Annotated in this window: 41 protein-coding genes, 2 tRNA genes and 1 riboswitch (1 of these 44 running past the window's edge); of the genes, 12 read left to right on the plus strand and 31 right to left on the minus strand. The window is 42.0% G+C overall.

The features are described from left to right. The 3 genes from xrtY to AC1DV1_RS08590 form a co-directional block, all read left to right on the plus strand. Positions 1 to 1,186: the 3' portion of an exosortase Y gene (xrtY, locus tag AC1DV1_RS08580; RefSeq protein WP_477357542.1), read on the plus strand. Its footprint begins 230 nt before the window's first position; only the last 1,186 of its 1,416 coding nucleotides appear in the window; its start codon lies beyond the left edge, outside the window; the stop codon is at positions 1,184 to 1,186. Then, positions 1,179 to 1,733 (plus strand): WcaF family extracellular polysaccharide biosynthesis acetyltransferase, encoded by a 555-nt coding sequence (locus AC1DV1_RS08585; protein ID WP_477357545.1) that lies wholly within the window; start codon positions 1,179 to 1,181, stop codon positions 1,731 to 1,733. The genes xrtY and AC1DV1_RS08585 overlap by 8 nt, the downstream gene beginning before the upstream one ends. Positions 1,734 to 1,862: 129 nt before the next feature. Then, positions 1,863 to 3,434: a hypothetical protein gene (locus AC1DV1_RS08590; protein ID WP_477357548.1), complete on the plus strand. Its 1,572-nt coding sequence runs from the start codon at positions 1,863 to 1,865 to the stop codon at positions 3,432 to 3,434. A 73-nt stretch (positions 3,435 to 3,507) separates the two neighbouring features. Here AC1DV1_RS08590 and obgE read toward each other — a convergent pair whose 3' ends face one another. The 3 genes from obgE to AC1DV1_RS08605 form a co-directional block, all read right to left on the minus strand. Continuing rightward, positions 3,508 to 4,515 carry a GTPase ObgE gene (gene obgE / locus AC1DV1_RS08595; protein ID WP_477357551.1) on the minus strand — a complete coding sequence of 336 codons (1,008 nt, stop codon included), beginning with the start codon at positions 4,513 to 4,515 and terminating at the stop codon, positions 3,508 to 3,510. Positions 4,516 to 4,635: 120 nt separating this feature from the next. Next, entirely contained in the window at positions 4,636 to 5,217 is a 582-nt protein-coding gene (locus AC1DV1_RS08600) for an adenylate kinase (RefSeq protein ID WP_477357554.1), read from the minus strand. A 98-nt stretch (positions 5,218 to 5,315) separates the two neighbouring features. After that, positions 5,316 to 5,389 (minus strand) — tRNA-Arg (locus AC1DV1_RS08605). Between the two features lie 349 nt (positions 5,390 to 5,738). Beyond that, positions 5,739 to 5,853: riboswitch (SAM riboswitch) on the plus strand. A 122-nt stretch (positions 5,854 to 5,975) separates the two neighbouring features. On the opposite strand from AC1DV1_RS08605, the gene AC1DV1_RS08610 reads away from it, so the two are divergent. The 5 genes from AC1DV1_RS08610 (at position 5,976) to AC1DV1_RS08630 (ending at position 12,763) form a co-directional block, all read left to right on the plus strand. Continuing rightward, positions 5,976 to 6,548 carry a peroxiredoxin family protein gene (locus tag AC1DV1_RS08610; protein WP_477357557.1) on the plus strand — a complete coding sequence of 191 codons (573 nt, stop codon included), beginning with the start codon at positions 5,976 to 5,978 and terminating at the stop codon, positions 6,546 to 6,548. A 421-nt stretch (positions 6,549 to 6,969) separates the two neighbouring features. Continuing rightward, positions 6,970 to 10,152, plus strand: coding sequence for a SusC/RagA family TonB-linked outer membrane protein (locus AC1DV1_RS08615; RefSeq protein WP_477357560.1), 3,183 nt, complete (start codon positions 6,970 to 6,972; stop codon positions 10,150 to 10,152). Between the two features lie 5 nt (positions 10,153 to 10,157). Continuing rightward, positions 10,158 to 11,597 (plus strand): SusD/RagB family nutrient-binding outer membrane lipoprotein, encoded by a 1,440-nt coding sequence (locus AC1DV1_RS08620; RefSeq protein ID WP_477357563.1) that lies wholly within the window; start codon positions 10,158 to 10,160, stop codon positions 11,595 to 11,597. 125 nt (positions 11,598 to 11,722) lie between these two features. After that, positions 11,723 to 11,795 (plus strand) — tRNA-Cys (locus AC1DV1_RS08625). A 23-nt stretch (positions 11,796 to 11,818) separates the two neighbouring features. Then, positions 11,819 to 12,763 (plus strand): PIG-L family deacetylase, encoded by a 945-nt coding sequence (locus AC1DV1_RS08630; protein WP_477357566.1) that lies wholly within the window; start codon positions 11,819 to 11,821, stop codon positions 12,761 to 12,763. 7 nt (positions 12,764 to 12,770) lie between these two features. Here the strand turns inward: AC1DV1_RS08630 and AC1DV1_RS08635 are convergent, their stop codons facing one another. The 12 genes from AC1DV1_RS08635 to AC1DV1_RS08690 form a co-directional block, all read right to left on the minus strand. Next, a complete protein-coding gene (locus AC1DV1_RS08635) occupies positions 12,771 to 14,498 on the minus strand; it encodes a glycosyltransferase family 39 protein (RefSeq protein WP_477357569.1) in 1,728 nt (575 codons plus the stop codon). 179 nt (positions 14,499 to 14,677) lie between these two features. Next, positions 14,678 to 15,568 carry a BT_3987 domain-containing protein gene (locus AC1DV1_RS08640; protein WP_477357572.1) on the minus strand — a complete coding sequence of 297 codons (891 nt, stop codon included), beginning with the start codon at positions 15,566 to 15,568 and terminating at the stop codon, positions 14,678 to 14,680. A 27-nt stretch (positions 15,569 to 15,595) separates the two neighbouring features. Then, on the minus strand, positions 15,596 to 17,032 hold the full coding sequence (locus AC1DV1_RS08645; RefSeq protein WP_477357574.1) for a SusD/RagB family nutrient-binding outer membrane lipoprotein: 1,437 nt from the start codon (positions 17,030 to 17,032) through the stop codon (positions 15,596 to 15,598). Positions 17,033 to 17,058: 26 nt separating this feature from the next. After that, positions 17,059 to 20,295 carry a SusC/RagA family TonB-linked outer membrane protein gene (locus AC1DV1_RS08650; protein WP_477357576.1) on the minus strand — a complete coding sequence of 1,079 codons (3,237 nt, stop codon included), beginning with the start codon at positions 20,293 to 20,295 and terminating at the stop codon, positions 17,059 to 17,061. Between the two features lie 628 nt (positions 20,296 to 20,923). After that, a complete protein-coding gene (gene atpG / locus AC1DV1_RS08655; RefSeq protein ID WP_477357579.1) occupies positions 20,924 to 21,805 on the minus strand; it encodes an ATP synthase F1 subunit gamma in 882 nt (293 codons plus the stop codon). A gap of 149 nt (positions 21,806 to 21,954) precedes the next feature. Then, a complete protein-coding gene (gene atpA, locus AC1DV1_RS08660) occupies positions 21,955 to 23,529 on the minus strand; it encodes a F0F1 ATP synthase subunit alpha (protein WP_477357582.1) in 1,575 nt (524 codons plus the stop codon). Between the two features lie 33 nt (positions 23,530 to 23,562). Then, positions 23,563 to 24,111: an ATP synthase F1 subunit delta gene (gene atpH / locus AC1DV1_RS08665; RefSeq protein WP_477357584.1), complete on the minus strand. Its 549-nt coding sequence runs from the start codon at positions 24,109 to 24,111 to the stop codon at positions 23,563 to 23,565. 129 nt (positions 24,112 to 24,240) lie between these two features. After that, positions 24,241 to 24,732, minus strand: a complete 492-nt coding sequence (gene atpF, locus AC1DV1_RS08670; protein WP_477357587.1) for a F0F1 ATP synthase subunit B — start codon at positions 24,730 to 24,732, stop codon at positions 24,241 to 24,243. 103 nt (positions 24,733 to 24,835) lie between these two features. After that, complete coding sequence (atpE, locus tag AC1DV1_RS08675; RefSeq protein ID WP_274213861.1) at positions 24,836 to 25,078, minus strand: ATP synthase F0 subunit C; 243 nt, start codon at positions 25,076 to 25,078, stop codon at positions 24,836 to 24,838. Between the two features lie 55 nt (positions 25,079 to 25,133). Next, entirely contained in the window at positions 25,134 to 26,222 is a 1,089-nt protein-coding gene (gene atpB, locus AC1DV1_RS08680) for a F0F1 ATP synthase subunit A (RefSeq protein WP_477357590.1), read from the minus strand. Between the two features lie 14 nt (positions 26,223 to 26,236). Beyond that, the gene (locus AC1DV1_RS08685) at positions 26,237 to 26,623 is read right to left on the minus strand and encodes a hypothetical protein (RefSeq protein ID WP_477357593.1); all 387 of its coding nucleotides are present in this window, start codon (positions 26,621 to 26,623) and stop codon (positions 26,237 to 26,239) included. After that, positions 26,620 to 26,853 carry an AtpZ/AtpI family protein gene (locus AC1DV1_RS08690; protein WP_477357596.1) on the minus strand — a complete coding sequence of 78 codons (234 nt, stop codon included), beginning with the start codon at positions 26,851 to 26,853 and terminating at the stop codon, positions 26,620 to 26,622. The genes AC1DV1_RS08685 and AC1DV1_RS08690 overlap by 4 nt, the downstream gene beginning before the upstream one ends. 78 nt (positions 26,854 to 26,931) lie before the next feature. On the opposite strand from AC1DV1_RS08690, the gene porW reads away from it, so the two are divergent. From porW to uvrC, 3 genes are all read left to right on the plus strand, one after another. Beyond that, complete coding sequence (porW, locus tag AC1DV1_RS08695) at positions 26,932 to 29,982, plus strand: type IX secretion system periplasmic lipoprotein PorW/SprE (RefSeq protein WP_477357599.1); 3,051 nt, start codon at positions 26,932 to 26,934, stop codon at positions 29,980 to 29,982. Between the two features lie 5 nt (positions 29,983 to 29,987). After that, positions 29,988 to 32,240 carry a transglycosylase domain-containing protein gene (locus tag AC1DV1_RS08700; RefSeq protein WP_477357602.1) on the plus strand — a complete coding sequence of 751 codons (2,253 nt, stop codon included), beginning with the start codon at positions 29,988 to 29,990 and terminating at the stop codon, positions 32,238 to 32,240. A 292-nt stretch (positions 32,241 to 32,532) separates the two neighbouring features. Further along, positions 32,533 to 34,341, plus strand: coding sequence for an excinuclease ABC subunit UvrC (gene uvrC / locus AC1DV1_RS08705; protein WP_477357605.1), 1,809 nt, complete (start codon positions 32,533 to 32,535; stop codon positions 34,339 to 34,341). A 194-nt stretch (positions 34,342 to 34,535) separates the two neighbouring features. Here uvrC and porN read toward each other — a convergent pair whose 3' ends face one another. From porN to AC1DV1_RS08765, 12 genes are all read right to left on the minus strand, one after another. Continuing rightward, positions 34,536 to 35,531 (minus strand): type IX secretion system ring subunit PorN/GldN, encoded by a 996-nt coding sequence (porN, locus tag AC1DV1_RS08710; protein WP_477357608.1) that lies wholly within the window; start codon positions 35,529 to 35,531, stop codon positions 34,536 to 34,538. 6 nt (positions 35,532 to 35,537) lie between these two features. Then, positions 35,538 to 37,052 carry a type IX secretion system motor protein PorM/GldM gene (porM, locus tag AC1DV1_RS08715; protein ID WP_477357611.1) on the minus strand — a complete coding sequence of 505 codons (1,515 nt, stop codon included), beginning with the start codon at positions 37,050 to 37,052 and terminating at the stop codon, positions 35,538 to 35,540. A 40-nt stretch (positions 37,053 to 37,092) separates the two neighbouring features. Then, entirely contained in the window at positions 37,093 to 37,902 is an 810-nt protein-coding gene (gene porL, locus AC1DV1_RS08720; protein WP_477357614.1) for a type IX secretion system motor protein PorL/GldL, read from the minus strand. Between the two features lie 47 nt (positions 37,903 to 37,949). Then, on the minus strand, positions 37,950 to 39,263 hold the full coding sequence (gene porK, locus AC1DV1_RS08725) for a T9SS ring complex lipoprotein PorK/GldK (RefSeq protein ID WP_477357616.1): 1,314 nt from the start codon (positions 39,261 to 39,263) through the stop codon (positions 37,950 to 37,952). A gap of 252 nt (positions 39,264 to 39,515) precedes the next feature. Then, complete coding sequence (locus AC1DV1_RS08730; protein ID WP_090642486.1) at positions 39,516 to 40,280, minus strand: uroporphyrinogen-III synthase; 765 nt, start codon at positions 40,278 to 40,280, stop codon at positions 39,516 to 39,518. A 12-nt stretch (positions 40,281 to 40,292) separates the two neighbouring features. Next, on the minus strand, positions 40,293 to 41,270 hold the full coding sequence (locus AC1DV1_RS08735; protein WP_477357619.1) for a DUF4271 domain-containing protein: 978 nt from the start codon (positions 41,268 to 41,270) through the stop codon (positions 40,293 to 40,295). A gap of 83 nt (positions 41,271 to 41,353) precedes the next feature. Continuing rightward, a complete protein-coding gene (locus AC1DV1_RS08740; protein ID WP_477357623.1) occupies positions 41,354 to 42,064 on the minus strand; it encodes a hypothetical protein in 711 nt (236 codons plus the stop codon). Positions 42,065 to 42,461: 397 nt separating this feature from the next. Further along, entirely contained in the window at positions 42,462 to 43,925 is a 1,464-nt protein-coding gene (lepB, locus tag AC1DV1_RS08745) for a signal peptidase I (protein WP_477357653.1), read from the minus strand. A gap of 28 nt (positions 43,926 to 43,953) precedes the next feature. Further along, positions 43,954 to 45,090 carry a signal peptidase I gene (gene lepB / locus AC1DV1_RS08750; protein WP_477357626.1) on the minus strand — a complete coding sequence of 379 codons (1,137 nt, stop codon included), beginning with the start codon at positions 45,088 to 45,090 and terminating at the stop codon, positions 43,954 to 43,956. Positions 45,091 to 45,865: 775 nt separating this feature from the next. After that, positions 45,866 to 46,069, minus strand: coding sequence for a hypothetical protein (locus AC1DV1_RS08755; protein ID WP_477357629.1), 204 nt, complete (start codon positions 46,067 to 46,069; stop codon positions 45,866 to 45,868). A 58-nt stretch (positions 46,070 to 46,127) separates the two neighbouring features. Beyond that, positions 46,128 to 48,278: a peptidase domain-containing ABC transporter gene (locus AC1DV1_RS08760; protein ID WP_477357632.1), complete on the minus strand. Its 2,151-nt coding sequence runs from the start codon at positions 48,276 to 48,278 to the stop codon at positions 46,128 to 46,130. Positions 48,279 to 48,353: 75 nt separating this feature from the next. Then, entirely contained in the window at positions 48,354 to 48,875 is a 522-nt protein-coding gene (locus tag AC1DV1_RS08765; RefSeq protein ID WP_477357635.1) for a hypothetical protein, read from the minus strand. Between the two features lie 181 nt (positions 48,876 to 49,056). On the opposite strand from AC1DV1_RS08765, the gene AC1DV1_RS08770 reads away from it, so the two are divergent. Then, complete coding sequence (locus AC1DV1_RS08770; protein ID WP_477357638.1) at positions 49,057 to 49,185, plus strand: hypothetical protein; 129 nt, start codon at positions 49,057 to 49,059, stop codon at positions 49,183 to 49,185. 1,071 nt (positions 49,186 to 50,256) lie between these two features. Here the strand turns inward: AC1DV1_RS08770 and AC1DV1_RS08775 are convergent. From AC1DV1_RS08775 to AC1DV1_RS08790, 4 genes are all read right to left on the minus strand, one after another. Further along, positions 50,257 to 51,018, minus strand: a complete 762-nt coding sequence (locus tag AC1DV1_RS08775; RefSeq protein ID WP_477357641.1) for an ABC transporter ATP-binding protein — start codon at positions 51,016 to 51,018, stop codon at positions 50,257 to 50,259. A gap of 52 nt (positions 51,019 to 51,070) precedes the next feature. Beyond that, entirely contained in the window at positions 51,071 to 51,280 is a 210-nt protein-coding gene (locus AC1DV1_RS08780) for a hypothetical protein (protein ID WP_147053336.1), read from the minus strand. A gap of 25 nt (positions 51,281 to 51,305) precedes the next feature. Further along, a complete protein-coding gene (locus tag AC1DV1_RS08785) occupies positions 51,306 to 51,500 on the minus strand; it encodes a hypothetical protein (RefSeq protein ID WP_147053337.1) in 195 nt (64 codons plus the stop codon). Between the two features lie 90 nt (positions 51,501 to 51,590). Further along, positions 51,591 to 51,873: hypothetical protein (locus tag AC1DV1_RS08790; protein WP_477357644.1), on the minus strand; the 283-nt coding region annotated here is incomplete at its 5' end.

The raw sequence follows: 51,873 nt of genomic DNA on the forward strand, positions 1-51,873 counted from the left end.
TCCCTGGATTATTTGTTTAGATGCCGACCAGGTGGTTACTCCGGAGTTGAAAGAGAAGCTGGCAAAATTCAAAAACCAGGAATACCAGGATGTTGACGGTATTTACTTTAACCGAAAGAATTTTTTTAAAGGCAGCTGGATAAAACATGGCGGGTACTATCCTTTTTACCTGCTTAAAATGATCCGCTTTGGTGTAGGTTACTCCGATTTGAATGAAAATATGGATCACAGGTTCATTGTACAGGGTAAAACTGAAATTTGGAAAGATGGCCATATTCTTGAAGAAAACCTTAAAGAAAACAACATCAGTTTCTGGATAGCCAAGCACAACCGCTACAGCGATTTGCTGGCACAGGAGGAGGTGGAGCGCATGCAAAAAATGCGGCAACAAACCCTTAAACCATCATTGTTTGGCTCGCCTGACGAGCGTACAGCCTGGCTTAAGCAGTTGTGGTGGCAATTGCCCCGCTACGTAAGGCCATTGCTTTACTTTACTTACCGGATGATATTCCAATTGGGCATATTAGAAGGGCGTATAGGCGTCATATTCCATTTTTTGCAGGCTTTCTGGTTCAGGCTGATCGTGGATGTTAAAATTGACGAGATCCTCAAAAACAAACAGCCAAACACACTTGTAAACCCGGGTCAGGTCTCGCCAGGCAAATTTGTATTCAGGTTCCTGTTTCTGTTCCTGCTTTTCTATTATTTCAACATTTTATTTTTTGGGATAACCAATCCAGGCGGCCATTATAACCAGTTTTTGGCCAATAACCTAAATTATATACAGGGCCTCCGTTGGTTATTATTGAGCATGAGCACCCAGGTACTTAACTGGCTCGGCTTTTCGGCTATTCATAACGGCACCGAATTGCTGGTTGCGGGCAAAGGGGCTATTATCCTGGTGTACTCATGCCTTGGCCTTGGGCTGATGAGCTTTTTTGCGGCATTTGTAATTGCCTATCCTAAAAAAACAAAACAAAAATTGATCTTTTTAACTTCGGGAATTGTAGTCATCCAGCTTTTAAACATTCTTCGTTTTGTATTGCTGGCCCTGTTCTGGAATAAAAATGCAAGCCGTATAGTTGATCACCACACCATATTTAATATCATTTTGTACACTATTATTATGATAAGCCTGTATTTTTGGGTCAAACAAAATGATAACCGCCCAGACAAATATGCATAAAACCGACCTTTCTACTTATAATAACTACCCTTTTCACCCGGGTGGCAACGCTTTAAAAAGGCTGATATGGTTTTATGTTAATGCTGTTTTTTTTAAAAGCAGTTTTATACCCTCAAGCAATTTCAAAGTTTTTTTATTGCGGATGTTTGGCGCCAGGATAGGGGAAAAAGTAACTATAAAACCTTGCGTAAATATCAAGTATCCCTGGTTTTTGCAAATTGGAGATAACACCTGGGTTGGCGAAAACGTTTGGATAGATAGCCTGGTAATGATTAGTATTGGTGCCAACGTATGTTTATCGCAGGGCGCCGTGTTGCTTACCGGCAGCCACAACTATAAAACAACATCATTTGATTTGATAACCAAAAGTGTAATTTTAGAAGACGGCGTTTGGATAGGCGCAGCTGCAATAATAAACCTGGGTATAACAGCTGGCAGCCATGCTGTACTTACCGCCGGCTCGATAGCCACAAAAAACCTGGAACCATACAGCATTTACCAGGGTAACCCTGCAGTAAAAATCCGTGACCGCGAGATCGGCCTATAAGTAACCCACTACTGTTAAGTTAATAGTACTAAGTCAAAAGTTAAATTTACTCTTTTATTGACTTAGAACTTAAGACTTTCGACTTAAGACTATCCGTTGTTACACGATTAACATAACACTACCTTTATTATGACCGTACAGCAATCACATACCCACAAAATTATATTAATAGCTTTAAGCCTGCTCACTGTCATTTTGGGTGTAATGATATTTATAGCCCCCTCGGCAATGTTTCCAGATCCAAGCTGGGGTTTCCAGGTGATGCACAAGATGCAGGCCGGTGGGGCCTTTAACATTACAAACAAGCCAGATCCTGCCGACATTAGTAAAAACTATAGTGAATTTTTATCCTGGTGGTCGCCGGGGCAATATTTGGTCCCTTACTTTTTTAAATCGTTGTTTAGCGTTAACGATGGGCGTGCAGCAGCGCTTACTACCCTTGTTTGTGGATTATTGGGCATAGCCGGCTGGTATACTTTCTTTAAAAAGGCCGGCTTTGAAAAGCATTTGGCTGCTATAAGTGTATTAATTATTGTTATTCAGCAAGCCTTTATTATACCCTACATATTTTATAATGGTGGCGAGGTTTTACTTTTCGGTTTCCTGGGCTGGTTTTTATACGGCTGTGTCAGCTTTGATAAAGCAGACTGGAAGCTTGCCTTATTTTTACTGCTATCCGGGTGGATAGGCTTCTTCTGCAAATCATCCTTTCTATGGATGTACGGGGCAGGATGTTTATACCTATGGCTCAGCCTGTCTCAAAAGAAAACAACATTAATCGACTGGTTTAAAAATGGTACCTGGATTGCCATCCCCGCTGCACTATCATTGGCTGTAGTTTATTTTCAATACATGTCTAAAGGAGCAAACCCGGCAGGCACTTCATTTGGCTTTAAATTTAGCTGGGAGGCATTAAGCTTTCCTTTGGCGTCGCCCTTATTAACGGGCCTTTCGTTGGATGATATGTTAAACGGCCTTATAACGCATAGTAATGCCCCTATACTCAATCAGGGATGGTCGTTGTTTGTCCTGTCAATAGCGGCTGTATTGAGCGTATTATTAGTAATACGCATCGTTCGTGTTGTTCCTAATAAAAGCTATGCGCTGCTACTTAGCGTTTTTTATTTGCTTTCCATATTGTTTTTTGGGTACAGTTTTTTAAAACAGGCCAACATCTCCTATGAGGGAAGGCATTTACGTATAATCGGCTTGCTGATAACACCGGGCATTGTTTACCTGGTAAGTTTAAGTAAGCTGCCCGTTAAAATTGGATTTGGTTTGCTTTGCCTGTTTATTACTGCTTTAAGCATTAGATATTTTGCCCCCAGTTATTATCAAAATGCAACCAAAAATGCCAGGGGGACATCCGGGATAGCACAGCTGTTTATTGATCAGCCATCGTTAGATCAGATCATGGAACTCGATCGTAAAAACACCAATGCTATTTTTGTATTCATCAGCCCCGACCTGGGTTTGGAGATAAACCATAACCGCTATGTGATATTAGATCCTATTGGCCCCGACGTAAAAATTGAGTTTGACGACTACGTACACTACGGTCATGGCGGGCCAATTTTCATCATGTTGCCGGCAAGTTATATGGGGCCAAAATCAAACATTATCCGTAAATGTTTCCCGGGTTATAAGGGCTTTCATATGGATATGCTGAGTGACAAATATGTGCTGTATTCTGCTAAATAAGTTTCAATTTATATCAAAAAAATACAAAAAAATATAAGCTTTATACAGTTTTAGTCCAACTATTTAAAGCAATTTAAACACTTGCTTTATTGATCTCGGCCCAAAGCAAATCCTTCAATCCGGCCAGGTTTTTTTGAGCTACCGATGAAATAAAAATGGATGGCACACCCTCCGGCAGCTCCTTCTTCATTTCGGCCTGAAGTTCCTCATCCAATAAATCCATTTTAGTTACTGCCAGCACACGTGGTTTGTGCATCAATTCGGCATTGTATTCCTGCAGTTCATTCAGCAATATTTCATACTCCTGGCTGATGGTTCGGGTAGTGTCGGCAGGTACCATAAACAACAGTACCGAGTTACGCTCGATATGCCTCAGAAACCTAAAACCTAATCCCTTACCTTGCGATGCACCTTCAATGATGCCCGGGATATCGGCCATTACAAATGAGCGGTTATCGCGGTATGACACAATGCCCAGGTTGGGAACCAGGGTTGTAAAAGCGTAATCGGCAATTTCGGGCTTGGCGGCAGATACTACCGAAAGCAGGGTTGATTTACCGGCATTAGGGAAACCCACCAAACCAACATCGGCCAGGATCTTTAGCTCCAGTATATTCCAGTCTTCCTTACCATCTTCGCCGGGTTGGGCAAAGCGGGGAGTTTGCTGGGTTGGGGTTTTAAAATGCCAGTTACCCAGGCCGCCACGGCCGCCGGGAGTTAAAATACGGGTTTCGCCATCCTGGGTTATTTCGAAGATCACTTCGCCGGTTTCGGCATTTTTAACGGTTGTTCCCAGGGGTACCTCTAAAATCTCGTCTCTTCCGGTTTTGCCGCTACGTAATGAACTGCCGCCCGAATCACCATCGCCGGCAATAACGTGCTTGCGGTATTTAAGGTGCAGCATAGTCCATAGCTGGGCATTGCCTTTAACAATAACGTGGCCGCCACGACCGCCATCGCCACCATCGGGGCCACCTTTTGAGGTCAATATATCACGGTGTAAATGCGCAGAGCCCGCCCCTCCGTGGCCACTGCGGCAACAGATTTTCACATAATCAACAAAATTGGAACCTTGCGACATAATTTTTCTCTTTTTGAGACCGAAAGTCCGAAAGTCAGTAAAGTCCGAAAGTTTAAGAATTTTGACGTTCCTAACTTTCGGACTTTACTGACTTACCGTCTTCCGGACTTATATTTAATATTAATCTTTTAACCAGGCTTCGATAATGGCATGTATCTGGCCAAAAATCTCATCAACCGAGCCTATACCATTAATGCTTTTAAATTTATCCTGGTTTTTATAAAAACCGGCCACTGGCGCCGTTTTATCATTGTATTCGTGAATGCGTTTGCTAATCACTTCCGGATTGGCATCATCAGGCCTGCCCGAATCTTTACCACGTAGCAATAGGCGGCGCAATAATTCATTATCATCAACCTCAAGCGCTATCATTCCGGTTATTGCCGAATGCTTGCTGGTTAACAGGCTATCCAAAGCTTCTGCCTGTGCAACCGTGCGGGGGAAACCATCAAAAATGAAACCCTTACCGTCTTTATTGCTATCCAGCTTATTGCTGATCATACCAATTACAACCGCGTCAGGAACCAACTTGCCATCATCCATCAACTTCTTTGCCTCCAACCCAAGTTCTGTTCCTTGTGCAATTTCGCCACGTAAAAGATCGCCGGTTGATAAATGGATCAATCCATATTGTTCAATAAGCTTTTGTGACTGAGTCCCTTTCCCGGCTCCGGGAGGACCAAACAATACCAGGTTTAGCATGCTCGTTATAAATTAAAAGCCTTTCGGTACAACACAGAAAGGCTTAGGATTAACTTTGTACCTGTATGGATTAAACCCATTTAAAGGCAAATTATATGTGCACTCGAAGGGAGTCGAACCCCTAACCTTCTGATCCGTAGTCAGACGCTCTATCCAATTGAGCTACGAGTGCTTTTCGAAACGGAATGCAAAGATAGAATTTCTTTTCAATCTCTCACATTTTTTTTTCAAAAAACCTGTAACTCGCAGTTTTACATGGCCTTACTTTCCTCCGTAAATCAGGTATTTGTTTTATATGTTTAATTTTTTACCCGGATATCGCATATAGAACCAATTAAACAAAATTGGGGTTACCCCTTTTGCGGCATGAACCGGAGATAGATAGGCCGGTGTAGCTTAGCCTGGATGAGTCGTGACCATCGTTCAATACCACTATTCATTTCATGACAATTAAATTATATAATGTCTATGTATTTAGTAGAATATATTATATATTTGCATCACTAAACAGTTCTTTAATTTAATTATCAAGAAAGACGGAGGGAAAGGCCCTGTGATGTCTTAGCAACCTGTAAGCCCAATTGTTATAAAGGTGCTAATTCCTGTTCGCCATTTAAGTGGCGGAAAAGATAATGTATGTTACGTTACTTACAGCTATATAGCTGTGCCATCATATCGTTATCGCCCAAATTTCTTGTTTATTTAAATTCCAGTGCTTTTAACCCTGCATTATAAAAACGCAGTTAAAAATTTACGTTATGAAAATTAAACAGCTACTCATCACCTGCTCCTTATTAATAACCGGCTATTTGGCCGTTGCGCAAACCACAACGCCTGCTCCCCTGCCTGCATCAATTGACCGGGGTTATATTGTTAAAACCGGCGAGCAAGCGCCCGATGATTTTAAACTGGTACTGGCCGATGGCACCCAAACTTCACTAAAACAGCTTCGGGGTAAGATAGTTATCCTGCAATTTACCGCAAGCTGGTGCAGCGTATGCCGCCAGGAAATGCCTCATCTTGAAAGAGATGTATGGCAGGCTTATAAGAACAAAGGCCTGGTACTTATCGGCGTTGATAGGGACGAACCGCTTGAAAAAGTGCAACATTTTCAGCAGGAAATGAACATCAGCTATCCGCTGGCGCTTGATCCTGGTGCCGATATTTTCGGGCGCTTTGCCAACAAAAAAAGCGGTGTAACCCGCAACGTGGTTATTGACAAAGACGGCAAAATTGTATACCTCACCCGCCTTTATGATACCCAGGAATTTGCATCGATGCTAAAAGTAGTTGATGCGCTGGTTAACAATAAAACTGCATCTGTAAACTAATTAAAAGCTTAAAGCAGAAGGCATAAAGCTCAAAGTTTCGGGTTTCAAAAACCTCTTTAGTCAAATTCTTATATTTTGAGTCAAAACGGCACTATCTACTTAATACTACTATCTATATATCAAATTGTTATGAAAACAACAAGAACACCTTTTCCAAGCGTATTCCCTGCCAGCAAATTCGTACCGTTCTCCCTCGCTTCTGTTTACCTGTATATGCAGGGTATGCGTTGTTGCTGTTAAATAAAGGCAACGGTTATTAGCCACGGGTCCCCTGCTGCAGCTGGCCGCCTCTGCTTATAACCAACACAATCAACAATCAATTTACCGGTACTATAAATTCAACAGCAGGCATTGCTATGCCCAAAATGCTGATGACCGGCTTTGCTATACCGGCAATAAAAACTATTAATCATTAACCATCATGTTAAAAAATTACAAATTTCTACTGGCACTCCTGTTGCCATTTTTTCTCATCCAAACAGTTGCGGCGCAATCTGTTAAAATAAGCGGCACGGTAACCGCTAAATCCGATGGCTTGCCATTGCCAGGTGTAAGTGTAGCTGTAAAAGGCACCACTAATGGTGCACAAACCGGCGCCGATGGCAAATTCAGCCTGAACGCCAATGTTAACGATGTGCTTAAAGTTTCCTATCTCGGTTTTGCAACGCAGGAAATTACGGTAAAGCAAGCCGAAACCAACCTGCAAATTGTACTGCAGGATGCACCAAACTCCCTTAACGAGGTGGTGATCACGGCGCTCAATATCTCTAAAGATAAAAAGACATTGGGCTATTCGGTTCAGGGATTGAAATCAAAAGATATCTCCGAAGCCAAGGAAACCAACCTGGTGAACGCGCTGGCCGGTAAAATTGCCGGTGTGCAGGTTACCAACAGCCAGGGCGATATGGGGTCGTCTCGCATCATTATCCGCGGCGAAACTTCGATAGGCAATAACAACCAGCCCTTGTTTGTGGTTGATGGCGTTATTGTTGATAACAGCCAGTTTTTGGGCACCAATGGTTCAAGAGATTTTGCCAACGCCATAGCCGATCTTAACTCCGAGGATATTGAATCGGTAAGTGTGCTTAAAGGGCCAAACGCGGCGGCGCTTTACGGTTACAGGGCCGCGGCGGGTGTTATCCTTATTAAAACCAAAACAGGTAAGGGCACAAAAGGGCTTGGCGTTACTATCAACTCCAACACCAGCTTCTCGACCGTAAACATCCTGCCCGATTACCAGAACGAATACGGCCAAGGATCAAATGGCAAGTTTAGCTATGTAGATGGTAAAGGCGGCGGCGTTAACGATGGCGTTGACGAAAGCTGGGGCCCCGCGCTTGACGGATCGCTTATTCCGCAGTTTTACTCCAACGGCCAGGCTGTTCCGTTTGTGGCCCATCCGGATAATGTAAAAAACTTTTTTAATACAGGCGTAACCTTAAATAACGGTGTAGCACTGGCAGGCAGCAGCGATAAGGCTGACTACCGCTTATCGTACAATAACCTGCACCAAACCGGTATTGTACCTAACACCTCGCAAGGCCGTAACTCGTTTTTGCTTAACTCTACCTTCAAGCTTAGCCCTAAGTTAACGGTTACAACTATTGCCAATTATATTAAAGACGATGCCGATAACCTGCCCGGCGCCGGCGGCAAACGTGCAACCAGCACCATGCTACAGTTTACGTGGTTTGGCCGCCAGGTTGATATCAGCCAGCTTAAAAACTATAAAGATGCTAATGGCAACACCTTTAACTGGAACAACAGCTATTATAGCAACCCTTACTGGCTGGCCTATGAAAACACCGTAGGGCAACACAAAAACCGCATTATAGGAAGCGTTGAACTAAATTATAAGATCATCGAAGGCTTATCGGCCAATTTCCGTACCGGGACTGATTATTATAACGACAGGCGCAAAATTAAAGTAGCTTACGGGACCAACGGCACCCCATTTGGATCATACGAGGAAGATGCCTACACCGTAAACGAAACCAATACCGAAGCCAGGCTGCAGTACACCAAAAAACTCAATAACGATTTCTCGTTAGATGTTTTGGGCGGTGGTAACATCAGCTCCATATTAAATGAGCAAAACGACCAGATAGCACCTAAACTGGCAGTAGCCGGTTTGTACACCTTAAGTAACTCGCGCGATCCGCTGGTATCATCCAACTATTATGGCAAGCTTAAAACTTACAGCTATTTTGCATCGGCACAAATAGGTTTTAAAAATTACGCCTTTATTAACCTTACCGGCCGCAACGATTGGTCGTCAACCCTTCCGGCGGCCAACCTATCCTACTTTTATCCTTCGGTCAATGGCAGTTTGATACTTTCAGAGGCACTTGATATTAAAAGTGACATTTTAACCTATGCCAAACTACGTGGCGGATGGTCAAAAGTGGGTAAAGCTACAACCCCTTATCAACTTATCAATTACTATAATTTTACCGCTCCTTTTGGTTCAAGCCCACAGCAAAGCCTGGGCACTGTTGATTTGAACAGCAAGCTAAAACCGGAAACCACCACATCGGCCGAAGCCGGTTTTGAGCTGGGCTTTTTCCAGGACAGGGTTCATTTAGATGTAAGCGCATACAATACCAACAGTATAAACCAGATTGTTACCGTTGACGTAAGCCCATCAACCGGTTACAGCCAAAAACTAATCAATGGCGGCAGCATCAACAATAAAGGTATTGAGGTGCAACTGAGTTTAACACCAATAAAATCAAAAGATTTTACCTGGGATATAACCACCAACTATTCGCTTAACCGCAGTAAAGTAGTTAAGCTGGATGATGAAGGCCGCCTGCAAAGCATCATATTAGGAAGCGACCGTACCGTGCAGGTGTTAGCCGCCCTTGGGCAGCCTTATGGTACCCTATATGGCAACGCCTACACCCGCGATGCATCCGGGCAAATTGTTATAGGCGCCAATGGCACACCGGTTATCAATCCAACCAAACAATACCTGGGCAAATTTACACCTAACTGGCTGGGCAGCATCAATAACAGCTTTACCTACAAACGCATTAACCTTGGTTTCCTAATTGATGCAAGGTTTGGCGGATCTATCTATTCAAACACCAACCGCACGGGTACCTATACCGGCGTGCTGGCCTCTACCCTGCCGGGCCGGGGTACTGCAAACGGCGGTATCAGCTATTATTACCCGGGCAACAATACATCGGCAACCGCGGTACAAGTTAGCGGCAGCGCTCCCGCAGGCGTAACGGTTTACAATGATGGCAAGATCTTTAAAGGCGTTAAAACCGATGGCACCGCCAATACAACCATATTACCTGCCCAATCATACTACAAAGGGTTTACCAATGTTGATGAAGCTTTTGTTTACGATGCATCTTACATTAAACTGCGCGAGGTTAAACTGGGTTACACTTTCCCTTCAAACTGGGTAAAAAGCGTCGGCCTGCAATCGGCAACCTTATCTGTTGTTGGCCGCAACCTGTGGATAATCCATAAAAACGCGCCAAACATCGATCCTGAAACCGCCTTTAACAACGGCAACGGCCAGGGTCTGGAAGACCTTACCCTGCCAACCGTACGCAACATTGGCTTCAACATCAACCTTAAATTTTAATAACCATGAAACTTAAATATACAACTATCATATTATCAGGCGCGCTGTTATTATCGGCAGCATCGTGCAAAAAAGACCTGGTAGATATTAACCAGAACCCTAATAACTCGCAAACGGCACAGCCCGATTACCTCCTTACTGCAGCAAGCAAGGTTACTGCCGATACGTATTGGGGCACCGCCAACAACATGGAAGCAGGATTACTGTTTGTACAATACTGGGCCAAAATTCAATATACCGATCCCGACAGGTATATATACAGCAACAGCGCTTTCCAGGAGCTTTGGACGGTAGGTTATTCAAAAAGTATAGTTAACCTTAACCAGATCATTAAACTGGGCGATGCGCAGGCCAATACCAATTACAAAGGTGTGGCGCTGGTACTACGCTCGTGGGTATTTACCTTGCTTACCGAGGCCTATGGCAATATCCCTTATAAGCAGGCGGCCAACATAGATCAGTATCTTACACCCGCTTATGACAGCCAAAAGGATGTTTATTTTGCCCTGCTTGATGATTTAAAAGCAGCCCAAACTGCGCTTGATCCATCGGGCAAAGCCATTGCCGGCGATGTTATCTATGGCAACAATATTGCCTTGTGGAAAAAGTTTGCCAACTCGCTGCGCCTGCGCATTGCGTTAAGGATTGCCGATAGGGAGCCTGCAAAAGCCAAACAGGTTTTGGCCGATATACAAACCGAGGGTGGCAGTTACATCAGCGCTAACACCGAAACCGCGCAATTTACCTATGTAGATTCGCCAAACCAAAACCCTATCAGCAATTTGTTTGATACCAGGGACGATTACCGCGTCAGCAAAACTATTGTTGATAAACTTTTTGCGCTGAATGATCCGCGCCTCCCCGTGTACGCCAGCAAAACCAAGGATGCCACGCCGCAAACTTACGTAGGCATACCCAACGGCCTGCTGGTTGGCGATGCCAGCAACCTGGGTTTTACCAAAACATCAAAACCGGGTACTTACTTTTTAGCGCCGCATGCCCCTGCCGTAATCATCAGCTATGCTGAAACCTTATTTGACCAGGCTGAAGCCGTAGCACGCGGTTTTATTGCCGGGGATGCTGCCGGGTTATACAAACAGGCGGTAACTGCATCATTAAAGCAATACAGCATTGCCGATGCGGATATTGCCACTTACACTGCCCTGCCAGCCGTGCAATACGATGCCACCAATTACAAAAAGTCAATTGGCGAGCAAAAATGGATAGCCCTATTTGGCCAGGGACTGGAAGGTTTTACCGAGTGGCGCAGGCTTGATTACCCGCAGCTGCAGCCTGCTGTAGCGGGTACGTTAAGCGGCAAACTGCCGGTAAGGTTTATTTATCCCGGAACAGAGCAATCGTTAAACGGTGCCAACTACAAGGCGGCGGTTGCCAGCCAGGGTGCAGACGTATTGACAACCAAATTATGGTTTGATGTAAATTAAAAATGATAAACGGCCATGTTTGGGGTTGATACCCGGCATGGCCGTTTTTAAAGCCGAAAAGCAGAATGCTAAAAGCTTAAAGCTGGTTTGCTTCGGGTGATATTAATTGATAGGCGTTATGAAAAGGCGGAGTGGCCGAGTGGTTCAGGCGGGGGTCTGCAAAACCCTTTACGGTGGTTCGAATCCACCCTCACGCCTCCGGGTTTAATGTAAAATATGCTATGAAAAAGCTGGGTGTACTATTATTAACTGTTGTATTTTATTTTGCGGGATTAAAACTGGGCAACGCCCAGGCTACAGCCACAGGGCCGCGTGTACTGGTAGTTATGGCCCATCCCGATGATGAAAGCACTTTTTCGGTAACACTGTACAAAATTGCCAAAGAGCAACATGGCATTGTTGATTTGTTTGTAATAACAAACGGCGAAGCCGGCTACAAGTACGCTACCTTGGCCGAAAGCTATTACGGCATTGAACTAACCGACGAGAAAACCGGCCGCGCCAACCTGCCACGCATCCGCAAGCGCGAGCTGGTAAACGCGGGTCATATTCTGGGCGTAAACAACTATTATTTTATCGATCAAAAAGATGCCCACTATACCTTAAACGAAAAGGAACCGCTTGATACCAGCTGGAATGTTAATACCGTAAACAACCGGCTGCACCAGGTTTTAACCAGCAACCATTACGATTTTATATTTACCCTATTGCCAGAGGCCAGTACCCACGGCGCCCATAAAGCCGCCGCGCTGGTTGCCTTAAATGCCATAACAGCATTACCGGCAAATAACCGACCGGTTATTTTAGGTGCGGCTACCTGTAACAAGGCCGATACAGCAACCCATTTTACCGGCTACGGTACTTATGCACAAACCAAATCGTTAACAGACACGGCGAACTTTAAGGTAGACCGCACAGCTTCCTTCAGCTACAAAAACAGGGTAAACTACAAAGTGATAGCCAACTGGGAAATTGCCGAACATAAATCGCAAGGTGTTACCCAAATGAGCATGAACGATGGCGATGTGGAGAATTTCTGGTATTTCGCGGTGAATGGCACGGCTGGTTTACAAAAAGCCAGGGCTTTGTTTCGGGCGCTTAGTTATACCCCTTACGTGCCAAAAAGCTACCAGGATGCAAAGCCGTTGTACTCAAAATCTAAATAATCCGCGGCTATTTTACCGTATATGCAATTGCCTTGCTATTGCGCCCGCCGTTAAACGGATCGGTACGTAACGAAAACACCAATTGATATTTGCCAGGTTTAGCTGGCGCTATTACGTTAAACTTAAAGTGGGCTGTTTCGCCCGGTTTCAAGCTGATGTTATAGAAGCTATCATCGGCCTTTTGGCTGCTGAACACGTCGGTATCAACAATAAAACTGGCTTCAAAAACAAGCTGGTGCAACTGACCTTTGTTGCCAAAACTAATGGGGACGCGGTAAGGGTTTTTAAATGTTAAATCAAAAATCTTCTGTTGCCCGGGTGATACTATCTCCTCTTTTTCGGTTGCGTCAAACTCGATTTTCTGATAGGTGCGCACATCGTCTATCCAGCCGCCGTACCATGTACCGGCAGGTGTATTGATGGTATCCGTACTTAACCCCGCCTGTGGGTGTTCTATTACATAATACGCGCGTTTGTGCTGCAGGCTGTCTTCTATCGGCCAAAACTCGTACTGTGTGCGGCGGTAATAGCGCGGGTCGTAGTCAAATCCTTTTAGGGTATTGTTATAAAAATTATATTTCGATGGGTTTTGGAAGCCTTCGTTAAAAATTACATAGTTGTCGCCCGCCTTGTCATGTACCAGTTTGGCCCAATCTTCAAAATCGTAAAAAATCCTCAGCGCATGCATTTGTTTTAGTACGGGTAGGCCGGTTATAATCAGCAACCTTACAAAAACAATCAAAATGATGTTTATAATGGCCAAACGGCTAAACCAGGCAGGCTTGCCCCCGTGTTGTGTAAAATGGATAAGCGCCAGCATACATAGCGGTACATAGGCAATTAGCGTCCAATGCAGCTGCACCTCGCCTTTAAATGATGTCAGGAAAAAAAACAGCAGTATGCCAATACTGTTTACCAGCAACACCCGTGTAAAAACATCCTTAATACGCAGGGTAAAGCCTTTATAAAATAACAGCCAGCCAATTAAAGGGCCGGCCATAAGCAGTTGACCCAAGGGATAATTATAGGAAAAGGACAAATCATAAGGCTTATCTGCCCGCTCGGCCAAATGGTAGCTTATGGATGGAAACTGGTTATTAATCTGCCACAAAATATGAGGTATAAACAATACCAGCGCCAGTAGCACAATACCATAAAACGATGCCCGCTTAAACAATTTAGGGCTCGATATAACAGTGCACCCCAACAGCAATATGCCGTGATATTTACTATATAGCAAACAAGCGGCTATTACGCCTAATATCAGTGCCAGCTTCCAGCTGTCCTGTTCAAGGTATTGCTGTAAAAAAAAAAGGAACAGTACCGTAAAAATAAGCAGCGGCGCATCGGGCGTGGTGATGAAACCATAAATATGAAACACAAAAATTCCGGATACCACCAGGATAAACGTAAGCGCATCAACCCGGTATTTTTTAAGCGTTAGCCAGATAAACCAAAGCGACAGGCTGCTGCTGAGAACCGTAAGTAGCCGAAGCCCGAATTGGTTATGTATAAGACCATATCCGGCGCGGATAAATACGGCCACCATGGGGGGATGGTCATAATAACCCCAGTCCATAAAACGCGAATAAAGCCAGTAGTAAGCTTCATCGGCATGCACCTCCAACGTGGCAGCCTGTAGGATGTTCAGCGCCGTCCACAGCAATAAAAAATAGATGATAAGCTTATTTTGCTTACTGGTGTCCTGTACATTAATGGTGGCGGTATCCTGCATCAGCTTCTATTTTTTGTTTGATAGCGTAAAGGTATAATAAAACAGGTAAGCTGAAAAACACCTTCCATAACGGCGGCCTTGTACCTTGTAGATTAAAAGACAAAAAAGTTCAAAACCTCCTTAAATAAAAAAGGACTACCCAAATGGGCAGCCCTTTCAATTAACTATAGAACAAGATTTTATTTATGAGCGATATCTTCCTGGATTATGCGATAACCGCCGCCACCAAGATACCGGTAGTTTAAGTGATAAGTTTTAGCTGCAGGATCGTACGTGTTTGTTAAGCCCGGAACTGGTTCCAAAGCCTGAGTTGCACTTACGTTTCCGCTAACCGTTACTTTATTGGTTGCTTCATCAATGGTAAGGATCATAGAACCACCTATATCGGCAATTTCGGTACTAACCGCAGTAGGACCAGCAGTAGTCAACGTTTTATCACGATCAATTGCCCTGTCATTAGCATCATTAGGGTGATCGAAGTTACCGGTTGAGTGGTATGCGCCATCATACTTGTTTTTTATTGCAAAAAAAGCGTACAGTGTATCTTTACTTGCCGCATGAATACTCAAACTGCCGGCGCTTGTTATCTTGTATGCAAGCGCATATTTAATGCTCAAATCCCATTTACTACCATCAAGTTTTATTGTAAAGTACTTTTGAAAGTCGCCGGGGGCAAAATTGAATGACAATTTACCATCGGCCGCCGCAGTAACCCCGGCAGCATTTATGGTATACAATGAGGTAGGCAGCATTTGGTATTCTGTTCCGTTATCGTCGTTGTATTTGTCAATAGCTGCCGGCAACGGGGTTAAAACAATAGTTTGCGCCTTTTGCAACTCGGTATTATTTGCCGCATCTTTTTTCATAGCAAAAACATCAATAGTTTTTACTGTAGTAAAGGGGTCAAAAAACAGATTTTGTTCAAGTCCGTTTGGAAATCCGATGTATGATTTTCCTGCCGTTGAGTTCTCATTTGATAAGTCGCCCGCCGGCACCTTACGGCAGGCAGAAAACAATACCAAAACAGAGCAGGCAAGAAGAATATGATTTAAAAATTTATTCCTTTTCATGTCTTTTTTATTAATAGTTACAATTGATTAGTCTACATCCCACCATACGTGAGCGTCCTGGATATCGCCGCCTGTAAGCCTGGCAACCGCCGCGTTAACGTTCTTTTCATTGGAGCTATACTCGCTGGTAGGATATACAAAGCGACTTACAATCTTTTTAGAAGCATTAACAGCATCTGGTGCCGGATTTAGTGCAGGGTAGCCTTTGGGATTAGTAGTAGTGGCCGACTTTCTCCATATAGCCCATGCCTGGTGCCCATCAGGATAACTTGCAATCCACCTTTGGATGGTAATGTTAGCAATGGTTGGAGGTGCAGCTGCAATATAAGCAGCTGTTGGTGCCGCTAAACCCCATTGCCCGTTTGAAGCAGTGATGCCAGCCACGTAATCAGTTGCAACAACTTCGCCGGTCCATCCTAATGATGCCGCCTCTGCTCTGGCAAGGTAAACCTCACCCGCAGTAACAATAGTTACCGAACCGGTAGTTGTACGGAAATCGCCGCGCATTACACGCGCCCAGTTGGGGTTAGCTTCAATAAATGCCAGCACGTTGTTACGGGCCAAACCGTATGTAACACCGATATCAGATGATTCTGTATTGCCAATTGCTTCGCTTTTACCACCGTATACGCTAAGCCTGGTGTCATTAAGCCCCTTAAGTATGTCGGTCATTGTAGCAGATTCTGCAAAATCCTTACGGCCATCATACAAGGTATACCAAGGGCTTTTAATACCACCACCAGGGAAAGTTACCTTCATGTTCTGGCTGTTTGATTCAATAACCCCGGCAGCAATAGCTTCTTTAACGGCAGTTGCAGCGTAACCGCTTGCAGCAGGAACAACTTTTGACAGCTGAACAGCAGCTAACAGTTTAATAGAGTTTGCTGCACGTTTCCAAGAAGCAACATCACCACCATAAATTACATCACCTGCTAATGACGAGCCATCAAGCTCGGCCTGGGCAGATGTTAATGTGGCTATAATGCCCTTATAAATAGCCTCCTGCGTATCATATTTCGGCTGGATAGAAGTTAAACCTTTTAAAGCGTCGCTGTATGGAACTTCGCCCCATGAATCTGTTACAACCCAGAATATATATTGCTGCAAAATTTTGGACACTGCAGATGATGCCTTGCTTTGGTTAAGGTTAATGATATTCTGCAAGTCATATAACGGGCCAGAGTAATAAGGTGTAAAATCATTCTGTGGCAAAGTATATAACGATGTACCAGAATACTGGGTTTCGGTAAAAAATTGCGCGTACTGGCCTCCTGCTATTGCAGGTGTACCTGTTGATGACAGGCCGGTAACACTTACCTGGGCATTGGTTAACAAACCAGCTACAATAGGCTGGGTTGTTGCGGTAGGGTTTTGGTTAACGTCACCAAAGTCTTTCAACTTATTACAGCCCGTACCTAACCAAACAAACGCGGCTGTTAGTGTATAAATATATCTCTTTTTCATTTTCTTTGAATCTAATTTGTGTTTGCTTAGAAAGTTACCTTAAGGTTAAAACCTATGCCCCTTGTGCCTGGTAACTGACCTGTTTCACCTTGTTGTGAGCTAATTTCAGACGGATCGTAATCTTTTGATTTAGCATAGATCAACAACAAGTTACGCCCGGTGATATCAAACCTTGCCGATTGGATAACTTTTCCTAAACCTAATTTAGCTACCGGTATTTTGTAACCGATTGAAACCTCGCGAAGTTTAACAAATGTTAAATCGTAGATATATGAATCGTAAGTTTTGTTGTTGGTTAAGCCCTGGAAATAGGTTTTAGCATCGATGTAGTTAGAAACAGATTTACCATCCGCGTCAACACCGCTAACTTTAACACCACCACCGTCTTCAACCGGATCGCGAACAGGAACTCCTTTGTCATTAAGCGCAGCCGTTGCAGCAGTTAACCCGCTAAACTGGCCCCACCTGTTTGATAACGAAACAAATTTACCGCCAATCTGGTAATCGATATTGGCATTAAGCACGAAGCTTTTAAATACAGTGAATGAGTTTTGGATACCACCGGTCCATTTTGGAAGCACGCTACCAAAATATACGTTCGGATCATTAGCATACATACCGTTAGCAGCAATAATTGGAACGCCTGCTGCATTACGTTTTATACCGTTGCCATATATCTGGCCCCATTCTTTACCTTCCTGGAACACCATGTAAGGCATATCTGTTCCCCAAACCTGGTCATTAGGGTTAGTATAGCGGGTTACACCATATTTCTTGCTAACCTCTATCACTTTGTTCTGAAGCTGGCGTGCACCATTAATGGTTACATCCCAGTTAAAGTTATTGATGCGTACAGGAGTACCGCTTAAGGTAAGCTCAATACCTTTTCTTTGAATTTTACCAAAGTTGGTTAATATGCTCGAAAAACCGCTGGCAGGGTTAACGGTAACCGAAGCAGGGAAATCAACATCGGTACCTGCGTAATAAGTGGCAGATAAACCTAACCTATCGTTAAGGAACCTTAAATCCAAACCAACCTCTGTTTGCTTAAATACAGCACCGTGTAAGGCAGGGTCAACGCTTTGGTCTGGAGTATTCATTAATATATTTGTACCAAATTTGTATTGGTTAACACCGTAAACCGTGTTGTTTCGGTATCCGCCGTAGTTATCGTTAGCCGTTGCAAGCGCCTGTGGGGTTTCACCATAGGATACCCTTACCTTACCGAAGCTTAACCAGTTATTAAATTGTGGCAATAGCTCGCTGAAAACAAATGATCCACCAAATGATTTAGCTAATACGCTGTTATCTTTAGGAAATAATGAGGAATACCAATCGTTACGTACAGTTCCATCTATAAACAAGAAGTTTTTGTAGCCTAATGTAGCCTTTGCAAATAACGCCCTGTATTGCTCATTTGTACGGGTGTTAAATACCGATGGCGCACTAACCGAGTTGGTTATATTATAAAGATCAGGGATACTTAAACCATCAACAGTGTTACCACCATTATCTTTGTAGCTCCTGTTATAAATATCGCTACCAGCATTTACATCAATTTTAAAATCGGCAATCTGCTTGTTGTAGTTTGCCAGTAACTCGTAGTTTTCACGGTTCTCGTAAACATTGTAAGTACGGTAGTAATTTTTTACACCTGTTTGCGATCCGCTTTTTTGAAGGATAGCAGGAATGAATTCTTCTTGCCATTCGCTTCTTGAATTTTTACGGTAAGTTGCCTTAATATTAAAATCCTTGTTAAGCTTGTACTGCAAATATACGTTACCATAAAAACGGTCGCGCTGATTATCCTTGGTATTAAGCTCGGCTATTTTGTACATGTTATACCAGTAGTTACCAGCATAAAAATAACCCGGATTATCAGTTGTATATGAAGTTGGGTTCTGGTGGTTCCAGCTTACCAACGTACCATCAGGGCTTGTTAAATCCTTCAATTCCTTTATGATGCCCATATCAAGGTCACGGTGCATCCATTGGTTAAAGTTACCTGTAGAAGCATTGGCATAACCATCGCTTATGTTACCATGTACTTTTTGGCTAACAAAGTTAACATTGGCTCCAACAGTAAAGTGTGTACCTAAATCGTAGTTAACATTTAAGTTGAATACGTTTTTCATCAGGGCGGTATACGGAACTATACCATTTACATGCTGGTTGTTGTACGACATCCTGATGTTATAATCATCAGCCGATTTTGTGAAGGCAATGCCGTTGTTAAGGGTAGTACCTGTTTCAAAGAAATCGCGAGCGTTGTTTGGCTGAGCAACAAGCTTTGCTGTTTTAAACGAGTATTTGGTTCCCGGAGCCCATGCATACCATGGAATATACTCCTGGCCTACCATTTTAGGACCCCAGCTGCTATCATCTGTATAATCCGGGTAATATTTGCCATCCAAAGCTTTCCATCCTTCAGGATCGCCTGCTTTGTAATGATATTGCATTAAATCTGCAGACGCACCGCCGGCATAAGTATTTTGGTAGTTAGGCAATATGTAAACTTTATCAAAGTTTACGCCGGCATTTAACTCAATGCCAACACCTTTAACTTTACCACCTCTTTTAGTAGTAATAACGATGGCACCATTTGCACCGGCAGAACCAAACTGCGCTGATGCAGCGGGGCCTTGCAATACGGTGATGTTTTCAACATCGTCGGGGTTAAGGTCATCGGAGTTTGGCAAAATAGTACCGTCAACAACATACAGGGCACCTGAACTGTTGCCAAAACCGGTAGCACCGCGAAGCCTTACCTGTGTGTTACGGCCCAAAGCACCTACCGACTGACTACGTACCTGCAAACCTGCAACCTTGCCCGCTAACGCATTGTTAACGTTTGGCTGACGGATAGTGTTTAACGCATCAGACTTAACAACCTGCGCCGCGTAGGAGATAGCGCGTGAAGTTTGCTTGGTATTGAATGCGCCCGTTACCACAACCTCGCCCAGTTGGTTACTTACTGACGTAAGCACTACAGCCATTGGATCTGCACTGGCCGGCTTTTCAACCGGTGTGTAACCAACAAACCTGAAAACAAGGGTAGCATTTGCCGGAGCGCTTAATGAGAATTTACCGGCGGCATTAGTTTGGGTACCTGAGGTTGTACCCTTTACAATTACTGTTACCCCCGGGATGGGCAGGCCATCATCTTTGGCGGTAACCGTACCGGTAACAGTACGGTTTTGTGCTTGCGCCTGCGTTAAGCATAACAACAGGACGCAAAAACTTGTGAATAAAAGTTTTTTCATCGTATAAAAATCAGTTAAGTTAATTTTCTAAATTATGATTTTCGCATCAATGCGCAAACAATAAAATAAAATTTTTAACGTTGCCGACTTTTTATTAAAAATAAAGAAAAAACAGTGCTTTTTTATATCAAAAAATGCAAAACTTTTTAAAAAACGAAAAATTCATAAAAAATTCATCTTAATTGACGATTAAAGATCAAGTATCACCTCATTTTAGGGCAAATATGATCTTTTTTATCTTAAAAAGCCTTAAAACCGCGAATTTTTGGTCAAAAACTGGATAAATAAGCGCCTAAATAGTCAGCTACCTCCAAACTTTCTCCGGTCATTTAAGCTTTAGTTAAGCAAAACACAAATTGTAACCGATATAACTATTCATGTTTTACGCCCATATTCTTCGCGTAAATCGTTTTACCTCGATGTTTTTTTATCAAAACCGCAAATAATCACTTGTTAGGTGCGGTTACTTTTAATATATTCCTTTAATATGTTTCGCATCAGTTCAATCACTATTGCCTTATAGATTAACAATAATGAGGCATATATCAATCAAAAGCCTGGCCTAAAACACAAAAAAAGCCCCCTTTTGCAAGGAGGCTCATATAAAATAAGTTTATGATGGGCTTGCTTATCCGGCCAGTGCTGCCGCGCCGCTTACAATTTCGGTAAGCTCGGTAGTAATAGCTGCCTGGCGGGCCTGGTTGTATGAAAGTTTCAAGGCTTTCAGCAGTTCACCGGCGTTTTCGGTTGCTTTATCCATAGCTGTCATACGTGCGCCATGCTCAGATGCGTTTGAATCTAACACTGCACGGTACAACTGAATTTTGATATTTTTAGGAATCAGCTGCTCCACAATTTCGCGTTGGCTTGGCTCCAAAATGTAATCAACATTCGCGGTTTTTACAGCTTCTTTTTTCTCAGGTTTCGGAACAGGTAATAACTGCTCGGCAATTAAAAACTGCACAGCAGCATTACGGAAATGGTTGTACACCAACTCCACCCTATCGTACTTGCCATTCACAAATGCCTCCATAATACTTTCAGTAATTTTGGAAGCATTTTCGAAGTTGAGGTCAAGGTACAAGTCGTTATTGTTACCAATTACGTTGTACTTGCGCCTTTCATAAAACTCCTGGCTTTTTTTACCAATCGCTACTATTGAAACGTTACCGGCTGCCAATTGCTTGCTGTATTTCTCGGCAATCAGGTTATTGGCCGTTTTAATAACGTTGGCGTTAAAAGCACCTGCCAAACCGCGGTTTGATGATACCACAACCACCAATACACGTACCGGCTCACGCTCCTGTAAGTATGGTGATGCGCCATCCTCCAAACTTTCAGATAAGTTTGCCAAAAGGTCTTTCAGCTTATTGGCGTATGGGCGCAATTGAACAATAGCGTTTGTAGCGCGTTTCAGCTTAGCCGCCGAAACCATTTTCATGGCCTTGGTAATCTGCTGTGTTGACGATACAGACTTTATCCTGTTTCTTACTTCTTTTAAATTAGCCATCTTTTTTGAGTATCAAGTAGTTAGTATCAAGTATCAAGACTTGTATAAGCTACCCTAACAATGCTATATTTTTTTGAATGCAAGTAGTTAGTTCTGAATATCTGAAGCAAAAAATACTTGATACTTGATACTAACTATTTGCTACTAAATTAATACTTTCCTGCCAGTTCTTTAGCTACTGTTTCCAGTACTCCCGTTAGCTGATCGTCGAATTTACCTGCTTTAAGGGCAGCTAATACTTCTGGGTGACGCTCTTCTAACTGGCTGGTGTATTCTGCTTCAAACTTCCTGATATCTTTTACAGGTACACTACGCATCAGGTTTTTAGTACCTAAGTAAATGATAGCTACTTGTTTTTCAACAGATACTGGTGAATACTGGCCTTGCTTCAATACTTCTACGTTACGCACACCTTTGTCAAGCACGCTTTTGGTAGATGCATCAAGATCAGATCCGAATTTAGAGAAAGCCTCTAACTCGCGGTATTGGGCTTGATCAAGTTTCAAAGTACCGGCAACTTTCTTCATCGATTTGATTTGCGCGTTACCACCCACACGAGATACCGAGATACCTACGTTAATAGCCGGACGAACACCCGCGTTGAATAAGTTAGATTCTAAGAAGATCTGACCATCAGTAATCGAAATTACGTTGGTTGGGATGTATGCAGATACGTCACCAGCTTGTGTTTCGATAATAGGCAACGCGGTTAGCGAACCACCACCTTTTACGATACCACGGATTGACTCCGGCAGGTCGTTCATTTGCTGCGCGATAGAATCATTGGAGTTGATTTTAGCGGCACGCTCTAATAAACGGCTATGCAGGTAAAATACGTCACCAGGGTAAGCCTCACGGCCCGGTGGACGACGTAATAACAACGATACCTCGCGGTATGCAACAGCTTGTTTTGATAAATCATCATAGATTATCAATGCAGGGCGACCTGTATCGCGGAAGTACTCACCAATGGCAGCACCGGCGAAAGGAGCAAAGAACTGCATGGTAGCAGAGTCAGAAGCATTTGCCGCAACTACGATAGAGAACGGCATAGCACCGTTTTCTTCCAGCGTGCGCACAATGTTTGCCACAGTTGACGCTTTTTGACCACAGGCTACATATATACAGATAACCGGTTTACCGGCATCATAAAATTCTTTTTGGTTAATAATGGTATCGATACAAACCGCAGTTTTACCAGTTTGGCGGTCACCAATAACCAACTCACGCTGGCCACGGCCGATAGGGATCATCGCGTCGATAGCTTTGATACCAGTTTGTAACGGCTCGGTAACCGGCTGACGGTAGATAACACCTGGCGCTTTACGCTCCAAAGGCATTTCGTAAGTAGTACCGGTGATTGGTCCTTTACCATCAATCGGGGTACCTAAAGTATCCACAACGCGGCCAAGCATGCCTTCGCCTACGTTAATTGATGCAATACGATTGGTACGTTTAACGGTATCACCTTCTTTAATATCGTCAGATTTACCTAACAATACCACACCCACGTTATCTTCTTCAAGGTTAAGTACAATACCTTGTAAACCTGTTCCAAATTCAACAAGCTCACCTGATTGTACTTTTGTTAATCCATAAACGCGTGCAATACCGTCACCCACCTGGAGTACAGTACCCACTTCTTCTAATTCAGATTCTGACTTGAAGCCTGCCAATTGCTGACGCAAAATTGCCGATACTTCGTCTGGTCTTACCTCTACCATTGTTTAAATTTATTTAGAGTTTTGTTTTTATTATTATTGAATTACCTTCTCGGCAAATTCTTTTTTCAATTTTTTCAAGCTTGCAGCAATGCTGGTATCAACCTGCCTGTCGCCAACAGTTAGTACAAAACCGCCAATTAATGATGCATCAACCTTAGCTTCCAGTTCAACGGTTCCGCCAACTGCCTTTTGCACTTCAGYGGTAAGCACGGCTTTATTAGCTGCCGATAACTCGGTAGCCGATGTAACTTTAGCTTTTGTTATGTGCTTTTTAATGTTAAACTGGTTTATATACTCGTGGGCAGTTGTATATAAAACCTCGCCACGGCCTTTATCAACCATCAGTTTAAAAAACGCAATGGTAACCTTATTTACTTTACCTAAAAATACGGCATCAAGTATCTTGGTTTTTTTGCTGTGGGCGATGATGGGGTTGCTCAAAACAGCTTTAAGCTCCGGGCTTGCCTTTAAGGTATGGATAAAAAGATCCATATCAGCCTTAATCACGTCAACACTGTTTTGTTCCTGTGCAAGATCAATAAGGGATTTAGCGTACCTGGTTCCTACCGTTAATTCTGACATATTCTTTTTATTTGGGGTTTCGGATTTTCGATTTCGGATTTATCACCCGGGCCTCCAATTCAAAATTCCCTATTAAATAACAATTCTAAAATTGCGATTTCAAAATCCGAAATCCCAAATCCGAAATCCTTACAATTTCACTTCTTTTAATAACTGGCTTACAAGCTCGTCTTGTTTTTGCTGATCTTCAAATTGCTTACGCAATACTTTCTCGGCAATTTGCAGCGATAAGGTGGCTACCTGGTTTTTAACATCAGCCATCGCGATAGCTTTCTGATTGTTAATTTCAACACGGGCAAGTTCAATCATACGTGCCCCTTCTTTGTGTGCTATTTCTTTAGCATCAACAATCATCTGGTCTTTAACCTTACGGGCATCAGAAAGGATCTGATCGCGCTCGGCACGGGCTTGTTTTAATAACGATTCATTCTCGTTAGTTAAACGGGACATTTCTTCTTTGGCAGCTTCGGCTTTCTGAAGAGAGTCTTCAATAAAACGTTCACGATCGCTTAATGCGCCCAAGATTGGTTTCCAGGCAAATTTTCCTAATATAAACAACAGTACCGCAAATGATATCGTTGTCCAGAAAACTAAGCCTAATGCGGGAGTAACTAAATCCATAATTCTGTATAGCTATTACTTGTATATTATTCTTTTAACGGGATTAAAACAAGCCCGGAGCCAATCGCCCCGGGTTGTTTTTTTCTTTTTTGCCTAAAACTAATTAGAGCAAAGCTACTACCACGGCAAACAAAGCAACACCTTCAACAAGGGCTGCAGCGATGATCATGTTAGTTTGAATTTTTGAGGCAGCTTCTGGCTGACGGGCAATACCTTCAACGGCTTTACCACCGATTTGTCCGATACCGATACCTGCGCCAATTACAGCTAAACCTGCGCCAATTGCACCAAGTTTTTGAAGACTAACAACACCTGTTGCAGCAGCTTGAGCAATTGTTCCAATCATTCCACTCATTGTTTGATAATTTAAAACGTGTATATATAATTATAATTAATTCAGATTAATGGTGATGCTCTTCAACAGCCATACCTATAAACAGGGATGTAAGCATCGTAAAAATGAACGCCTGTAAAAATGCCACAAGCAATTCTATCATATCCATAAACACCACAAACGGAACAGAAACTGTCGACATCCATGCGGTTTTAAAGATAAAGATCAATGATATTAAACTCAAAACAATAATGTGGCCTGCTGTAATGTTTGCAAACAAACGTATCATTAACGCAAAAGGCTTTGAAATGATACCAATAAGCTCAACCGGAACCATGATAGGATATAACCAAAAAGGGATATCAGGAGTAAAAATGTGTTTCCAGTAGTATTTGTTACCGCTAAAGTTAATAACTATCAGCACAATTACTGATAAAACCATGGTTACCGCAATATTACCCGTTAAGTTAAAGCCTCCCGGAAAAAACGGAACTAAGCCCAACAGGTTATTGATTAAAATAAAGAAAAATATAGTAAGCAATAAAGGCATGTACCTTCCGTGTTTAATACCTATGTTAGGAATAGCCACATCATCGCGTACAAAAAGAATAACCGGCTCCAACAATGCCTGGATGCCTTTAGGCGCTTTACCAACATTTTTCTTATAACCCGAAGTAACAGCGAAGAAAACGATTAACAAAATAATCATCCCCATCCACATACTGGCTACGTTACGGGTAATTGAAAAATCGTAAACCTTGGCAGCTTTATCCACCTCACCGGCTTCGTTTACCGCAACAATTTTATTGCCTTCGAGCTTGTAGCTGTAGTGCGTGCCTTTATAAACCGGGCCTTCTTCTTTACCTTCTTCTTTTAATAAAGAACCGGACAAGAAAATTTCCAATCCTTTATCAGTATACAATATCACCGGCAGCGAAATAAAGTGCTCGTGCATCAACGGAATTGTTACTGGCCAGAAGTGTGAATCGCCGATATGTTCAAATACTACCTCTTTCGGATCAAAAGGTTTTGACTCTTCTTTTTTGACATTTTCTTGCGAGAATGAAAGTGTAGGCATTACACCTAACAACAAAAAAAGCGCGGAAATCAGGAATGTTTTAAATATTTTTGAGTTCAAAATCGAGCTGTTATACATCTAAATGAAGTTTTCTACCTTATTTTTTGGTTGCGCAAGTTACGTAACAAACCATAAATTTCAAAGGCCATATTTAGAAAATATACGTAAAAAAAATCGCCGGCAAAAACGTACCTGTTCACAGCGTTTTTCTTCAAAAAAAAGAGCACAAAAAACAAGCAGGCCAATATCTTAACCGTTGTAGCCGCTAAAAAGGCTTGTGCATACATTTCTTTGTTAATTTGACCTACAAATACAATGGCCATTACGGTAAAAAAGGTAAGGCCACCGACGAAAAAAAACAGCAGCCAAAACTTTTCTATAAGTAAACCGGCAAAGCCGCCGTAGCCCGAAAGCAGTGGAGGTAACGATATAATAACAATAAATACAAGAAAAGATAATGCGGTAGGAAGTAGTTTCAACTTTTTACAGATCTGATAACAATGTACAACGAAATAAACACACCAACAAGCGATAAAGCGGCCGTGGCCCATTTGGTTTGATGGTTACCGGCCTGGTCTATTTTATAACCGGCAAAGGCAAACACCCCAATAACGGCTATCATTTGGAAAGCCACGCCGCTAAATTTAGCATAGCTGTTTACTTCTTTACCAGCGTTATCCTTATCGTCATCTTTTTCATTTTGGGCCATGCGCAAATTTATTAAACCTATTGTATAATCTTTAGTATTTTAGCAATGCTTTTATAACCAGATCATATTTTGAGGCGAGTGAGCATATTTTCCCTATCTAAAACACGTAAATTATTGTTGCCCGGGCTATTATTCATCATAGCAGGCTGCTCGCTCGAAAAGGAAAGCGGTTTTAACCGCCAGATGCAAAACCTTACGGCGCATTACAATATCCTGTTTAATGCAAATGAATTGCTGCGCCTTAAGCAGGAAAGCTATGCCGCCGGTTTTGTTGACTCCTATAACGAGCTGCTAAATGTTTATCCCGATACGGTAAGCCAAAGCAGCACACCCGATAAAGACCTGGAACTGGCTTTTAGCAAAGCCAATAAAATCATCAACATTAAAGAGCAAAGCCATTATTTGGGCGATGCCTACCTGGTTATGGGCAAAGCCCGTTTCCTGGAAGGCAGTTATTTTGATGCGATAGAATATTTTAATTATGTAATTGCATCGTACGGCAAGCAGGCTAATCTTAAGCAGGAAGCATTGATATGGAAGGGCCGGGCATTGCTATATCTCAATAATCCATCCGAAGCTAAAGTGGCAATAGATACCGCCATCAAAAACATCAACCCTAAAAAAAGTATTCCGGCAGGCATTTATGCCACACAGCTGCAATACAATATTAATACCGAAGATTACCCCGCCGCCGAGGAAAGTGCCAAAACAGCCCTGAAACTTTGCCACGATGGCGAGCTGAAGCTCCGTTGGACATTCATTTTGGCCCAGTTGCAGGAGCTTAATCAAAAACCCGATGCTGCCATAGTTAATTACGCCGGCATCGCCAAAAGCAATTCGTCGTTCGAGATGGCATTTAACGCCAACCTGAACCGCATCCGCCTGCAAGACCAGGAAAACGGCATCAAACAAAATAAGGTTGAACGCCTGCGCAAGCTCCTTAAAAATCAAAACAACAAAGAGTTTACCGATCAGATTTATTACCAGGTAGCACAACAACTTTACGCCGCCGGCGATATTGACGGCGCTATAAAAAACTATAAACTATCGGTACGCAACAGCGTTAAAAACCAAAATCAGAAGGGCCTCTCATACCTGCGTATTGCCGATATCGATTTTAAGAACAAAGCCGATTATGCAGGCGCCAAATTATATTACGATAGTACGCTTACCTACCTGGCGCCAACCTATCCAGGGTACCAGATCATTCGCAAAAAGGCCAATAACCTGCAAATACTAACGGGCCTGCTGCAAACCATCAGCCGCGAGGATACCCTGCAAATGCTTGCCCAGCTTGACGAGCAAACACGGGCCGCCCGCATTGATGCCATGGTTAATCGAAAAATATTACAGGATAAAGCGGCAACTGTTACAGCGGCAAGTAACAATGGACAGTTTGAAAATAGCCGAAGCGGCAATAATCTCAATAACCAACAGGCCAATAAAAGCGGCAGCAGCACATTTTATTTTTATAACTCCACCGCAATAAGCCTTGGCGTAAACGACTTTAAAAGACAATGGGGCAACCGCAAGCTGGAAGATAACTGGCGCCGCAGTAAACGATCGACCGCCAACTTAGCAGCCAATGGCAATGGCACCACCGCACCAGCCGACGACGATCCTTTTGCACCCACCACACAGGATGCAACTACACAGACCAACGGCGACGCGGGCAGCTACCGGCAGGATTTGATTAAAAACCTGCCCCTGACCCCCGATTTACTTAACCGTTCAAACCTGCGGGTTTATAACGCCTACATGGATATGGCCAATTTTTACCGCGATTTGTTAGGTGATAAAAAAGAGGCGATTGTAACATATGAAGCTATACTAACGCGCTTCCCCAAAAGCACCGATAAAGCGGCCGTATATTATAACCTGTACCGCCTTTATGCCGATATAGATGCAAGCAAATCCGAAGCTTACAAGAATATGATCCTGAAAGAATTCGGACAAAGTGTTTTTGCCAAGATCATCCTCGACCCTGAGTACAGCAAGCACCTTGACGATGCCAATGCAGAATTCACGATTTTATATAACGGCGTTTATGATTTGTACGCACAAAGAAAATACACCGAAGTAATTACCCGCGCAAATGATTTGCTGGCCAAATATCCCGACAACCGCTTTGCAGCCCAGCTATTTTATTTACGCGCCATAGCTGCCGGCCACCAGGAAAAGCTTGCACCATTCATGACCGATTTGCAGCAGATAGTAGCCAAATACCCAGATGATAAACTGGTAACTCCTTTAGCTGCCCTGCATTTAACTTACATCGACTCGAACCGGATGGAGATGGAAACGCGTACAGTGGTATTAACCGGCAACGATGTTAATGACATACCTTTTACACCACCGGTGGCATATCAAAAACAAACAGAATACCGCCCGGAGTATCATCCATCCGCAGCGGTTGCGTTAATACCCGAGGTGCGAAAACCTGTGCCGCCTCCCGTAGCGGCAGCAAAACCTGTCCCGCCAGTCGAAAAGCCTAAACCCGCTGAACCCGTTAAGCCACCGGTTAACGTGGCGATTGTATCCCGTAAAGATTCCGTTAAAACATCGGTTAGCAACACAATTGTATCCCGCAAAGATTCGGTAAAAACAGTGGTTCAGCCCCCTGTACAGCCAATTAATGCCAACGCCGCACCAAGCGTTGATTCGGTTAGGAAATTACTTGATCAATTTGCCGCAGCCAAACAGGCACAGCAAACCCAAACACCGGCAAGCACCCCACCTGTAGTAACCGCTACGTCTGTAAACTATATATTTAGCTTGCGCGATAGCAGCAATTATTATTTTGTTGTAAATGTAGGCACCGGTACAACTAACCTGGCATCGTCGCGTTTTGGTATAGGGCAATTCAATCGCAGCAGGTTTTCGGGTAGTACCATCAAACACGATTTGAAACCCCTGGGCGACGATAATCAGCTGATATTTGTGGGGCGCTTTTATAGCCTCGAGGATGTTAAAAAGTATGCGCGTTCCATTATCCCGGTAATGCCCGATATTATGAAAGTGCCCAAGGATAAATACAGTTTTTTTATCATTACCAGGGAAAATCTGGATAAATTAGCCGACAAAAAAACATTAGATAGCTATATTGATTACTATCAAAGATATTATTGAAAAAAATGAAGATCTACAATAAAAAACCAGCCCTTAGTCCGCAGGAAATACGACACTACAACTGGTATATATGGCGCGCCGTAATAGCTCTTTTTGCTTTTGTGGGGTTGATGATAACGCTTACTGTTTTTGATGTATTTGGGCAGCTTCCTCCGTTTTACCGTTTGGAAAACCCGAAAAGCTACCTCGCATCAGAAGTAATATCATCTGATAAGCAGGTTTTAGGTACCTATTATGTTCAGAACCGGTCAAACGTTACCTATAAAGAGCTGTCACCTAACGTTATTAATGCTTTAGTTGCTACCGAAGACAAACGCTTTTACGACCATTCGGGGATTGATTTCGGGCGCAGCTTTACTATATTCCTGCACCTGCTTATCGGCCAAAAACAGGGCGGCAGTACGATAACCCAACAACTTGCAAAAAATTTATTTACCGAAAAATCAAACAACCCATTTGTACGGATAACCCAAAAACTGCAGGAATGGATAACAGCCGTTAAATTAGAGCGCCATTATACTAAAGAAGAAATACTAACCATGTACTTAAACACCGTTGATTTTGGTGCTTACAATACATACGGTATAAAATCGGCCGCGCGCACCTATTTTAATACCACTCCAGATAAATTGACGCCGGATCAGGCTGCCTTATTAATCGGGATGGTTAATGGCCCTGGCATTTACTCTCCTATCCGGCATCCAAAAAATGCTATAAATCGCCGCAACCTTGTACTTAACCGTATGCAGGAGCAAGGCTTTTTAAGCGATGGCCAGGTTGCCGAGTTTAAACAAAAACCACTTGGATTAGATTTTCACCAGAATAACCATTTTGATGGCCCGGCGCCTTACTTCAGGTCGGTGTTAAAAAAAGAGATTCAAAAGATTTTTAAAGAGCAAAGCATCAATCGCCCCGATGGTACACCTTATGATCTTGATCTGGATGGACTAAAAATTTACACCACTATTGATGCCACCATGCAGCAATATGCCGAAGAGGCACAGCAGGAGTACATGAAAAACCTGCAAGCGCAATTTAATGACCACTGGAGCGGGCAAAACCTGGCCAAAAGCATCCACAATTTTAAATTCCTGATAAACCAGGGGATGCTAAAAAGCGACAGGTACAAACAGCTTAAAATGCAAGGCATGAGCGATGAGGATATTAAAACCAATTTTGATACCAAAGATACCCTGAACCTGTTTACCTGGCATGGCAATATTGATACCGTAATGCGGCCAACCGACTCTATTATATACTGTAAAATGCTTTTGCGCAATGCCCTCATGAGCATGGATCCTACAACCGGCTATGTTAAAGCCTGGGTAGGCGGCACCAACTTTGAGCATTTTAAGTACGACCAGGTTAAAAATGGCACCCGACAGGTAGGTTCAACAGCCAAACCCTTTACTTACGCGGTGGCCATTGATAACGGTTACTCGCCATGTTTAAAAATAAACAACGTACCCGATACCATCCGCGGTTATGGCGATCCGTGGTGCCCCCGCTCGTCTCCGTCAGAAACCTTGCCGGGTTTTATAACCCTGCGTCAGGCCCTCGCCCACTCGCAAAACTGGGTAACCGCCCACGTAATGAGTGAAGTGAAGCCCGAGCCTGTTGTAGAACTGATTAAAAAAATGGGGATAACCAGCGCCGTACCCRCCTACCCATCTATATGCCTGGGTACATTTGATGCATCGGTATTTGAAATGACGGCAGCATACTCGGTATTTGCCAACCACGGTTTATGGACCGAGCCCACTTATATATTACGTATTGAAGATAAAAACGGCAACGTACTATATAGCCATACCCCAAAAGTGGTGCAGGCCATGAACCCGCAAACCGCATATGTAATGACCTATATGTTAAAAGGCGTTATTGAGGATGGAACAGGCTCAAGGCTGGCTTATAAATACGGGCTGCGTAACCCTATCGGCGGCAAAACCGGTACCACCAACGGCAACTCCGATGGCTGGTTTATTGGCATAACCCCACAGCTGGTAACCGGCCTGTGGACTGGTTGCGAAGACCGGGACATCGCCTTTCAATCAACCCGCCTGGGCGAGGGGGCAAATAGCGCGTTACCAATATTTGCGATATACATGAAAAAGGTGTACGCCAACGCTGCCCTCGGCATCAAAAAAACTGTTGATTTTGACGCACCCAAAACAGGTGTAAGCATTGTATTAGATTGTGGGCAGTATACCCAACAGCAACAGGGGACAAATGAGGTGGATAAAAAATTAGATTTTTAAAATTGTTCATCCGTTCACTGGTTCATTAGTTCATTGGTGAAAAGTTCAATAGATTTGCCGATTGATTAAGTAGCTCAATATCGGTCATTGTAATCTTGAAGACTTGGATGTAGATAAGTTAGCAAAAAAGTTGCGACAAAATCGGAAGGATTATAAAGCATATTCAAAGTTTATTGATAAAACTACTGCTCAGAAAACAGATCAATAGACAGGAAACAAGTTAAATCATTGGCAGTTGTTCAGGTCTCAAAGCAGACCAATGAACTAATGAACCAGTGAACCAATGAACCAAATGGAGAAATTCGATTACCGGGAAGCATTAAAAAACATCCCCCATAAACCGGGAGTTTACCAATATTGGGACGAGGAGAAGGAACTGATATACATCGGTAAAGCTAAAGACCTGCGTAACCGCGTTGGGTCTTATTTCAATAAAGACATTAACATTAATGCCAAAACACGGGTTTTGGTATCAAAAATCCGCAATATAACTTTTACCATTGTTGATACCGAGGTGGATGCCTGGCTGCTGGAAAACAGCATGATCAAAAAGCACCAGCCCAGGTATAATGTACTGCTTAAAGATGATAAAACTTATCCGTGGGTAATTATCAAAAACGAAAACTTCCCCCGCATCTTCTGGACCAGGCGTATTGTTAAAGACGGGTCAAAATACTTAGGTCCGTATGCATCCATAAGCATGATGCACAACATTTTGGGACTCATAAAGGAAACTTACCACCTGCGCACCTGCAACCTGGCGCTAACCCGCGAAAATATTGATAAGGGTAAATTCAAGGTTTGCCTGGAGTACCAGTTGGGCAATTGCAAAGGGCCCTGCCAAAACTATCAAACGGAAGACGATTACGACAACAGCATAGCCGACATCACCGATATCCTGAATGGTAAAATAGGCGCTATACTACGCCGCCTTAAAGGCGAGATGGAAACAGCTGTAGCCGAATACAACTACGAGCTTGCCCATCGCCTGAAACGTAAGTTTGATTTGCTGGAGAATTACCAAAGCAAATCAACCATCGTCAACTCGTCCATCACCGATGTGGATGTGTTTAATATAGCATCAGAAGAGAAGCTGGCCTTTGTAAACTACTTAAAGGTGATGAATGGCACAATTATCCAAACACAAACCATCGAGCTTAAGAAACGCCTCGACGAAAGCGACGAGGAGTTACTTACTTTAGCCATTATTGAATTCAGGAGCAGGTATAACAGCACATCAAAAGAAGTGATTGTGCCGTTTGATATTGATGTGGAAGACCATCCCGGCATTAAATTCACAGTACCAAAACTGGGCGAAAAACGTAAGCTGCTGGATTTGTCGCAAAAGAACGTGCAGTACTTCAAAAAGGAAAAAATTGACCAGTACGAAAAGCTGAATCCGGAAATCCGCACCGAGCGTTTACTAACGCAGATGATGAAGGATTTACGGATGAACCAACTGCCCCGCCATATTGAATGCTTTGATAACTCCAACTTCCAGGGCAAATATCCTGTTTCGGCAATTGTGGTTTTCAGGGACGGTAAGCCATTTAAAAAGGATTACCGCCATTTTCACGTAAAAACGGTAGAAGGTCCGAATGATTTTGCGACAATGGAAGAGGCCGTACACCGACGCTACCGCCGCATGCTTGACGAAGGCACCGAACTGCCGCAACTGATCATTATAGACGGTGGGAAGGGGCAACTATCAAGCGCGATGCATAGTTTAAAACTATTGGGGATAGACAAACAAGTAACCGTGATAGGCATAGCCAAACGCCTGGAAGAATTATATTACCCCAACGACCAGTACCCCATGTACCTGGATAAAAAGTCAGAGACGCTTAAGGTGATCCAGCACCTGCGGGATGAGGCACACCGCTTTGGTATAACCTTCCACCGTAAAATACGCGACAAAGGCACGCTGGCTACCGAACTGGAACTGATAGAAGGCATAGGCAAAACCACTGCCGAAAAACTGTTAAAATACTTTAAATCGGTAAAAAAGATCCGCGAAGCCAATGAGGAACTACTATTGGAAGTTGTTAATTTAAAACAGGCTAAGGCGATTTTGGGATACTTTGATCAAAGTCAAAATTAAGTTATTGATTGGTGCTATCAAATATCCGCCATTGCAAGGCGCGAAGCAATCCCCCTACATGCTAAGTCTCAAATAGTTCGGGATTGCTTCGTACCTCGCAGTGACGGTAGTTTTGGACAATGATTTTATATAAAACGCAAAAAGTCAAAACCATACCAGTTTTGACTTTTTACTTTTGAATTTTAACTTAACAATTAATACTGCCAAAGGTTAAGTTCCCAATCCATCAAACTCTTCTTGATCCTTTCCGATTCGTATAGCTTATCTATCCCTTGTGCGTAATCCTTAACGCTTTCGTCCTTATCGTTACTTTGTTTAACAACATAACTGGCAAAAATCCGCTTCATGAAAACATCGTCGAAACTCAAGCCTGTTGCATCGCTGGCGCGGCTAACCACTTCTTTGGTAGCCAATACCTGGCGTGCTTCGGGAAAATATATCCAAAATGCCGGTTGATATCCAACAAGGTCGGCAGATACGCCGGGAGCAGATTTTGGTTTTATTAGTGGAGCAATACCTATAATGCGGGGCTCAAATATTGAGCGTTGCCTGTCAAATACCCAATCCTCTTTAATCCTGAATTTAACAACACTATCCGGAATAAACTCATTAGCTACTTTCTTTGATGAAACAATGTTGCCATCCTTGTCTGGTATACTAACAACGCTGCTATCGCCACCGGCAAGCCTTGCGCGTGCTGCGCCTGGCGGCAACGGTGTGGAGAAACCATCGCCATTCACATCATCTTTTTTGCCTTGGGTAGCATCATACGCGGTTAATTCGCCTGCAGTAATAGCATCCAGCAAAACGTCAATTAAACGGCGTTTTGGCGAAGCAAGGTAGGTATTCATTTTATCGCGCACGTCAATCTCGCGCCACACCCTTTTGGCAAATGCCACATCGCTTTCGCGCAAGTTGGGGTACGGGGTTACTTTGGCATTTAAAATGTTGTTCTTTTTATAGTAGCCATCAAGCGGCCTTTCAAAAGGCTTCATCGGTTTTTTATTAACTGTATCAGGAGCTGGCTGACTGGCCACCGTATTTGAAGGTGGCGGCGGAGTAGTAGTTCTCCTTCTTGCGGCAGCAGAGGTACTGGTTGGTTTCCTCGTAGATTTCTTCTTAAGCTTACTTTGTGCATAAGCACCAACGCAGGCAAAACAAAGTAAAACAATTAAAATTCTCTTTTTCATACGCGTTTAATTTGCGGATAATACAATCGGATCAATCGGCCTCGACAATCCATCCGGGCCAACTGCTACAATATCTCTGAATACAACAGTACTCCCCGGCGTTACTGTATTTATGGCGGTGCTCATAGCAGCTGTAAATTCGCCACTGTTGGCCGAATAAATAACTGCATCTAAACGCGGCCTGATTATCAGTATCGTAAAGTGTGTTACATTAAATTTAGCATCAAAGTCAAAATTCTCTAACCTGGCAAACAGCCTATTTTGAGCCCTGATGTTAGCAGCACTCGTTACTCCGCCTGTTTTGCCGGCAAACTGGGCTTTAGGATCGGGAATCCGTTTTACGCGAAATTCAGATGTTCCTAAAACCATTCCTTTCTCCCCGCTAACCGTAATTTTAGCTGCGCCAAGGTTACTCACTTTAACGGTGTAGTGCCCCGCAGAGCCGCTGATGGAACCACCATTCATGCTTACATTTAAACTTGAAGTAGGCACACCTGGAGCAGACACTGATACCGGGTTTGGTACGCCAATGTACAATACATTCATTTTATCAGGCGATACCACAGCCGATGGTCTTGCAACCATATAGTCTTGCGAAAATGTGTACCTTTTATCCGGTCCACCATCAACTGCTTTAACAACCAATACGCCACTCATAGTATGCTTACCCTCGCCACTTGCCGTAGTTGTATAAGTTCCAATACCATCTTTAGTCGGCACAGCCGATCCTCCTACCGTAATAGTTGGATTGGTATGTGAATCATAAGCCGTCAAATAAATGTCTGCCTTAAATTGCTGACCTGCTAAAACATAGCTGCTTGGTGCAACCGCCACTGCGCGGAACGCATTTAGCGTTACTTCGGCTTTATCAACGTTGCTGTATAATTTCTTAACAACTTCATTTTCGGCATTTTTTGTATCTGCCTGTATTTTGGCAAGCGTGGTTATGGTTGCTCCCAAGGGGACGCCTTCGCCAAAATAAGCTTGTTGCCAGCTTTTTTGTTGCATCCCGGCGTTTGCTTTTGGTGCATCAGCATTTAAAGAAAAATTTACGCCTTCGGCATCCTTGCCTAATAATTGCAGCAGTTTGGCACGTGTAGCCTCTATTTTTTCCTTGAGAACATCGGCCTTTTTGCCGTTGATCATCACTTCTGATGATATATCTAAATTGTCGCGAGCGTTAATATCGTCAATTTCAGGATTGATACCCCCACCTTTTTCCTTAAGCTCAGCTTTCAGGTCATCAATGTACTTACTCAAATCATCCGTCATCGCTGTTGCCTGTTTAGCAGCATCGTAGTACTTTTTCTTATCGGGCTGGGCTTTTACCTTTTCCTCAAATGAACTATATGTGTTTTGTAGGCTGGTATTTACATTCTTTGTAGATGCATCCAAACTTCTTGCAATATTTTTAAAAGCATCCAACAGGTTCTCTGGTACGTTCAGGGCAATTAAGCCTAAAAGCACCAGGTATAAGATACCTATCATTCGCTGTCTTGGGGTTTCCTTACCTCCGGCCATCTATATAAATCTTAGCTTTTAAAAAATTCTGTTTAATAAATTAACTAACACGTGGCTGATTCATGGCTGTAAGCATATTGCCATATATAGCGTTCAATGATCCCAGGTTTTTTGCTAAACGACCAACCTCTTCCTTAAACTGTTTCGAGTCATCTAACGATTCGTTAAAGTTATTCATGGTTAAAGCCATGTTTTGGTAAAACTTGCTCATCGATTTTAAGTGCGCGTTTGAATCCTGTAACTCCAATTCGTAAACCGCGTTTAATGATCCCAAATTTTTAGCCAGTTTGTTTACCTGCTCATGATAAGCTTTTGAATCTACATTGGTATCGGCCATTTCGGCTAAGTTGGCCGAAGCTTTTTCAAATGCTGCACTCAGGTTATCGTAACTTGCGGTTGCTGTTTTTACTTTAGCAGTAAAAGCAATAGTAGCTTCGCCGGCATCAGTTACTCTTGATATAGCTGCAACTTTATCGCCAAAGGTTCTTAAACCATCGCCCAGGCTGCGTACCAGGTCCGGTCCAATTTTGGCATCATCAAGCATTTTATCTAAAGCTGCGGTAGTGTTTGTTGCACCAATAGCAACCGGGTGCGATGATGACTTTGGCAGTTCGCCCTGAAAATCCTCATTTAACTCAGGATATACCCGCACCCAATCAACCTCTTTGTCTTCGCGTTGTAACCCTAAAATAAAGAAAAGTATAGCCTCGGTTGTTAAACCTGCGGTGATAAACTCAGAAGCATATTTCCAGTGTTGAATTTTAAATAACAAACCGATAATAACTACCGTTGCCCCGATTGAAATAATGTTTCCTATTCCAAATGGTTTTTTCTTTCCTGTTCCAGCCATAATAATCAGAAATAACTTTGTTTTTAGATTTTACGTTTTTGTTTTGTTTATCGTTTGTCTTTGATGTCCCGGCCCAGGTAACTTGTTACGCAGCGGAAACCGATGTATGATTTAGCTGTGTCCTGGTACTCGTAGGTACGGGTAGAATTTTGAAGGAAATAACCGATATCTTTCCATGATCCCCCCCGTACAACTTTACGTTTAAGCACTTCGGGATCAGAAGATTTTGCCTCAACGGCAAAGGTTGGAGCAAGGTCATGAACAAATGTTGAAGCAGACTCGTCAAAAGCTGATGATGTCCACTCTGCCACATTGCCGGCCATGTTATACAAGCCGTAATCATTAGGGAAATAGGAACGTACGTTTACAGTGTACGCACCGCCATCATCTGTGTAATTACCGCGGCCTGGTTTAAAGTTTGCCAATAAACAACCTTTTGCATTTTTAATATAAGGACCGCCCCATGGGTAATCGGTACCTAACCTGCCGCCACGGGCAGCGTATTCAAATTCCCCTTCGGTAGGTAAGCGGTAATCGGCACGTGGAGGTAAATGTCTTGAATTTTTATAAGCTTCGTTGTAGCGTGTGCGCCAAACCGTAAATGCTCTTGCCTGTCTCCAGGTAACACCTACTACGGGATAATTCCGAAAAGCAGGATGTGAAAAATAAGCCTCAACCATAGGCTCATTAGCAGCGTACGAAAAATCGCTCAACCACACCAATGTATCAGGATATACCGTAACGGTATCGCGCAGAATGAAATCCGAACGCCTAGATTTTGGATCATTCCTGTGGTTTGCAGCATCGCGCAGCACCATAAGCGCGTAGTTGTATTTAAGCAGGCGTACATCCAGTTCGTCGCGATCAAAAACGCGGTCTTCGTTCTGGTAAAACATCCCCTGAAGCTTCGATTTGTTGCTTGCGGCGCCTTTTTTGTTACTCCAAACCGGGTTCTTTTTTACATAAGCCCAATTGATATATTTTTTACCGCTTGCGTTGGCCCCACGGCCGCCTTTTGGCTGCAAATAATATTTATTGTCGTTTACATAATTGGTGATAGCGATAGAGTCACGCACCCAAAACACAAATTTCTTGTATTCACTGTTGGTGATTTCTGTTTGGTCCATAAAAAATGGTGCTTCTGTTACCTGTTTTGGTTGGGCTGTTTGTGCAAATGTTACATCCTGATCGGTTTGCCCCATCATAAATGAACCGCCTGGTATATAAACCATTCCGTAAGGCACTTCGGCCTTAAAAGAACGCTGCGGCACCCCGGTTAGCTCGCCCCTATCGCCGCCGCCACCGCAACCACTTAACACACCACCAGCTAAAACAACTATTAAAAAGTATATCTGCTTCATTTTAAAATCAAAAATCAGTTATAAAAATATAACATTATAAGACCCCCGAATATATCAAATTTGCGTTACCGCGCCAAAAAACATTTAAATTAAGCAATAAAAGGCCCCTTTAAATGCTACAAGCATTGTTTTATTAATAAATTACAGTGCAAAAAACAATGAACTAACTAACTACTTAAGTGTAAATTAGATGTCACTAATACGCTATTAACCACAAAAAAGTTTCGAATTGGTAAATAAATTTCCTTTTTTTTATTTATTTACCAATTTACAATACTGTTCAATAGCCATTGTCATGGATGGAGCAGCTGGTGTTGGTGCAGGAATATCCAGTATTAAACCCGCTTCAAGCACTGCTTTATGGGTTGTTGCACCAAAGGCTGCTATGCGTGTATTATTCTGTTTAAAATCGGGAAAGTTTTTATAGAGGGATTGGATGCTTGAAGGACTGAAGAAGGCGATAACATCATAAAACACCTCGGCCAGGTCTGATAGATCGCTGCAAACGGTACGGAATAACACTGCAGGGGTAAAGTTATAACCATTCTCCAACAAGAAGCGTTGGGTCTCTTCGGCAGCTACATCCGAGCATGGGTACAGAAATTTTTCGGCAGAATGCTTCTTTAACACTTCGGCTAAATCGGCAGCTGTTTGTTTGCCAAAAAAGATTTTGCGCTTGCGGTACTGTATATACTTTTGCAGGTAAAGGGCAATTGTTTCAGACAAACAGAAGTATTTCATTTCTACAGGCACTTCAAAGCGCATCTCTTCACAAATGCGGAAGAAATGGTCGGCAGAGTTGCGGCTGGTAAAAATAACCGCGGTAAAATCGCCCAGGTTAATTTTTTCCTTCCTGAAATCCTTTGCCGGTACGCCCTCAACATGAATAAATGATCTGAAATCAATTTTCAGGTTCAGCTTTTTAGCCAGCTCGGCGTACGGATTTTTGTCGTTTTCGGGTTTTGATAAAGTAACTAATATACTTTTAACCTTTTTCTTTCTGTCTTCCAAGTCAATACTTTTAACTACCTAAATCCTAATGTTTAATGCCTTTATCAAAATTAAAATAGGGCAAATTTCGAGGGCACAAAGATACGTAAATAAATAAAATTTGTGAAATCTAAAAGTAGAAATTATGTTTACGCTGCTCCTGAGATATTGCCATATAAAAATTATGATAACAATGATGAGTGTTAGGGTAAGCAATACCGGGACGTACTGCGAACCCAATAAGCTAAAACATATCACTACCGGTAAAAAAACGAATGCTATATTAAAATAAGTAAGGTGTAATATATTCAGGTATTCGCTAACCAGTTTATTAATATCAAACACGAAGCCCAACAGCTTAAGTACAACAAATTTTAGCGCAAACAAAGCAATAACACCAATAGTAAGCAAAACAAAAAGCCTGCTGCCGCTCACCACGTAATAAACACCTTTATAAGCTGCCAACTGGAATAAAAACAGGCTAAAAGTTAAACAGAAAAGCAAAAACAATCCTAAAAAAGCCCATAGGCTTACCACCCCATCTTCTTTGCCGGCCTGCGATAAAACGCGCTTGCTATAAAATGAATGCCATACAAAACTCACGTCACTGTTGAGGGTGATATTTAATATTGCCGTGTACAGTAACAGGGCAATAATAATTGCAATAACCCAGGGATCGCGCTGCGGGCGGCCAAGGCCATCCTTTACCTTACTTTTTGTTTTTAGGTGAATATCTAAAAAACCATATCCTTTATATTGGGTGTGGGCAAGTAAACTATCGGTAAATTCATTGGTGGTACTTGAATCGGGCACACGGATAAAGCGCATTGCTATTGAGTCAGCCACAAAAAGTTTTCGGGCTTGCATAGCGTTAGCAACGGAATCCAGCACGGAATTACCGCTAATGCTGATATGCCTGGAAGACGGCGTCTTACGTCCGGCCGTAGTATCCTGCTGGCCAAAGGCGGCAAAAATAACGCAGCACATCAACAAAAAACTTAAAGCAATTAAACGCATCAAAAAATCGCACCTTTAAAATTCGCTGCAAAATTAAGGTAATAATCGGTTGTTTTGTAATGCCCGGTAATTAAAGATACACGTTAATTAACCGTACCTGTAGCTGCCCAAAAAACCAGGAAACCCGGCTTACTCTTTTTAACGATGATACGCCCGAGCACCCGTTTAGGATTTGGATGGACATTAAGCACATCAATATTATGATGATCGCTTTCTGTCATTATATTCTTTTTACCCCATTTGGCCAGGTTATGCACCAGATAACTTAAGTTTTCATCGCCTGTAGGTATATCGTTATAATAATCGGGCAAAGTAAAATCCTTTATGTCGGTACCGTCTTTATAAATCAGTTGTATCTGTAGCTGCGACGGGCCTTCGGAACTGGTAAGACTTAAATATATTCCCTGGTATCTCTTCGCCGGAACATTAAAAGCAAATCTCCCCTCACCCGAAACAAAACGGGCCTGGTAGCCCACACTGTCGCGATTATTATAGTGCAATTTAATTGCCGGATGCATGTTGGTAGCAGGGATCAGCGGATTATCCGGCAGGGCATGAGGATCTTTATTGTCGCAATAAATGGCGGCCGACATGGTGAGATAGCCATCGCCATCGCCGTTACCATCAATACCTTTTGTCCAGCTTTTTATCAAGCCATCGAAACCGGTGCTAACCGGGCGGGCATTTAACAGCGTATCGATATTGATTTGAATTGTTTTACCTGCCTGTTGCGTATTGCCAGTAGTTGAAAGCAGTGCAGAGAGCGTAAAAATAATAACTGTTTTGAGGGGCATAATGTTATTGGTTGGGCTAAAGATATAAAACCGATAYGGAGCCGGAAGCAATATCATGACAGTATTTGATCGAAACCCTTACATTCTAATTAAAAAGAGTTAAACCCCTCGAAAAAAAATAAAATTATCCAAAAACCAAGCATCTTGGGTAGTAGCATTTAACTTTCTTAAATAACCTGAGTTTGTGTCAAGTGACCAACTATAGTTGGTTATTGTTGTTGCGATCAACGACGATATTTAGCAAGTTTTTTTAGGGAAGAAGCGATACACGCAAAGTACACGCACGGTGTTCATCCCCATGACCTTTGTGCTGCTTGTAAATGCCCTTTAGCTCATATAGCCCTTTTACGGAGCATGGTTTGGGCTTGCCGTGACATATAACATCATACCTTTCAACTTACCTAATAACGTTAAACAGTCTGCTCCACCTGATCTTATGCAGGAAGCCGGCCTGGTCGTCAATACTCATCCAGATAAAAAGCGCCTTGCCCACAATATGATCTTCGGGAACAAAACCCCAGAAACGTGAATCTTCAGAGTTATGGCGGTTGTCGCCCATCATAAAGTAGTAGTTCATTTTAAAGGTATAGCTGTCGGCTTTTTTACCATTAATCAGGATATCCTTGCCAACTACTTCAACTTTGTTGCCTTCGTAAATTTCGATAGCGCGGCCGTATACCGGGAATGTTAAGCTATCCAACTTTACTGTCCAGCCTTTTTTAGGTACGATGATTGGTCCGTAATTATCCTGGTTCCAGGTAAACCGGGGGAAACTTGCGGTAATTTTATAGTTAGGATATTTTAATGGGAAAACAGTATATCCGTCAGAAGCTCCGGGCTTAGCCAAATCGGGGGTAACTGATTTAATATTCGCGTACCCTTTTAAAGCATTGGCCGATGCTACCGTAGTGTTTGTTACAAACTCATTAGCCCTATCAGTAGTGGCAATATCGGCCAGGTGCAGGTCGCTTATCAGGTCGGGGTTAATCGGCGTGCCGTCGTATTGTACGCGGTAAGTAATTTCGCCATTTACAGGAGTTGTTTTGGCTTTACCATTAATAAACACCTGGGCATTTACCACGCTCAGCGTATCGCCGGGTGTACCCTGACAGCGTTTTATAAAGTTCTCGCGTTTATCAACCGGGCGGCTCAAAGGCGCATCGGCATCCATGGGGTAATTAAACACCACCACATCGCCTTTTTTAATGTCGCTTAAACCAGGCAGGCGGTAATAAGGCAGCTCGATGCCGTCCCAGTAAGCCTTGGTATTAATAAGAGGCATGGTATGGTGCGCAAACGGAAAGGCTACAGGTGTCATGGGCAACCGGGCACCGTAGTTAACCTTACTTACAAACAGGTAATCGCCAATAAGCAACGAGCTTTCCATAGATGCACTTGGGATCACGTACGCCTCAATGAACAGGGTGCGGATCAGCGTAGCAGCTATCACCGCGAAAATAATGGCATCGGCCCACTCGCGTACCGCGGTTTTTTTAAGCGCCTTCTTATATTTTTCCCTAAACTCCAGGTTGGCCGATGGGCCAACATATTTAGTATCCTTATCGAAACCCCACTTTGGCAAAAATATAAACGGCAATGCAACACCGCCAATATGTTCACTTAATGAAAACTTGCCATATGACTTTAAAAAGTCGACCATCAGGCCAACAAACACTAATATGTTTAACCCCGGCAGTAACATGAGTGCCATCCACCATAACGGCCTGCCACTCAGTTTTATCATGATGTAAATATTATAAACGGGTATCACACCCTCCCAACCCGGCCTGCCGGCTTTTTCAAATAATTTATATAAACCAATAAAAGGCAGAACTACAAATAACAAAAACGCAATTATAATATTCACTATATATTTCTTTAAGTAACAGCTATTTTATACCCCTGAACAACCTGCTCCACCTTATTTTATTTGCAAACGATGCCGTACTATCAATACTCATCCAGGTAAATAATGCTTTGCCAACTACGTGATCTTCGGGCAAAAAGCCCCAATAGCGTGAATCGGTGGAGTTATGGCGGTTATCGCCCATCATCCAGTAGTAGTTCATTTTAAAGGTGTAAGTATCGGCTTTTTTTCCGTTTATAAAAACATCCTTGCCAACAACTTTTACGGTATTGTGCTCGTAAATAGCTATAGCCCGCCCATATATCGGGAAGGTAGTGCTATCCAGCTTAACTGTCCAGCCTTTTTTGGGAATAATTACAGGGCCAAAGTTATCTACGTTCCAGTTGTAGCGCGGCATGGTGCCCAGCTGATAATCGGGATGCGATAGCGGGTATACCGGGTTTGCATCGTCAACCAAGCCTTTAATAGCGATATTGGGCGTTACCGATTTTACATTGGAATAGGTTTTTAACTGCCTAACCGATTCAACAGTAGCATTGGCTGTAAAAGTGGTGTTGTCAACAGCGCCAAAACTTTCCAGGTGCAATTCGTTAACTACATCGGGGTTTATCCCGCTGCCATCTGTTTTTATAACATAGGCCATTTTACCGGCTTCAACTGCCGGCCTGGGCTTACTGTTAACATACACCAATGCATTAACCAAACTAAGCGTATCGCCCGGGGTACCCTGGCATCGTTTAATAATGTTTTCACGGCGGTCAACCGGCCGGTATAGCGGCGAATCGGCTTCCGTGGGCAGGTTAAACACCACAATATCGCCCTTTTTTATATCGCTTAAACCTGGCAACCGGTAATAAGGCAATTGCACATCCAGGTACGATTTGGTTTCGGTAAACGGTATGGTATGCGCGGTAAATGGCACAGCCAATGGCGTTATTGGCATACGTGCACCGTAGTTAACCTTACTTACAAACAGGTAATCGCCAACAAGCAGCGAGCCCTCCATCGATCCGCTTGGGATAACATAAGCTTCAATAAAAAGTGTACGGATAAGGGTAGCCGCTATCACTGCAAACAAAATGGCATCGGCCCATTCGCGGGCGGCCCCTTTTTTCTTTTTCGGTGTGGTTTTATCTTTCTTCCAGAATTTCCAGTTCATTTTTTCGGATGTGCAAATTTCAAATTTCAGATGTGCAGATGATTAAGTCAGATAAGCACATCACAAATTTGTTTATTTTTTGATGAATATATTATTAATTATTTCTCTATGACTGCCTTGTAAGCGATATGTTACCCGCTTAGCGGTGCAAATATGCAATTTCAAAAAGGCATTATGAAGATTAAGGAGGAAAGTCTTTTGAAGGGAAGGCGGAAAGTTAAAAAATTGCTTTTTGAACCATCAATCCTGATGCATGATAATTGACGATGTGGTGCGCTTTCACGATGCTCGCCTCGGTGCCAGAAGTATAGTGGAAGTAAATATTTAAGCAAACAAGTACACTATCCGCTATCAGTGCCGTAAAAACTATCCTGCAGGACGAATATTTGAATCAAATTGCGCCACCTATCTCAAAGGCCAAATAAGCAATACCGTCGAAATTTAAACAAGGAGCGGATAAATTTGGTTTATGATCAGTTTTTTCACAGATCATTTTACCATGTATCTCCCTTTCCTAAGAAGCCAGAACAAAGCTAATGGTAGGTTATTGCCGGCCGCTTTGTAACAAACATGCCAATTTTATTAAAAACAAGCTGTGCGGCGAAAACAGCCGGGTAAAGATTGAAATCCCCGTGGATAACAGGTTGCTGGTAGCAGCATCTGCATTACCTGAGTTTGCGCGTTCGGCTTTTCCCTGAAAGTGAGTTTCTTTTACACACTTTTCAATTGGTTGCTATTGGCACGTTTAAACTTGTTCATCTGTGAGTGCCACGCCCTATTTATCAACAACGTTATACTTATTTTTCAGTAAAAACATCAGGTAATACCCGGCAAATATTATCCCCCAAATTATAAGTGCTTTCCATGAGTATTTGTACAATCCGGGATATTCCATCCTCAAGTTTGGAACCAGGTATAATACCGCTACAATCAAAATTAACCCAACTCCTAAAATCCCTAACATTCCCCAAGTTTTCATAGCATTTAATAATTAATAAACATTTCTCTAAAATATAAAAAATAACCAAATTTAACCTTCAGATAACAGCATCGGCCTTAACAAAATATTTCTTTTGATCAATATTATATACAGGGCCAAGCCTTTCTGCTAAGCCAATATTGTGTGTAATCATAGCTATTAGCATTTTTTCTTTTAAGTTATCCAACAATTTGATAATAAAGTTTTCGGTATCGCTATCCATTGATGCGGTAGCCTCGTCAAGTAAAAGCAATTGTGGTTTGCGGTAAAGAGCCCTGGCAAAGGCAACCAATTGCCTTTGCCCCCCTGAAAGGCTAACGCCGTCTTCGCCTAATAAGGTGCCATATCCTTGCGGAAATAAACTAAAATAATTATCAAATCCGTACTCTACGCAAAATTTATAAACTTTAACCATCTCTTCCTGCAAATAAGCAAGGTCTGGCTCTGCTTCCTGGGTATCAAAATTCAAGGCTATATTTTGAAGCAGATTGCAGTTAAAAAACTTAATATCCTGGGGCACTACCGCAACATTTGATCGCCAACCGGCGTTATCATAAGCATTCAAATCATTACCGTCTATGGTAATTTGCCCGGATTCGATAAAAGCAAATTTTTGCAAAATTTGAAATATGGTACTTTTCCCACTGCCTGTTTTTCCAAGAATAACAAAAATTTGTCCTTTGGATAGCTCAAAAGAAACTTTATCTAACAACTTTGGCCGCCCAATAAACCTGAATGATATATCTTTTATAACAATGGAAGTAATGCTATTGCCGTGGGGTGCGCCGCTATCCGGGTTTAAACTTAGTTCTCCTTCCAAATAAACAAATTCATACATTCTGTTAAAGGCGACTTTAGCTTCCTGAATTTGAATATTTGACATGGCCAGGCGAACAACCGCCGATATAATGCCCGACGTTACCGTTAATATCGCCATTAACTCCCCTATTTTGAGTTTATGGCTTATTACCAATAGCGAACTGCAGGTTAAAATGGTCATCAATAAAACTATCCCAATAATTTCTGACCACCAATTTAACCGGGTTTTGGTTATTCCAAGTTTATAAAGTTCGGATTGAAATATTTTAAAAAAATTCTGCGTGACCCTGCTAAACCCTTTTTCAAGTCCCGACATTTTAATAACGTCAATACCCTGGATAGAATCAATATAGTTACTATCGTTCCGGGCATAAGCTTTCATTACATCCGTTTGTCCGGTTAATATTTTATCGGAATATATATTTGATAACGCAAAAGAGAGCGGGATACTTGCTAAAGTGCAAAGCGCTATAATGACGCCAAAATTAAAAACATAAAAAACCGAGACTATAACAATAAGTAAATCAATAACAACCGAACCTGCCAAAAAGCTAATGGTTTGTTGAATCCTGTAAGTATCGTTTAACCGCGATATTAAATCACCAGTTTTCCTATTCGAAAAAAAGTTCTTAGGCAATGACAATAGCAGGCTATAAAATTTATTGGTAATACGGTTATTAAACGCTACCCCCTGCTTCAACAACATTACCGACCTGAGGTAATTCACCCCGCTTTTTGTCACTAACAGAACGGTTGCCAAAATCAAGCTAATAGATAATTTAAATGTATTACGCTCGGGTAAAACATTATCTATCAACTTTTGCGAAAGTATAGGCATGCAAAGCGACAATGCAGCGATTATTAATCCCATAAAGGCTGTAGCAAACAACAATGTTAAGTCATCATCAATCAACGCCCTAATCCACGCCAACTTACTGCCTCTTTTAGTTTCCCTGTCATTAAAGGTTTCGTTACAAGAAAGCCGCAACATATATCTCTTTTGCCAAATTTTTAAAAGTTCGGCTTCAGATATTTCAGAAACGCCCTTTGCGGGATCGCCAATTAAAAATCCCGACGGCCCATATTTGTATAAAACTATGTAATGTTCCAGATAGCCATCTACCAAAACATGCAAGATACATGGGCCATCATTTTTTTTTATTTCGGCTATGTCATCAACCTCAAATGCTTCGGCATTAAACCCAAGCGATTGTGAAGCCCTATAAAGGCCAAGCATGGTAGTACCTTGAACAGAGGTTCCGCTTATTTGTCTTATATTTTCAAAAGAATCATCGCCGTTATAGTATCTGACCACCGAAAGTAAGCACGCAACAGCGCAATCAGATTGATCATGCTGTTTAGTGAATGATTTTCTAATTTTTTTATTCATACCTGCATAATTATTTGTGCAAAGCAAATAGTTGTTAATTTATCTGGGATATAGTTGCTTTAATGGCATCCATTCTTAATTTAACCATTGGGTAAGCGCAGAAATTTTTGTTTCGCCTGAATAGTTTTTCACTAATTTTAAATCTTTATTGTAAATGAAGATACCTGGGGTTCTGCGGGAGCCAAAAGCTTTGTAAAACTCATCATCATCAGATTTTAGCATGGTTAAATTTTTTAAGCTGCCAAGTTTAAATACCTTAAAATAATCGTCTATTTGTCCAAAAGGTTCATTGGAAACCATTATCAGGGAAGTATTACTAAATGCACTTTGATTTTTTACCAACTCCTCGGCTTCATACCTACAGGAGCCGCACATGGTGTTGTAGTAAATAATAATACATGGACGTTTTTGGGGAATATCTTTTGAAAGAAAATATTTAGTAGTATCCTGCATCAGCCGGAATTTCATGTTAGGCGGAACGCCTAACTGCGATTCCATTTTTGAGTTAAACCTCATTTTTATAATTATACTATACATGAGTACTGATACTACTATGGCTATGAGACCTAAAACAATTGCTATGATTTTTTTCTTCATATTAACTAAAAAATGTTCGGTTATACCTTAGGTTGAAATGAAAGGTTTATTGAAATTAGCTGCTGCCTGCCTAAAAAAATAGCCAGCGAAAATTATACAGGTGGCTACATTTAATACAGCGACTGAACAAATTAAAATAGTGTTTTGACAATATAAAGCTACCGCCGCTATTATCCCGACGATGAGCGTTACCAGCGAACTGATAAAATTCGTATTGGTTTGCTTGTTTATGGAGTCGACCAACGTTTTTGGATATTTTAAAGAGAACACCAGCGACATCGCTATTAAACTTAAACAAACCGAGAAGTAAAGTAGAAAGAAACTATAATCGATTGGAACGATGATTTTAAAGTACCGGCCAAAAAAAGCCTGCAAAATGAATATTAGTATATCAATAAATAAATCTAACGGCAGCAACACCAATATCAAAGGATATATATAGGTTCTAATTATAGTTTTATGAATGTTCTGGCTAAAAAAAACGTTGCGATATAAATCAACACCAAATGCGAATATGTTGTTAAAAAGATAGGTAAACAACAATATGGGTAAAATACAAACAAGGTAAAAAAACTGGTAACCAGCCATAAATTTCAGCAAACCTGTTGACGTGCCAATTAAGTAAACCAATTTTACCAGGTATAGCAGAATTATGGTAGATCGAATTTTATTAGCCGACAATAAATATCGTAATACAAGGGCTGAAGTATTTGCATTTTTTGATTTGATATTTATGGATAATGCTTTGGTCTGAACCGCAATTTGCCCGTAGGAATAATAGGAAACGATAAAAATTAAAACCAATAGCAACAACAGGTAAAAATTGGAAACCTTTAAAAAGTAAAACCAAACAGTTAAAATGCCAAAAAAAAGGTATACAATATGACCAATATTAAACTTTGATTCGAAAACAGTTCTTATGGCACGGTTTATATGAAAATAAACGAATAACAACAGTAAAACACTAAAAATGTCTGTAAAGACAATGGATTTGGAAAAGGCGGCGAAGCAAATAAAAAAAAGCAATATTACCATATAAAAAAACGAGAACAAGTCGCGAAAAAGACTTACCGAATATTTTATAACCGGGTTTAAGTTATAGTAAGGATTATTGACAAACCGAATGGTCCTGAATGTTGGAAATATGTACTTTACAACAATGATTACTCCGGTAGCCAGTGAAAGTGCAGATACTAAATTAAATTTAACATGCTTTGTAAGTATTAAATCATTCAGTTTGCCGAATATAAAACCGTCAAAAACTATCAGCAAGATTACTAAGGCCACTAACACTATATCGGTTTTTTTATRGTTTACAATTACCTTTTTCTTAGATAGCAGTATTGATAAAAATTTTAATATTGAAAATAATTGACGTAATTTAAATCCAGTTGGGGAGTAGTACTTCATCAGGCCTTATGTGTTCTTTGGGTAAGTATTTAAAAAAATTCTCCAATACAGTTTCGCCCTGGGCATAAAAATTGTCTTTTTTTTCCTTTATGATAATCTTACCGTGGCTAATTAGGGCTACATCTGTAGCCAATTCTTTTATATAAGAGAGATCGTGGCTTGAGATGATTAAGGTTTTTTGCTTTAACATCATTAATTTAAAAACCCGTATCAGTTTATCAACAAATACCGGGTCAAGTCCGTTAAAGGGTTCATCAAGAATAAGAATACTGGGCGAGTTTAATAATGCGGCACAAAACTCAAGGCGCTTTTTGTTCCCTGTAGAATAGGTAGATATCATGTTATCTATTAAACTCTTATCATCAAAAAACAGGCTGATTAAATCGTCGATCTTATTTTTTAAATCTATCTTTTTCATGCATAACAGCAGCCCATGGAGCATTAAAAAATCATATCCGGATAGGTCCTCAATTAATAATGATTTTTCGGGCATACACCCAATTTTTCCCTTTATAGTATTGCTTTTATCATAGTAGGTCTCTCCCATTATTTGCAATTCCCCGTAATCGGGGGTTAACAAACCAAGTATTATATTTAAAATCGTACTCTTCCCGGCACCATTGGGTCCAATTAAGCACAAACATTCCCCTTGGTTAACCGTAATATCAATACCATCTAATATTTTTTTGTTGTTAAACGCTTTGCATATATTTTTTAAATCGATCATATCCATGTATGTACTATTAAGAGGGATTGGAAAACGCTTCCCAATCCCTCAAAAAGTTTTAAGAGAATAGTGAGTAAATACCATAGGCTGCGCATCCAACGCCAGCCCCGGCAACTACCCAGGCAGCTACGCCGCCTGTTGCTACAGTTGCTCCTAATAATGTTGCAACGCCTGCAACTGAAACACCAGCTGCTAAACCTGCGCAAAAACCTGCCGCTGCAGATCCACCCTGAATTTCTTCGAGTTCGATAAGTTCTAAATTTCTCATTTCTTTTGTTTTTAAGGTTAAATAATTAGTTACTAACAGCAGCTCCGATAGCTAATCCAATACAGGTTGGCCCAAATATGGCACCCGTTACAAAAATGCCAAAACCACCAAATACACCACCCGAAATTGCAAGACCGCATGCAACTCCGGCGCCTGTGGCAAGCCCGTCTTTCGAGCCACCATTAATCAACGCCATCTTCTCAAGTTCCAAAGATTTCATAAAAAAAATTAAGTTGTAATTGCACCTACTCTATCAGCTTTTCGGTTTCCGCTATTATGAAGTTGCTTCATAAGTATTTTCATTGAGTATTTAACTCAAGTTAATGCTCAAAAACATTATAAAAATGGTCCACACAAGCAAACCTGCGCCGTATGACGATATAACCGTAACAGCGGCTTTTTTAATTGGTAAGCCCAATTGATTGCTTAAGCAATAACTTAAGCTAAAACAATAAATGATTTCAAAAATATTGCTTGTTGAAAGCGGATAATAAAACCATTTCTTAACGTTAGCGATATCAACAAGGCTTAATAACGAAAAAGGCGAAAAAAGCTGKAGGTCCAATAGCGTGTAACGTGTTTTAAAAAATGAG

It is taken from the genome of Mucilaginibacter sp. P4_D1 (assembly GCF_056401935.1).

What these genes read in the sequence shown, in the direction of transcription:
- AC1DV1_RS08620 (WP_477357563.1), top strand. Translation starts at nt 10,158, where the DNA reads ATGAAACTTAAATATACAACTATCATATTATCAGGCGCGCTGTTATTA.
- atpE (WP_274213861.1), bottom strand. Translation starts at nt 25,078, where the DNA reads ATGATTGGAACAATTGCTCAAGCTGCTGCAACAGGTGTTGTTAGTCTT.
- AC1DV1_RS08600 (WP_477357554.1), bottom strand. Translation starts at nt 5,217, where the DNA reads ATGCTAAACCTGGTATTGTTTGGTCCTCCCGGAGCCGGGAAAGGGACT.
- porM (WP_477357611.1), bottom strand. Translation starts at nt 37,052, where the DNA reads ATGGCCGGAGGTAAGGAAACCCCAAGACAGCGAATGATAGGTATCTTA.
- atpB (WP_477357590.1), bottom strand. Translation starts at nt 26,222, where the DNA reads ATGTATAACAGCTCGATTTTGAACTCAAAAATATTTAAAACATTCCTG.
- lepB (WP_477357626.1), bottom strand. Translation starts at nt 45,090, where the DNA reads ATGAACTGGAAATTCTGGAAGAAAGATAAAACCACACCGAAAAAGAAA.
- AC1DV1_RS08765 (WP_477357635.1), bottom strand. Translation starts at nt 48,875, where the DNA reads ATGAAGAAAAAAATCATAGCAATTGTTTTAGGTCTCATAGCCATAGTA.
- AC1DV1_RS08650 (WP_477357576.1), bottom strand. Translation starts at nt 20,295, where the DNA reads ATGAAAAAACTTTTATTCACAAGTTTTTGCGTCCTGTTGTTATGCTTA.
- obgE (WP_477357551.1), bottom strand. Translation starts at nt 4,515, where the DNA reads ATGTCGCAAGGTTCCAATTTTGTTGATTATGTGAAAATCTGTTGCCGC.
- porK (WP_477357616.1), bottom strand. Translation starts at nt 39,263, where the DNA reads ATGAAGCAGATATACTTTTTAATAGTTGTTTTAGCTGGTGGTGTGTTA.
- atpG (WP_477357579.1), bottom strand. Translation starts at nt 21,805, where the DNA reads ATGGCTAATTTAAAAGAAGTAAGAAACAGGATAAAGTCTGTATCGTCA.
- AC1DV1_RS08770 (WP_477357638.1), top strand. Translation starts at nt 49,057, where the DNA reads ATGAGCGTTACCAGCGAACTGATAAAATTCGTATTGGTTTGCTTGTTT.
- AC1DV1_RS08785 (WP_147053337.1), bottom strand. Translation starts at nt 51,500, where the DNA reads ATGAAATCTTTGGAACTTGAGAAGATGGCGTTGATTAATGGTGGCTCG.
- AC1DV1_RS08690 (WP_477357596.1), bottom strand. Translation starts at nt 26,853, where the DNA reads ATGGCCCAAAATGAAAAAGATGACGATAAGGATAACGCTGGTAAAGAA.
- AC1DV1_RS08635 (WP_477357569.1), bottom strand. Translation starts at nt 14,498, where the DNA reads ATGCAGGATACCGCCACCATTAATGTACAGGACACCAGTAAGCAAAAT.
- AC1DV1_RS08760 (WP_477357632.1), bottom strand. Translation starts at nt 48,278, where the DNA reads ATGAATAAAAAAATTAGAAAATCATTCACTAAACAGCATGATCAATCT.
- AC1DV1_RS08780 (WP_147053336.1), bottom strand. Translation starts at nt 51,280, where the DNA reads ATGAGAAATTTAGAACTTATCGAACTCGAAGAAATTCAGGGTGGATCT.
- uvrC (WP_477357605.1), top strand. Translation starts at nt 32,533, where the DNA reads ATGGAGAAATTCGATTACCGGGAAGCATTAAAAAACATCCCCCATAAA.
- AC1DV1_RS08615 (WP_477357560.1), top strand. Translation starts at nt 6,970, where the DNA reads ATGTTAAAAAATTACAAATTTCTACTGGCACTCCTGTTGCCATTTTTT.
- AC1DV1_RS08740 (WP_477357623.1), bottom strand. Translation starts at nt 42,064, where the DNA reads ATGCCCCTCAAAACAGTTATTATTTTTACGCTCTCTGCACTGCTTTCA.
- AC1DV1_RS08590 (WP_477357548.1), top strand. Translation starts at nt 1,863, where the DNA reads ATGACCGTACAGCAATCACATACCCACAAAATTATATTAATAGCTTTA.
- porL (WP_477357614.1), bottom strand. Translation starts at nt 37,902, where the DNA reads ATGGCTGGAACAGGAAAGAAAAAACCATTTGGAATAGGAAACATTATT.
- porN (WP_477357608.1), bottom strand. Translation starts at nt 35,531, where the DNA reads ATGAAAAAGAGAATTTTAATTGTTTTACTTTGTTTTGCCTGCGTTGGT.
- atpA (WP_477357582.1), bottom strand. Translation starts at nt 23,529, where the DNA reads ATGGTAGAGGTAAGACCAGACGAAGTATCGGCAATTTTGCGTCAGCAA.
- AC1DV1_RS08645 (WP_477357574.1), bottom strand. Translation starts at nt 17,032, where the DNA reads ATGAAAAAGAGATATATTTATACACTAACAGCCGCGTTTGTTTGGTTA.
- AC1DV1_RS08610 (WP_477357557.1), top strand. Translation starts at nt 5,976, where the DNA reads ATGAAAATTAAACAGCTACTCATCACCTGCTCCTTATTAATAACCGGC.
- AC1DV1_RS08630 (WP_477357566.1), top strand. Translation starts at nt 11,819, where the DNA reads ATGAAAAAGCTGGGTGTACTATTATTAACTGTTGTATTTTATTTTGCG.
- AC1DV1_RS08735 (WP_477357619.1), bottom strand. Translation starts at nt 41,270, where the DNA reads ATGCGTTTAATTGCTTTAAGTTTTTTGTTGATGTGCTGCGTTATTTTT.
- AC1DV1_RS08755 (WP_477357629.1), bottom strand. Translation starts at nt 46,069, where the DNA reads ATGAAAACTTGGGGAATGTTAGGGATTTTAGGAGTTGGGTTAATTTTG.
- AC1DV1_RS08640 (WP_477357572.1), bottom strand. Translation starts at nt 15,568, where the DNA reads ATGAAAAGGAATAAATTTTTAAATCATATTCTTCTTGCCTGCTCTGTT.
- atpF (WP_477357587.1), bottom strand. Translation starts at nt 24,732, where the DNA reads ATGGATTTAGTTACTCCCGCATTAGGCTTAGTTTTCTGGACAACGATA.
- AC1DV1_RS08585 (WP_477357545.1), top strand. Translation starts at nt 1,179, where the DNA reads ATGCATAAAACCGACCTTTCTACTTATAATAACTACCCTTTTCACCCG.
- AC1DV1_RS08775 (WP_477357641.1), bottom strand. Translation starts at nt 51,018, where the DNA reads ATGGATATGATCGATTTAAAAAATATATGCAAAGCGTTTAACAACAAA.